The organism is Rhizobium sp. Rhizsp42, from assembly GCF_047304155.1.
GTDB lineage: Bacteria > Pseudomonadota > Alphaproteobacteria > Rhizobiales > Rhizobiaceae > Rhizobium.
Map to the genome: position 1 here is coordinate 57,104 of NZ_JBGLYS010000017.1, position 57,126 is coordinate 114,229.

The following is a 57,126-nucleotide window of genomic DNA, read 5'->3' on the forward strand; positions in this document are numbered from 1 at the left end:
TGATCGGCCAGTTTGGAGTTGGCTTCTACTCATCGTTCATGGTCGCGGACCAGGTCGATGTGATCTCGCGCCGCGCCGGAGAGTTCGAAGCCTCGAAATGGTCATCAGATGGAAAGGGGCGCTATAACATAGTCACGGTCGACCCCGGACAAGCCCCAGCCCGCGGCACGCGTGTCGTGCTACATCTCATGGAGGAAGCCAAGAAATATTCAAGCAAATGGACGGTCGAGAAGATTATCCGTGATCAATCTGGACATGTCCCCGTCCCTATCCGCCTAATCGAGAAGGATGGCGCCGAGCCATTACAGTTGTCAGATGGCGCCGCGCTCTGGACCAAGCAAAAAAGCGACATATCCGAACAGGACTATCTCGATTTTTATCGTGGCGTTTCGGGTCAGTATGACGAGCCATTGAGTAACGTGCATTTCCGCGCTGAAGGCCGGTACGAGTATACGACGCTCGTTTTTGTCCCAGGCTCTCAGCCATTTGACCTCTTCGACCTAGACCGACAGGGTCGGATAAAGCTCTATGTGAAGCGCGTCTTCATAACCGATGAGGCCGATTTGGTGCCGCGCTACCTGCGGTTCGTTCGTGGTATCGTCGATACCCCGGATCTACCACTTAACATCTCCCGCGAGATGATCCAGGAAAGCCCGGTCCTTGCCGCCATAAAAAAGGGCGTGACGAGCCGAATCCTCTCCGCGCTGGAAAAGATGGCCGAGAGCGATGCCGATAGGTTTTCCAAGTTTTGGGATCTTTTTGGCGCGACGATCAAGGAAGGCATCTATGAGGATTTCGAACGGCGCTCGCAGTTGCTCAAGCTGGCGCGCTTCCAAAGCACCGTGTCGAACGAGGCGACGCGCGGCTTGGCCGATTATGTGAGCGCGATGAGGGAAGGACAGTCCGCCATCTATTACATCAGCGGCTCTAATTTGGAGCAGTTGCGGTCTTCGCCGCACCTTGAGGGTTTCCAGGCGAAGGGTATAGAAGTTTTACTGCTAACCGACGGCGTGGATAATTTTTGGCCGACCAATGTCGCGGAATTCGAAGGCAAGCCCTTTAAATCCGTAACTCAGGGTCTTGCCGATCTCAACGCCGTCGCCAGCGGCGAAAACAGCGGGGAGGGCGACCAACAATCGTCTCCCGAGGTGACCGCCTTTATCGATTTCGCGCGAGGCCTTCTTGGTGAGGAGGTTGCAGACGTGCGTGTTTCAGGCAGGTTGACCGAGAGCGCGGTATGCCTTGTCGCGCCGGAGAATGGTCCGGATCGCCAACTCGAAAAACTCCTACAAGGCGCCGGCAGGCTGCAAACGGCGTCGAAACCAATATTGGAGATAAACGCGCGGAGCGAGCTTATCTTGGATGTCGCGTCAATGCGCGATCAAGCCTTTCGCGAGGATGCCGCGTGGCTTTTGCTTGACGAAGCGCGCATTCTAGACGGAGACAAGCCTGCCAACCCGCGCGCTTTCGCTGAGCGGCAAGCCAGAATGTTCGCGCTCGCGATGAAACGCGACAAGTGAGGAAATCGGCGAGGTAGCCTGACGCCGCCTCGCCGAAAGTCGCTCGGTTAGATCTCGCGCTCTCCCTACGATCGGCATTACCCTAAAAGTTTCAGTCGGGTTGCACCGATTACGGCGGCAGGGGGTAAAGTAGCTCCAGGAAGACACCTACTTCCCTCGAACGACACTGCCGCCCCTGATGGTTCTGTCTCAAGCGGACATGGTGCTGGAGTACCGCGCAGCCCTCCATTGTCGTGGCGTCCCCCAGCTCTTGCTTCACTTCGAGGTGGCTCATTTTCGCGATACCACGTGAAAGGCCAAGCTTCGTGTGCGGACGGCGTCCACGGCATGTCATGAGTGGTGCCTTGCCACATCAAGAAGGCAGCAAGGCTTTTCGAACGCCTCAGACGAAATACCTCTATGTGATCATCTCCATGACGCTTGTCTAACAGCATGACGACCACCAGATCGTAAAACTCCCGGACACTTTCTGATGTTGAATAACCCCACATCAACAGATCACCGAAATTTGTTGGTCGCTCGTCGCGGCATATTGACCGTCACCGCCGCTTTGGTGAAAGACCGCCTGCTTCCTGCGCAGCCCGAAAAGCCGGCCGTGACGAACAGTTCTTTCGCCGACTTGTAGTCGGCATCTGTATGAACAAGTTGCCAGTCTCAAGATTAATGCGGTCGGGATGGCTCGAAAAACATATTACGTTTCGCGCTATGAGCTCCGTCCCGTTAATCGGCTTGACCAGCCTTTGGCCCTCTCTACATTTCATGGGGTTTTGGTAAGTAGCTCAGCGTGAGCGCTCCAAACAAGATTGAGGAGCGACAAGGTTGATAGAGAAAACAGGCGTGCGCAATCGTATCCTCAAGGCGCTCAGTGACGACGACTTCAGCCTCGTGGCCCCGCACCTTGATCTCGTGCCGATGCCCAATAGATTCAAGGTTGCTTCGCCTGGTCAACCACTTGATTATTTATATTTTCCTGAATCGGGTATCGGTGCAGTGATGAGCTTAACACCAAACGGAGAAAGTTCCGAGGCGGGTATGTTCGGCGTTGAAGGCTTCGTACCCACATCCACCATAATTGGTGACAACCTTGTGCCTTACGATATCGAAATGAAGGTGGGAGGAGCCGGTTATCGAATGCCAATTCGTTTGATAGCGGAACTTATGTTAAAGAGCGCAAGCCTGCATGTCCCGTTCGTCAAGTATATGCATGTGTTCGCTGTGCAAGTAGCGTTTACGGCTCTCGCCAACGCACGTTTCACAATCGACCAGCGCCTCGCGAGATGGATTCTCATGTGTCAAGATAGGATCGGTCACGACACCCTGGAGATTACTCATGAGTATATTGCAATGCTCTTATCAACGCGTCGTCCAAGCGTGACGAACGCACTGCATGTCTTGGAGGGCGAGCGACTGATCCGTTCAAGCCGGGGCATCGTCGCTGTCGTCAACCGTAAGGGACTGGAGCGATTTAGCCGTGGTTGTTACGGCGTTCCCGAGCATGAATTCGAGAGGCTGATTGGTGATCGGTAGATCCGCGCACCGCTAGATCGAGGTTTGAAATATAAAACATCGGCGGTGCAGGCGGCAATGGGCGAGCATCTGGGCTTCACACCATGTGCTCTATCAAGTGCTTTGCTCCCCGACCCGGGGATGCAAACGACGTGATAAGTCGTGATAAGCTAGCATGCTTTGTTACGAAAATAATCGGTGTGTTAGAAAAAACCAGCGCCGAGAACGCGGTCTTCGCCGCAGAGTTCGATCGGTTCGTGCCAGGCCTCGGGTGAGACCTGCATGATGGCAGTGTATTGGCAATGTCATGGATTAGCGCGCTGTAACTGCCCCCGATCGATATTAGCGCATGTACCAGAATAGTTGCAGATCGCTCGTTAGAACCTTTCGAGTTACTCGAGGTGCGACAGAGCAAATGTCCCAACGCTGGTATGTCCGCTGCCGTCGCAACGCGCTTGATCTGCCGCGCGAGGCGGATGACGGTTGCCTCCGCGAAATGCTTTAGAGCGAAGATTGCCATCCAAGCGGATTAAAAAGGCCAGCACCGTTAATATCCCCCAGTCAGCGGGATCCGCTACTGGGGGAACTGGCCGTTTGCGACCGTGATAGTGCAGCAGCCAAACGCTTTTGGGAGGCATGGCGCTCCACATGCGCGTCCATCCGCCTAGCCCAAAACGCCGGCGCATTGACAATGACGTCCTATGATACGCGATACCCCCCGCGAATGATTTCGACGTCTTCGGCGAGCACAAGACTAGCGGGAAGTGGAAGATCGGACCGCCCCTCGATCACCCCTGAAATGTAAGCGATAGCGCTCTTCATTCCGGCGACCGTGTAAGGCTTCTCGATGGCCCCTAGAGCTCCCACGAAGTCATCGGGAATCTTTTTGATGTTACCGCTCACAAAAACAAATGGGATGCCCTCGTCCGCTAGATCGCGGCCGACATCTATCCCGGTTGGGCCATCCTGAAGCTGAATGTCGACGAATGCGAATTCGGGTCGTTCTATCGACACAGCTTCCCGTGCCTGGCTTCTTGACATCGCGGTTGCCGTTACGTGATGACCCGCCAGTTCAACTTCACTCTCTAGCTCCATCGCCAGGAGCATTTCGTCTTCAACGATGAGTACTTTCAAGAATCATTCTCCTGCGGTGCTTCCACCAGTAATGTGACATCAACTGTCGTTCGGTGCCCTTCGACCCTCTTCTCGATTTTGGCGCCCACTTGCTTTGCCGAGTTCTCAAGCAAAATACGACCAATTTCAGTGGTCTCGTCATCAACGTCGACCGGGACGGAGGTATCTTCCACCCGTATCAAGAAATGACCGTTCAGTCTTTTAATCACCACATGGATGTCGCCACCGCCGTCGCTCAGTCCTCGTTTTATCGCGTCCCCAACCAATTCGTTCACGATGAGGGAAAGGGGGGTGGCTTTCACGGCGGGTACATAAACAGGGTGAAGGTCAAGCGTTAGTCGGATGTCTTCCCGACTGGTAGCGCCAACCAGATCCGTTACCATCTCCCTTGCGACATCGGCGATGTCGAACCGAGAGACATCCTCAAGCGTGAAAAGCTTACGCTGCACCGTGCTTAAGGCCTCAATCCGGTTTAGCACCGACATTAGCACCTGTTTGTGATCCTCGTTTTTAGTCTTTCGAGCTTGCAACTTCACGATCGAGGCCATGGTAAGAAGATTATTCTTAACTCGATGGTCGACTTCATGCACGAGCAGCGTCTTTGCTGCCAGCGCGGCTTCCAGTTTCTCTGTATGTTTGGCGACCTCTTCTTCCGCCCTGTGGCGAGCAGCCGCTAGGTCGGCCTCACGGCTCTTGACGTTCGTGAAGTCTAGTTGAGAAGCGAAGAAATAGATGATCTTGTCCCTGTCATCACGCACTGGAGACAGAAAAAGCGCGTTCCAAAACGAGGTGCCATCCTTCTTGTAGTTTAAAATATCAACCGCGATGTCCGAACCTGCGGCGATTGCATCGCGTATACGACCCACGGTTTCGCTATTAGTTTCTTCTCCTTGCAAAAACCGACAATTGCGCCCCACAACTTCGCGGCTTGAGTAACCGGTTAGCTTTTCAAACGCCGTGTTGCAGAAGATGATCGGATTGTCATTCTGATTTGGGTCCGTGACAATCATCGGCATTCGTGTGGCTTTGAACGCCGCGGCGAAAGGATCCTCGCGCACGTGTCGCGCAACCAACCGTTCGCCTGCATCCTGCGCGTCAGATCGTCTCTGTTCGTTGTCTGGCATAATCTCTTGGTCTTGCGGTTAAACGACGAATGATCAAAAATTCGGATAGCTCCAAATGCCTCAACTCTTAAGACGAGATGGGAAGAACGCTCGAGTTTTAAAGGGCAGGAATCATATATTGGTCCAGCGAGTACCTCGATGGTACCTGATGGCGCTCAAACATGGGCCGGCGCTTCCGGTCCCATGTCATTCCTCCGTGTCGTCTCTAGAACGTCGACATCGATCATGGTTCGTGAAGAGCGGGTGCTATGCAGCCGGTCGTCCCGACAACATCGCGTCGCCATAAGACAGGTGGCATGCGCACACGTCTATATTGCATTCCGGTGAGTTCCTCCTGCTTACGTTGACACATAGTCGAGCCTGCACTTTCAATTCCGAGCTGGTCACAGGTCTTCTTGATCGTGGATCCTTAGGAACCGAATGGGGGAGCCCCGCGTTTTCCGGGCTGTTCCACCCTCAAAACCGAGAGCTGACGTGACCCAGACCGAGCGCAACAAATCGCAACTGGATGAAGAAGAACAGCGGGAAAAGCGAGCGAAGCCAGAAATAGCGAGCCTCGGCCCAGGGGAGCGGGAGGGCTCTGAAACGATGAAGTCATCGATAATTCATCGCCATCCGCTTTCAATCCTCTTGGTCGTATTGGCGCTCGTCGTGCTGGCGGTGTTCGGGTATTTCGTCTGGCTCGTCCATTTCCATCCATATGAAAGTACCGATGATGCCTTTGTTGATGCGCGGAGTTTCTCCGTTGCCGCCAAGGTCTCCGGCTACATCGCTGACGTGCCCGTGAGCGATAACAAGCACCTCGACATGGGTTCCGTCATTGCCAAGATTGATCCGCGCGACTATCAAATCGCACTTGACCAAGCGATCGGCCAGATAGGCGTTGCCAGGGCCGCCGTATCAAGCGCCAACGCCCAGATCGCGGCCGCAGGCGCGGCGATCGACGAAGCCAGGGCTCAACAGGCCTCCAGCGCGGCCGCGCTTCAATATGCCAAGGACGAGAACGAGCGCCAGCAGGAACTCGTTAAGAGCGGGGCCGGGTCCGAGCAGGCCGCTCAGCAGGCAGCCTCGACCCTTCGCCAAGGTCAAGCTAGCTACGCGCAATCGCAGGCAGGCGTAACCTCTGCCGTTAAGAATCAAGCATCCGCTGAAGCGCAAAAGGCTAGCGCGATCGCGAGTTTACAACAGGCCGAGGCGCAGGCAGAGGCCGCGAGGCAAAACCTGGATTACACGACGATCACGGCTGCTCAACCAGGTCGAGTGGTCAAGCTGAGCGGTTCCAGGGGCCAGTACATCCAGGCCGGTCAGGCGATCGCCATGTTTGTCCCGGAGGAGGTTTGGGTGACCGCCAATTTCAAGGAGACGCAATTGGCTGACATGCGCCCGGGCCAGCCGGTTGATCTCACCATCGACGCTTATCCGGATCATGTCTTGAAGGGCAAGGTCGATTCCGTTCAGCCTGGTTCGGGTACTGCCTTCTCCTTGCTTCCAGCCGAGAACGCGACCGGCAATTACGTGAAGGTTACCCAACGCGTTCCCGTGAAAATCGTGGTGGATGATTGGCCGAAGGATATCGCCATAGGCCCAGGTATGTCGGTGGTTCCAACAGTAACAGTTCGGCCGAGGAGCTGAGATGGCCGGCAACGCCACACCTACCGCGAGCTTGCCTACGGCCGCTTTGGGCGCCCCCAATCCATGGCTTATCGCCGTGGTCGTGTCGATAGCGACCTTCATGGAGGTTCTCGACACCACGATCGCCAACGTGGCCTTGCGCTATATTTCAGGAGGGTTAGCGGTCAGCGCGGACGAAGCGTCATGGGTGATCACGACTTACCTCGTCTCGAACGCGATCATTCTCGTGGCGTCGAGCTTTATCGCGAAGCGCTATGGCCGCCGGCGTTTTTATCTCCTTTGTCTTGCCACCTTCACGGTATCCTCTATCTGCTGTGGTCTTTCCTGGAATCTAGAGTCTCTTTTGATCTTCCGGATGATCCAGGGTTTCGCGGGTGGCGGAATGGTGCCAATCTCACAGTCAATCCTCGCCGATTCCTTCCCACCCTCCAAACGCGGCCAGGCATTCGCGATGTTTGGCGTTGCCGTCGTTGTCGCGCCTGTGATCGGCCCCACGCTCGGAGGATATCTCTCCGATAATTTTTCCTGGCACTGGTGCTTCCTCATCAATGGTCCAGTGGGCGTCCTCGCCTTCTTCCTCGTTTATGCGCTGGTGAAGGAGCCGGAGACGCTAAGGGAGGAACGTGCTCGGATGCGCGAGACAGGCGCGCGTTTTGACATAACTGGATTCCTACTTGTCGCCACGTTTCTCGGGGCGCTGGAATTGGTGCTCGATCGCGGTCAAACGGAAGATTGGTTCGACTCCAGTTTTGTCATAACGACCTCGGTCATTTCAGGACTAGCGCTTTGCATCGCTATTCCATGGCTTCTAACGAGGACCAATCCCGTTATCGACCTGCGGCTATTGGCAAGTCGGCAGTTCGGTGCCTGCGCAATCGTTATGTTAGCTACCGGTGCTATTTTGATAGCCACGACGCAGTTCGTGCCGCAGGTGCTGCAGACAAACTTCGGTTACACGGCAACCTGGGCGGGCCTCGCGCTGTCGCCAGGCGGACTTGTAACAATGTTCATGATGTTCGCCGCCGGCCGGCTCACCTCCATGGTCCAGCCAAAATATCTCATAGCGGTCGGAATGAGCATTATCGCGCTCGCGATGTGGGACATGACAAGGCTTAACGCTGATTTAAACTTTGGCTTTTTCGTCTGGTCCCGTCTTTACCTCGGGCTCGGTCTACCCCTGATCTTTATCCCGATCACCGCGGCTTCTTACGATGGATTGAGCCCTGATCAGACAGATCAAGCTTCCGCTCTAATCAATGCGGCACGAAATACTGGAGGGTCGATCGGCGTCTCCATCGCTTCAAATGTGCTCGCGCACCGAGAGCAGTGGCATCAGAGCAGGCTGGTCGAGAGCATTGTTCCGTCAGACCCTGGTTACGCCAGCGGCTTCGACCATGCCACCCAGTTCTTTGTTGAGCGCGGGTCGAGCGTCCTGGAGGCGCATTCCCGCGCTACCGCGTGGGTGGCATCGCAGGTCCAGGCACAGGCGAGCTACCTTGCCTACATAGACGTCTTTAAGGTGCTGATGGTCATTTCGGCGCTAATGGTGCCGCTCGCACTCATTTTGCGGCGAATCGACCTCAAACAGGCAACGGAATCCACGGGCCATTGACCTGTCCCGAGGCCAGTTGACTGTGCCTAAAAAGCGATTAGCTGTGATTGGGTTGGCCTAACGGAAACAGCGCGGGGGCTGGGGGCAAGCGCAACAACCAATCGCAGCGAGATTAAGGGTCCCTTGGTCGTCCTAACAACCTGCGCTTGATTGGCTGCGAGCGTGTCATCAAATTGCGCTGCCTCAAAGCGATCCACCCATATTCCAGTATTCTGCAGGCTTTCACCTTTGGTTGGAGGTATGCAGATGACGATTCCCGCTAAGTCCGTGATGAGAACGGACGTATTCACGGTCTCGCCGGAGACGACGGTCGCAGAGGCCGCCCGTTGCATGTTATCGCATCATGTTGCCGCAGTACCCGTTGTTGATCCCGATAACAAGCCGCTGGGTGTGGTGAGCGAGGGCGATGTCATGCATCATTTTGGCTCTCACTTTCAAAGTAAGCGAGCTCAATGGTTACGCTTGCTGGCGGAAGGCGAGACTCTGGCGCCAGAGTTCCTTGCCGAGATCCGCCTCAATCAACAGCGCGTTAGCGAAATCATGCACCCAACGGTCATTTCCAGTCACGAGAACGCCTCACTCTCAGATCTGTCCGATCTGATGATGAAAGAAAAAATCAAGCGCGTTCTTATACTCCGTGACGGCGTCCTGGTAGGCATCGTCAGCCGTGCCGATGTCATTCGGGCCGTCGTCGAGAAACTAGGTCGCGTCCCCATTAAAGGGTTTCGCTTTAGTCAGGATGATGATTCAATGTCCTTGGAAGGCGATTGATATGCGCCGTCATGAACTTAGCGATGAAGAGTGGGCGATTATCGCACCACTTTTGCCGAATAAGAGCCGTGGTGTCGAACGTGTTGATGACCGCCGGGTGATCAATGGCATTTTGTGGCGTTTCAGAACTGGCTGCTCTTGGCGGGATATCCCTGAGCGCTACGGCCCTCGTACTACACTTTACAATCGGTTCTCGCGCTGGCGTAAAGCCGGCGTTTGGGACCGACTTCTTGAAGCGGTATCAAGGCGTTACGACGGCGATATAGTTATGATCGACTCGTCGTGTGTGCGCGTTCACCAGCATGGTGCCAACGCAAAAAAGGGGGCTCTACCGATCCTTGCATGGGACGTTCGCGCGGCGGCCTGACGACCAAAATCCATGCCATGGTCGATGCGGATGGCCGACCGTTACGAATGGAGCTGACAGCAGGCCAGGCAGCGGATGCTCCGGTCGCTGAGAGGCTGATATCTGACATCGAACCAGGCACGACGCTACTTGCAGATAAAGCGTATGACACGGATGCGATCCGCGCGTTTGTGAAAGGCCGCAAGGCTTGGGCTAACATCCCAACAAAGATAAATCGGAAGCAGAGCTTCAGCTTCAGTCGCTGGGTCTATAGGCAGCGAAACCAAGTGGAGAGGTTCTTCAATCGTATCAAACACATGCGGGGCCTGGCCACGCGCTACGACCGTCGCCCTGACAATTACCTTGCTGCACTGAAACTCGTTGCGACACGAATTTGGATCAATTCAGTTTGCGAGTCCACGTCCTAGACGACCTGCTTGAGCCGACGGACTAGCCAAGGCATTACATCCGCGACATCCATTGTCTCAAGGGCAGCACTAAATTGGGCCTACCTCGCGACTCTGACGCAAATGCCACGGGAACTGGGCCGGCGCGGGCGTTGCGCCTCGCCGCATTTGCGATACTTCAGGGACGCAGTCCTGATCTTGTGGAAAAGCAGGGATTCCGGGCGCTTTCACACTTCGATGGAATGACAAGGCTCGATCAAAGTGGAAGGGTTCCTTTTCTTAAAAAGGGACCAACAAATGACCACGACCAATGAAATCGCCGAAAAGATTGCCGCAGCGCATGGATTGACCAAGGTTCAGGGCAAGTCAATCGTCGAATCTGTCTTTGCCGCTATCACCGAGGCGGCATCGTCGAATGCCGAAACATCAATTCCCGGATTTGGAAAGTTCAAGGTCAAGGATACGCCTGAGCGTGAAGCCCGCAATCCCTCAACCGGTGCGACCATCAAGGTCGCGGCCGCCCGGAAGTTAGCCTTTCAACCGGCCAAGGCCCTCAAGGACGCTCTCAACAAGTAGGCACGGACCGTAGCCGCAAACGATCCAGACGGCGGGTGGAAAGGATCTAATCGATCCCGTAGGGCGCTTTGGCGGAAGGCGTCTCCACCTCGCTGACTCGGTGCTTTCTTGTCCTTCCATTGGCGGTCAGAAGCATGTCCAACTCGCTCCAGGAACGGCTGAAGCGGCTAACAAGACGCTCCGCTTGCGCCTCTGACACTCCGTATGCGCGAGCGACGTCGGATGTCGAACTGACAAAGTCGTCGGAATTGTTCGTCATTGCAGTGTACGCCTTGTTCAGACAGGTCGGGTGCATGCTTTACTAAGGTTTGCAAATCATCCGGCGCTGCGGCTTGTTACTTCGTAATTCAGATGTAGAACGGCTTTATCCGCCCGAGGTTCCATCAATATGGACTGCGTCTCAACACGGCACCCTCACTCCGCGCATTGCAAGGCAACGGGTCGGACAGTCGAGGATTGATCACGGTTCGACTGGCTTTTTACCCATCTCGAGCCCCGGCAACCACGTCCGACGCCTTGCGTTGCGCGATCTCGAAAACCATTTCGCTCGTCGCTCGAACCTTCACCGTGGATCGAAAACACCATTCCACTTTTCCGAAACCCTGACCCTTTGGCTTGAGAGAGAGATTTTGTCGTCCGGGGTGGGGGCGTTGCGCGCTTCAGGTCATCGACGAGGTTGGGAAACTTGTTTGCGGTACGTCGCTTGCTTGCCGAGGGTCAGCATGCCGAAGTACCGGTCGCTTGTGAATTGTAAGCGCCCAATCAGATCAGGTCGCTATCCCGCTTCTGCGAGTTGGTCTAGTCGCGCTGGTGTAGGGGCAGGACCGACGTGAAAACTCGAGCCTGGCAACGCGCCTTGATCCAAGTGGTGCCCCGGCCGGCGGATACAGCGCCGCCAAGAGGTGGCCGATGGAATCCAGGTCGCCGCATTCTGGAGCGTGCCCCTTTGTTCATGCCGTTGTGGTTTTTAAAGGCGCTGTGAATTTTTCACGTCTTCGCGACGCGAAACCAGTTGCCGCCCTTGCCGCCAAGAACATGTCCGCCATGTCTACAGTGATTATCGGAGATTGCTTTTTGGCCTCACTGCTCGACCCCTTCCTTTCACGATTCGATCTGGTCGCTCATCTGCTTGTGCTCCTGGTCGCTTATCTACTGGCCCTCCCAATCGCTTGGGACAGGGAAAGAAACGAACGAAGCGCTGGCCTTCGAACATTTCCGCTTGTCGCGATCGCCGCCTGCGGCTTCATCCAGGCCGCCGAAACTGTTACAAACGGCAACCCCGAGGCCACCGCGCGGATCGTCGAGGGTTTGATCAACGGCGTCGGCTTCATTGGCGGCGGTGCAATTCTTGTTGGCAGGGCAAGTATTCGCGGAACAGCAACCGCCGCGAGTCTTTGGGCGACCGGGGCCATCGGCGCTGCCGTGGGTCTTGGCGCTTACGACATCGCGATCGTACTTTCCGCGATGACCTTCTTCACGCTCCGGTTCATGACGAACTTCAAGACGGAAGTAAATGAAGCAATCTCGGAAACTGAAGCAAGTAAACGCCCGCCCGACGTCACGCCTTGATTTGTCGCTCGTCCTAACGTCGCGGACACGCAAGGTAGTCCGAGCCGGTCGTTTTGTTTGGTGCTACCTGGCTCGCCATACCAGATGGCGGCATCACCTGGGTTCCGCGAACGATTGAAGATCCCCGGTATCGTGCAGGTCGATATGGGCTACCACGGCGGCGTTCTAGCTTCTGCCGCGATCCACGCATCGTCCGCGATTAAAAATTCGCCATCGGAGATTTTCCAAGACTGGTCAGAGCCGAGGTGAGGCTGCGAGAACGTCCTATCGTGGAATACGGCTTGATCCGCGCGGCATTAGCGGCGAGTGGCGCGGTAAGCCGGCCCAGCTCATCCCGCTCGGATCGACGACCTCCAAACCAGTTCAGCAGTCAGTCGGACCGAATGCTGACCGCTATCATTGCCATTCTCGCCGATCGACAGCCAAGCAACAGCCCTCGCGGCGATCTCGGCAACTGGTTGCGCGAATGTCGTTAGGTCGTAAGACAGCCACGACGCCTGCTCGATGTCGTCGAAACCCGCGATACACATCTGATCTGGAATAGAGATGCCAAACTGATGACGCGCGGCATCCATGAAGCCGCAAGCAAGAAGATCGGTCGCGCAGAAGACGGCATCCGGCCGGCGGGGCCGGGTGAGAAATCGTTGCGCCAGAACACGACCCGCTTCGTAACCGGTCCAGCCATGGCGTTCGACCGAAACCTCGAGGCCGAGCCTCGTGGCCGCCGCGACGAAGCCGCGCTCACGCCCCATCAGGCTTGGTGTCCCGGCATCGGAGTTGGCAAAGGCAAGTGACTTGCAGCCCGCCCTTGCAAACGCGGTGACGATCCGCTCCCCAGCTTCAAAATCGTCGAGATTTATCTTTAGCGGCCCCGGCTCGTCATCATCGCGATTGATCAGAACAAGTCTCTGCCCATTCTTCAGGCATAGTCTGACGATCGACGCGTCAGGTAGTCCTGATAATATGATCGACGCATCGGCGCGATAGCGGATCGCCTGTGACAGAGCACGATCCACACTGCCATCCGAACGGTCGGTGTTAATCAGCATCGCGACCTTTCCCGCGTTTTGGAGCTTGCCTGTGAGCTCGCGCAGGAGTGCCGATCGATATGGCGTGGCAACGTCCGACACGATTAGGCAGACAATTCCGCTCTGGTTGCGCATCAGTCCGCGAGCAAGCTCATTGACGTGATACCCCAGTGCCTCGGCCGCGTCGGTGACCTTCTTTCTTGTCTGCGCGGAGACGCTCGCGCCTGGCGTGAACGTCCGAGACACGGCGGACCTTGAGACGCCCGCGCGTCGCGCTACTTCCAGCGCGCTGATGAAGTCCTTCGGCGCCATACTCCCCTCCAATGCTGCACGCGCTTGCAAAATCGCTCGCGATCGCAAAATCCCTCTTCATTGTCAGAAATTCATTGACAGTCTTTTCCGCCATAGGCAAGCTTTGCACACGCTTGCAAAAGGCGGCGACGTGGAGGCGTCGTTCACACGGAGGAAATCATGAATTCGATAAAGCTCGCCACGGCCGCGCTAGCGGCAACTGCCGCGTTGTTTGCCCTGCCCGTCCATGCCGCTGGAAATCTCAACGTCATATGCTCCGCCGACCAGCAGGTCTGCGACTTGATGAAGGGTCTGTTCGAAAAGCAGACGGATATTTCGGTGAACATGGTGCGCCTTTCGGCTGGCGAGACCTATGCGAAGATCCGCGCGGAAGCGCGCAATCCCAAGACCGACCTTTGGTGGGCCGGGACGGGCGACCCCCATCTGCAGGCGGCTAGCGAGGGGCTGACACTCGAATACAAGTCGCCGCTATTCGACCAATTGCAGGACTGGGCAAAGAAACAGGCCGAAAGTGCGAATTTCCGCACTGTCGGTGTCTACGCCGGTGCTCTGGGCTGGGGATACAATACCGAGATCTTGCAGAAGAAAGGGTTGAAGGAGCCGAAATGCTGGGCTGATCTGCTCGATCCCTCGTACAAGGGCGAAATCCAGATCGCCAATCCGAACTCCTCCGGAACGTCCTATAACACGCTTGCGACCCTTGTTCAGATCATGGGCGAGGACAAGGCCTTCGACTATCTTGCGAAGCTCAACGCCAACATCTCCCAGTACACCAAATCTGGCTCCGCGCCTGTGAAGGCCGCGGCTCGCGGCGAGTCCACCATCGGAGTTGTCTTCATGCATGACGCGGTCGCTCAGACCGTCGAGGGCTTCCCGATTAAGGCGATCGCGCCTTGCGAGGGGACGGGCTACGAAATCGGCTCGATGTCAATCGTCAAGGGCGCCAAGAACCTGGAAAATGCCAAGAAGTGGTATGATTGGGCGCTGAGCGCGGATGCTCAATCGCACATGAAGGACGCGAAGTCCTTCCAGCTGCCTTCGAACAAGTCCGCCGAGGTGCCGAAGGAGGCGCCTAGGTTCGAAGACATCAAGCTGATCGACTACGATTTCAAGAAGTACGGCGATCCAGACGTCCGCAAGGCTCTTCTGTCCCGCTGGGACAAGGAAATCGGCGCCAAGGCCAACTGATCGAATGACGGGCAGGGGCCTTAAGGCTCCTGCCTTTCCGACCGTCACGAAACGCCGCGGACAACCGATATGATCTCTAGTAATCGCCGTCTCGATATCGCCATTCTCATGGGTGGCGTGGCCTTCCTGCTTTTGCCCTGGTATCGCATCGAAAGCGGTTTCTTTGGCTTCCAATGGCTTTCCGGCCACTTTTCGGACGCGGCAAGCGCACCGGCGATAATCGAGATTGCACGCTTCGGACGCTGGTGGCTCGGCCTGGTCGCCTTGCTCTTTATTGCTGGTTGTGTAGCGCGCTTCGTTGCCAGTGCCCGAAGCCGCGGCCTTCTACTGGCAGTCTGCGGCGGCGCCGGACTGGCGCTTCTCACACTTCAGGGGCTGGCGATCACCTTTTCCGGCTGGTCGTGGGCGGTCAGCGAAGCAGTGTTTGGCGCCTTGCCGGACGGGCAGCCATCCATGGGGGCAGGTGCCGTCGTCGTAGGCATTGTTTTCGTGCTGTTCTTTTCGTTCGGTCTTGCCGATCGCGGCGTCATGAAGGGCGACGCGTTTGTGGTCAGCGCAATCTCGATGCTGGTGGTTCTGGTCGCGGTTTTCGTCTTCTATCCGGTCGGAAGCATGTTCATTGCCGCTTTCCAGTCGGTCGATGGTTCGTTTGATCCCAGCGGTTTCTTCAACACGATCCAGGATTCATCAGTCTGGAGTCTCAGTTGTGTCGTGGGGGGCGAGCGCTGCGGCGTGGCCTGGCGCACGCTTTGGCTCGCGATCATGACGGCTAGCGGTGCGACGTTGCTCGGTCTCTGCTTCGCGCTGGTCGCCACACGCACACGGTTCCCTTACAAGAAGGGATTGCGGCTGTTGACTATCCTGCCGATCATTACGCCGCCTTTTGTCGTTGGTCTGGCGCTGACGCTTCTGTTCGGGCGGGCGGGTGTTGTGACGCAGTTTACAGCATCAGCGCTCGGTATCGAGCCGGGCCGTTGGCTCTACGGTCTGACCGGCATCTGGATCGCGCAGGTCCTGTCATTCACGCCAATCTCGTTCCTTGTCCTGATCGGCGTCGTCGAAGGTGTCAGCCCTTCGATGGAAGAAGCGTCGCAGACGCTCAGAGCCGATCGTTGGCGCACCTTCTGGCGGGTTTCCCTGCCTTTGATGAAGCCAGGTCTCGCCAATGCCTTTCTGATCAGCTTCATCGAAAGCATGGCGGACTTCGGCAATCCAATGGTTCTCGGTGGCAGCCACGGTGTCCTATCCACGGAGATCTTCTTCGCCGTTGTCGGATCGCAAAACGATCCCGCCCGCGCCGCAGTCCTCGCGATGATCCTGCTGGCATTCACCATGACGGCCTTCCTCGCCCAGCGACTTTGGCTTCAGGGAAAAAGCTATGCAACGGTCACTGGTAAGGGCGATTCTGGAGCGCATGCTGCCTTGCCGCGCGGCCTGTCCATCGCCGTTCATTCAATCGTCGTTCCTTGGGCGCTTTTCACCGTCGTGGTCTATGCGATGATCCTCTTCGGCGGCTTCGTGCGAACCTGGGGACTGGATAACAGCCTGACCTTCCAGCACTACATCAGCGCTTTTTCCATCGGCTGGCGCGAGGACGGCGGCATAGCCTGGACGGGTGTTGCCTGGAACTCCTTCTGGACGACCATGGAAATCGCGCTGATCTCCGCGCCATTGACGGCCGCTGTCGGCCTTCTGACGGCTTATTTGATCGTCCGCCAGAAATTCGTCGGTCGTGGCGTCTTCGAATTTGCGCTTATGCTGAGCTTTGCCATTCCGGGGACCGTGATCGGCATCAGCTATATCATGGCGTTCAACCTGCCGCCGCTGGAGATGACGGGCACTGCGCTTATCCTCGTCGCGTGCTTCGTCTTCCGTAACATGCCAGTCGGTGTGCGCGGCGGCGTGGCGGCCATGAGCCAGCTCGACAAGAGCCTCGACGAGGCATCCCTAACCTTGCGTGCAAACAGCTTCAGAACCGTCAGAAAGGTGATCTTGCCGCTTCTGCGCCCGGCGATCACCGCGGCCCTCGTCTATTCCTTCGTGCGGGCGATTACCTCGATCAGCGCCGTGATCTTCCTGGTCAGCGCCGAATACAACATGTCGACGGCCTATATCGTCGGCCTCGTCGAAAACGGCGAATATGGCGTTGCGATCGCCTACTCGTCCGCCCTTATCGTCGTGATGGTCACTGTGATCGGTGGTTTCCAGTTGCTGGTCGGCGAACGCCGACTTCGCCGTGAGAACCGTGTGGCGCTCGCTGCCCCGACAGCCAATCCCTCCCTGCCGCTCAATCAGGAGAAAACCGCATGAGCAAGACTGTGCCCGGCTCCGTCACGTTCGAACGAGTGAGAAAGACATTTGGCGCCTTCACGGCCATTCCCGACCTGTCGCTCACCATCGAACCGGGAACGCTTGTCACGCTACTCGGTCCGTCGGGATGCGGCAAGACAACGACGCTGCGCATGCTTGCCGGTCTCGAGCACCCCTCGTCTGGACGTATTCTAATCGGCGGCAAGGACGTCACGATGCTGCCGGCAAACGAGCGCGATGTTTCGATGGTGTTTCAAAGCTACGCGCTCTTTCCGCATATGACATCGCTCGACAACGTCGCCTACGGTCTGGAATCATCAGGCATCAAGCGCAAGGAAGCGCGCGAACGCGCCAAGGAGGCGATGAAGCTCGTCGGGCTCGACGGCGTGGGCGAGCGGCTGCCGGCCGAATTGTCAGGTGGCCAGCAGCAGCGCGTTGCCGTGGCGCGCGCCCTGGTCCTGGAGCCGCAGGTACTGCTGCTCGACGAGCCACTCTCCAATCTCGACGCACGCTTGCGTCGAAGGGTGCGCACCGAAATTCGTGATCTGCAACAGCGACTGGGCTTCACCGCGGTTTACGTCACGCATGACCAGGACGAGGCTCTTGCCGTGTCGGACCAGATCATCGTGATGAAGGATGGCGAGATCGCGCAACAAGGCGCGCCACGCGACCTTTACGATGCGCCCGCCTCCGCCTTCATCGCCGATTTCATGGGTGAGGCCAATGTGCTGGCCTGTCAGGTCGAAAGTGTCGAGAACGGCATCGCACTGATCGACATCGAAGGGCTGAAACACCGCGTCGCGGCCAGGAACGCATTGGCCGGCAGGGCCGAACTCGCCATCCGGCCCAATGCAATTCAGTTGCACCGCACGCCCACGAAGGGTGCCTTCACCGGCAGGATCACGCATGCCGCCTATCTTGGCGATCATGTCGAATACGAAGTCGCGACCAGCAGGGGGAACGTGTTCGTCATCGACCGGACGGCGGATTCACCCTTCGATACGACGACCGAAGTCGCCATCAGTCTGAAGGATCGCGGGATCGCGCTGATTACCGCACCAAGCAAATGAGAAATCGCAAGAGGGTTTGACATGACATCGCATTCTTCATTGGGCCTTGATGCTCGCAGGGCCTTTGCGGAAGCTATCGCAAGGAAGGCTGGTGCCCTGGCATTCGGGTACTTCGAAAAAAGAGAAAGCCTGGTCATCGAAACCAAGCGGGATCCGCAGGACGTGGTGTCGATCGCTGACAGGGACGTCGAAAACCTCATTCGAGACGCCGTTCACGAAACCTATCCCGGTGACGGCTTCCTAGGGGAGGAATATGGACTTGAAGCCGGCACGTCCGGCCTGACCTGGGTCGTCGATCCGATCGATGGAACGAGCCCTTTCGTCAATGGCATGCCGAACTGGTGCATCTCGGTCGCGCTTCTCCAGGATAACGTGCCGGTCGTCGGCGTTATCTTCGCACCATGCCACGGCGAACTTTACTCCGCGGCTGCTGGATCCGGAGCCACTTTGGACGGACAATCGCTGTCGCTTGATCCTTCACGCAACATCCGCAATTCCGTGACAGGCATCGGCGCCAACAACCATGTCACGCCGGCATTCGTCGCCGCGATGGTGGAGAAGCTCTTGTCCGCCGGCGGCAACTTCATTCGAAATGGATCTGGCGCGCTAATGCTTGCCTATGTCGCTGCCGGCCGTCTCGTGGGCTATTACGAACCTTACATGCATGCCTGGGACTGCCTGGCCGGTTATTGCCTCGTGAAGGAGGCCGGCGGCTGGTACCACCCATTCCCGACCGACGGAGACCGGTTGACCAAGGGGGCGCCTGTTCTTGCGGCAGCACCCGGTGCCGTCGAGGATCTTCGCGCTATCGCCGGAATTTGACAACGCACGATTGCCGATATCTGGACAGATCGCCGCGCGGCGTTATTTGTGACAGGAAACCAATTTGAAGCCGGCTACTGGCTTTGACAGATGTGCGGCGTGGCTGACGGGGAGGTCGGCCGCGCCACGCAGGCGCAATGTGCGCGAATTGACCCAAAGGGAGGAAATATGTTTCGTCATCCAATCGCGATCGGCTTTGCCGCGGCCCTTCTTTCAAGCACGATTGCCGGCAGTGCGTTTGCCGCAACGGAGTTGCAGTGGTGGCATGCCATGTCAGGCGCCAACAACGAGGTCGTCGACCAGCTCGCCAAGGAATTCAACGAGAGCCAGGCCGATTACAAGATCGTTCCGGTGTTCAAGGGCACCTATCCCGAGGCACTGAACGCCGGCATCGCAGCCTTCCGCGCCAAGAAATCACCGGCCATCCTTCAGGTCTTCGACGCGGGCAGCGGCGTGATGATGGGCGCCGAAGGGGCCATCATGCCGGTCGCCGAAGTCCTCGAGAAGGGCGGGTACAAATTCAGCAAGGACGAATATCTGCCGGGTATCGCGGCCTACTATTCCAAGCCGGACGGCACGATGCTGTCGTTCCCCTATAACTCTTCCTCGCCGATTCTCTATTACAACAAGGACCTGTTCAAGAAGGCCGGACTTGATCCAGAGGCCGCGCCAAAGACGTGGCCCGAGGTCATCGAGGCCGCCAAGAAAATCAAGGCAAGCGGCGCTGCCTGCGGTCTGACGTCGACTTGGCTCACCTGGATTCAGACAGAGAACTTTGCCGCATGGAACAATCTCTCTTACGGCAGCAACGAAAACGGCTTGGCGGGTACGGACGTCAAACTCGCGTTCAACACGCCTGACTTCGTCAAGCACTTTCAGGATATCGCCGATCTCGCCAAGGACGGTACGTTTCGCTATGGCGGTCGCACGTCTGAAGCCAAGCAACTCTTTACGTCGGGCGAGTGCGCTATCCTGACGGAATCGTCCGGCGGCCTGGGCGATATCGTCAAAAGCGGCATGAACTATGGAATCGGGCAATTGCCTTACGAACCGGGGGAGGGCCGCCCGCAAAACACCATTCCCGGCGGCGCAAGCCTTTGGGTCTTCGCTGGCAAGAGCGACGCCGAGTACAAGGGTATCGCCGAGTTCTTCCATTTCCTGTCGCAGACCAAGATCCAGGCGCGCCTTCATCAGGTGTCGGGCTACATGCCTGTGACCATGGCTGCCTATGAGGAGACGAAGAAGTCAGGCTTCTACGAGAAGAACCCGGGTCGCGAGACCCCGATCCTGCAGATGATGGGCAAGGTGCCGACGGAGAACTCCAAGGGTGTTCGTCTCGTCAACCTGCCGCAGGTTCGCGACATCATGAACGAGGAGTTCGAAGCGATGCTCGCGGGCAAGCAGGATGCCAAGGCCGCTCTCGATAAGGCTGTCGAGCGAGGCAACGCGGCCATCCAGCAGGCGATCGCCCAGTAAGCTTGATCTATTGATCATCCGTGCTCACGGGCGCGGATGATCACCTCGCTTCGCTCAAGGGGGTCTCCGCGTGCAAAATGTCGTCTTCCCGAATAAAGTCCTTCCCTATTTTCTGTTGGCGCCGCAGATCGTTCTGACGGTCGTGTTTTTCTTCTGGCCGGCCAGTCAGGCGCTTTATCAATCCATGCAGCGGGAAGACCCGTTCGGGCTAAAAAGTGGATTTGTCGGCCTGGCGAACTTTCGCAGGATCCTGAGCGATCCAAGCTACATTCATTCGCTTCAGGTGACAGTCGTGTTCAGTGTGGCGACCGCGGGGCTGGCGATGATCGTGGCATTGACGCTTGCAACCGCCGTCGATCGTATAAGGCGGGGACAGACATTCTATCGCACTCTGTTGATCTGGCCTTACGCCGTGGCTCCCGCGGTCGCGGGAATGTTGTGGCTCTTCATGTTCAATCCGGCGATGGGAAGCTTCGCCTATATGCTGCGGCGGGCTGGATTTGCCTGGGATCCGCTCTTGAACGGCGGGCAGGCCATGGTCTTGGTCATTGTCGCGGCCGCATGGAAGCAGATTAGCTACAACTTCCTTTTTTTTGTCGCCGGCCTTCAGGCGATCCCGAAATCATTGATCGAAGCGGCATCCATCGATGGCGCGCGCGGGAGCCGTCGGTTCTGGACGATCGTGTTTCCCTTGCTGGCGCCGACCACGTTCTTTCTGCTCGTCGTCAACACGGTCTACGCCTTCTTCGACACGTTCGGGATCATTCATGCCGTGACTGGTGGAGGACCTGCCAAGGCGACCGAGACATTGGTCTACAAGGTCTACAATGACGGTTTCGTCAATTTGGATCTCGGCTCATCCGCTGCCCAATCCGTCGTCTTGATGATCATCGTGATTGCGCTGACCGCCGTGCAGTTTCGCTTCGTCGAACGCCGCGTCCACTATGCTTGAGGGTTGAGATGATCGACCGGCGCCCCATTGCAAGTATCACAGGCCATCTGATCCTCGTGCTCGGGATCATCATTGTAGCCTTCCCGATCTACTACACGTTCGTCGCATCGACGATGACGTCGGCGCAGATACTGCGCCCACCAATCACCATGCTGCCGCAAGGCCATTTCGCGGAGAATTACGGCGACGCCCTGGTCGGTGGGGTCGAGAGGGTCGTCGGAGTCAGCCTCGAGCGGATGATGCTCAACACGATTGTCGTCGCGGCCCTGATCGCCATCGGCAAGATTATCATTTCCTTCCTGTCGGCTTTCGCGATCGTGTTCTTCCGCTTTCCGCTGCGGATGGTGTTCTTCTGGATGATTTTCGTGACGCTGATGTTGCCCGTGGAGGTCCGCATCCTGCCGACATACAAGGTCATCGTCGATCTGGGCATGATCGACACCTATGCGGGGCTGACCCTTCCATTGATGGCATCGGCGACTGCGACGTTCCTGTTTCGGCAGTTCTTCCTCACGATACCCGGCGAATTGGTGGAGGCCGCCCGTATCGACAATGCAGGGCCGTTCCGTTTCATGCGCGATATCCTGCTTCCGCTTTCACGCACCAACCTGGCGGCGCTTTTCGTCATTCTCTTCATTTACGGCTGGACGCAGTATCTCTGGCCGCTGCTTGTGACCAACGACGCGAGCATGTCGACGATCATCATCGGACTGCGCAAAATGGTCGATTTCGCCGACGCGGCGACGCCTTGGAACCTCGTCATGGTCACCGCAATTCTTGCAATCATTCCCCCGATCCTCGTTGTCGTCTTGATGCAGCGTTGGTTCGTGAAGGGCCTCGTGGAGACAGAGAAGTAATGGCAAGCATCACGATCAGGGACGTTCGCAAGACATATGCAGGTGGCTTCGAGGCGATAAAGGGAATCTCGCTCGACATCGCCGACGGTGAGATGGTGGTCCTCGTCGGACCGTCCGGATGTGGGAAATCCACGCTCCTGCGGATGATCGCGGGATTGGAAGCGATCTCCTCCGGAGAAATCGCGATCGACGGGCGCGTTGTCAACGCTTTGGAGCCATCCGAGCGGGATATCGCGATGGTTTTTCAAAACTACGCGCTTTATCCGCACATGACCGTCAGGCAGAACATGTCCTATGGTCTGAAAAACCGAGGAATGGCTGCGGCCGAGATCGAACGACGGATTGCTGCCGCGGCGTCTTCGCTGGAGATTGGTTCCCTGCTCGAGCGCAAGCCACGCCAGCTGTCGGGCGGCCAGAGGCAGCGCGTCGCGATGGGCAGGGCAATCGTGCGCGAGCCGAAGGCATTTCTGTTCGACGAGCCGTTGTCCAATCTCGATGCGAAGCTGCGTGTGCAGATGCGGGTGGAGATCCGCAAGCTGCAGCGCACGCTGTCGACGACAAGCGTCTACGTGACCCATGATCAGATGGAGGCCATGACGCTCGCCGATCGTCTGGTCGTGCTGAACGGCGGGAAGATTGAGCAGGTCGGCACGCCGATCGAACTTTACGAGCGGCCAGCCACGACCTTCGTGGCGGCGTTCATAGGTTCGCCAGCGATGAATTTGATTAGCGCCGAAGCGCTCGCCGTTGATGCCCCCGGGGTCTCGCTCGCGCCTAACGTGTCGACGATCGGAATTCGCCCCGAGGACTTGAACGTCGCGGACACTCTATCGAGTTCCATGTTGGGTCTGGCTGTCGACATTGGCGCCATCGAACTCGTCGGCGCGGAAAGCTATGTCCACGCCACGACCATCGGGGGCGTGGAGATCATTTTCCGAACGGCAGGTCGTTCAATGATGACAATAGGCAGCCGAGTGATCCTTCAAGCTGGAACAAGCGCTGTGCATTTCTTCGATCGTCATGGGCGTCGCGTCGCGACACCTGTCGGATTGTCATGACCTGAAACCATCGCGTCGGGGTGTTTGGCATCAACGGCACGATCCGTACGCGAAGCTATATCGCGCACCAGGAGGTCGCGGCTAGCGCCCCCGGTGAACAGCCTGCATGGGAAACATGGCGAGAAGGATGATGGAGACTAAATCTGGACGAATCGCGCCGAAGGTATGCCAATGCAATTGGTTCAGCGGATACTTGTGACCACAGGTGGGCCCGGTTTTTCCCAAGAGATGGCCGATGAGGGATGAGGGACCGCGCGGCCGCGGCCGCGGAGCACGGGAAGAGGCGGGTGTGCGTGGAGCCGTTAGCCTTCAATCCATGGACCGCCACACTTATCTGAAGCGTCGATAACGGCGATGTCGCGTCCGTCATCTTCGACGTGTATCAGGTCGAAGTCAGCGCGGTGCGGGAGCGTATCAAGGAACTGGACCAGAGGACCTTTAACCGGGGCCCCCCTCAAGGCAGCGAGGCGCGTCGAAGGGGTTGAACCAAACGGCTCCTGGTTGCTCTTCGACCATGCTGGTCAAGACGGTCGGCCACATTAAAAGCCCCCGGACGCGGCAAATCGGAGTGGACCACGCAAATGCGTTGTGTCAATCCGCCCAATCGAACTTGCCATGCATTGGGGAGTAGTTTCTCACAAAATATGCTGCTTCCTCCTCCAGATTGGAGATCAGCTCTTTATATTCGTCAATTTGTGATCGCGGCGCGTGACGTGCTGTCAAGGCATTGAGATGAATGACAGCAAGACTGTAGTTTTCGAAAAGATCGGAGAAGCCAGGCTGTGTACCACGCACTTCTCGTATCTCGGGAATTCTCATTGCAAGTAATGCTCGACCATGCACCACGTGATTAATACGATCCCGAAGCATATCCTCTCACCTGTCTCTCAGCGAATTACAACTCCATGTTAGTCGAAAATGTCATGTCAGTCGATGATTTGGTCGGGCCGTGCGTCACTATCTCGCCAAGGCGGCCATCACGACACGCCCCGCCATCTCATCCCAGGTAAAATGAAGCCATGGTAGTCGAGGGAGGCGGCCGGAAGCAGCTGTGCTTCACGGCGGAGAGCTTCCACGGTCGCGGCTCACCGTCAAAGCCGCCACGCGAGGTCTAATGCACGGAGGTGATCCTCTCGATGGCGTGGCGGATGAATGCGAGAGGCTATCGCCATTCCGGCGCGCCGAGCCGCCACCATGAGCCAGCCTTCACCAATGAACAAACCAGAATTGAGCCGTGAATCTGATGATCTGGGGCTCATCATGTGTCAGTCTCGTTTTTGAAGCTTTGCTCTGGTTACCCCCGCTGTATGTCCTTCGGCGTGAAGGTGGCTCACCCCGATTATTCCGCGTTAGGTACCCTGGCGCTTGCCCTTCGGTTTAAAGTCAACGAGCAAAGATTTCAGTTCCAACTCGCGCACGCGTCGCGCGGCTTCGTCCGGCTCGACCCAAGCAAGTCGACGTTGTCCCTTCTCCTTGAACTCGTCTTGCTGAACCGTAACCTCTATCTGGAAAAGGTCAACGATTGTTGGAACGACATCACCGTCGTCGAGGAATTTCAGGTAAGTGTAGCGTCCGACCGCGGTTTTACGGACGGTACCCCGAACCCCGGCTTCCTCCCAAGCCTCGATCGCGGCGGCCTCGTGGGGCTTTTTCTTCTTCATTGGCCAGCCCTTGGGCACAACCCAACGGCCCGTATCCCGCGACGAGATGATCAGAACCTCGATCTTCGATGTCACGCCGACGTAACGGAAACAGACGGCGCCATATTGCTGCCGGAACGCGCCCGTGAAAAGCTTTTCCGGTTCGTCGGCGAGTTGCGCCAATAGCGATCGGCGCTTCCTTGGGCTATCAGTGCTCTGTTTCTTACCTGGCATATGGATCATCCGTGCAACGGCACACGCTAGCGGCCGCGGAAGATGATATATAGGGCAGACGCTCCGTCTACGCGACGTGGGGAACGCAATCCACAGGATTGAAATCAATCATGGTCGCGAGACGTGTGGTGGATCATGCTACTTACTCTTTGGAATCGAAGAGGCCAGGTGCGACTGGGCGCTCACCTTGTCGCGATGAAGTCATGTCGAGGCGCCGCCGGCGGACCGCGTCCAGCGCCGGCGAAGTGGTGACGCCGGCCGCGGCGGTCGATAAATCCCTCACGGACCGTGCACTCACCGGGTGCGCCCCTAGCGATGCGCCTGGTCACCCATTGGCCTGAAGCGATCGCCCGGCGGTGCCCAATTTTCTCGCGTAAGAACATTGCGAAGTATCCGGTGGGGCAAAAGCGCCCGTCTAAGCGTCCGCGGTTATTGTCGAAATAGTCGCAATTATCCGCCTCTCAACGTCCAATCAGCTGGCCATTAGCCCACCCAAGCCGGGCCGCGCTAGGCTTCGTCAGAATGTTCGTGCGGCTATCGGGGTGGGTGGTCGTGGAAAGCGCAACCCGGCGTTGCTATTATGTCACGCTGCTTTCGTTATCGTCGTGGGTGGGTGGAATGCCGCTAAATCTTCTCTACTTGCGAAACCTGAAGCCCACGAACTCCTCGTGGCGCGTAAGTCTGGGTTCGCAATGAAAATTTCAGCTCTTGTTCTCACCGCTCTTATTTCCTCCCCGTCCTCGCTCCTTGCGGCGGACCTGGTGGCTCCCGTTGAGCAACCGGCTGTTGCGCGGTCGGTATCCGGTTTTTACATTGGTTCGCTCTCGTCCGTGAACTTCCTGGATGATACTAGTTTTGGTGTCGGCGGCACGACTGTCGAAACTGATTATGATGTCGGCTTCTATAGCGCCCTCCGCGCTGGCTATGACTTTGGAGCATACGGTTTCGTTTCGCCGCGCGTGGAATTGGAACTGGGCTACGGCACGGCTTCGGTCGACGAGCATAGTATCGCTGGCGTAGGTCTCGGCGGCATCAACTCTTTTGGCGATGCCCGTTCGATCCAAGGTTACGTGAATGGATACCTTGATATTCCGCTGGCCGCGGACGGAGCTTTAAGCGCCATCACCCCGTATGTTGGCGGCGGTGCCGGCTTCATGAACCTCGACCTTCGAAAGCAGGGAGTAGCGGGTGTTGCAACGTTGATGGACGACAGTGACACGGCATTCGCCTATCACCTGGATGCGGGTGTCGGGATCAATCTGCAGGCTATCGGGCTATTTTCCGATGTGTCTCTTTTCGATAACACGACCCTCGACATTGGATACAGGTTCACGGCCGCGGATAATTTTGATTTCACTTCGCAAGCGGGTACCTCATCGAGCACGGATTTCCGCAGCAACGCTGTGACGTTCGGCTTTCGCAAGAGTTTCTGATGACGTGGGCGCAGCGCTGGGGACCCACGCTGCGCCACCGAAATGTCCGTCATTATGTGGTGCTGGCTCGGCTCATGGTGCGTCATTTCTCCAGCGGGCCACCTGATGAAACCAACACTGGCACGCGCAAGCAGCCGGGGCAGTTGCCGCGAGTCGTTGGTTGAAGAGAGACGTCGGCGTGACGCCATTGCCGATCGGCAACGCATGCTCCGACCGCATTCTGAAAGCCGCGTGCCGTTCGGCGACTCGGCTCCACGCGCGATGTCGCGCTCTTGGCAAGCAAGTGTTGTATCAAGAGACACGACTGCTCGGCCGGCGTTGGAAGCGTCCAAACCCGGCTGATCGCCTGCATCGAAATTCTGACAATCTGCCCGTGATGCGTGGTGGTGCGGCAAGCCTGAGGATAATCGGTCGAGCGTTGCCCTTCACAATGCCCTGTCCATCGTTACGTGCCATGGCTTGACAGGGTTGGCCGCGCGTTCCTGAAAATCGGTTGTGACAAAGCTTTTCTCCCCATGGTTGATCGGTGGGTCGGCGGACCTATCTCCACTCCATTCCGCATGAGGAGGAACCGTTGTGGTTGTCGAAAGAAAACTGATCTCGAAAATTACCTGGCGCATGATGCCGTTTCTCGGCCTACTTTACCTGATCGCCTACATCGATCGTCAAAACGTGAGCTTCGCCAAGCTGGAAATGGTTGATGCGCTAGGCATGAGCGAATACGCATACGGCCTAGGCGCATCACTGTTTTTCATTGGCTATTTCATCTTCGAGGTTCCTAGCAACCTTCTCTTGGATCGGTTCGGCGCGAGCAAGTGGTTTGCCAGGATTTTGATTTCGTGGGGTCTCGTCACCATCGCGTTGGCCTACACGCAGAACGCCACCATGTTTTACATACTACGCTTCCTTCTCGGGGCATGCGAGGCCGGCTTCTTTCCGGGCGTGCTGTACCTTCTGACCCTTTGGTACCCGTCAGCATATCGAGGGAGAATGGTAGGGTTGTTCATGATCTTTTCAGCCGTGGCAAACGCGGTAGGCGCACCATTGGGCGGCGCGCTGCTTGATCTGGACGGCCTTTATGGTCACGCGGGCTGGCAGTGGGTTTTCCTCGCGACCGGCATCCCCGCCGTCATCGCCGGGTTCGTCACCCTGTTCTACCTCTCTGATAGGCCAGAGCAGGCAAAGTTCCTCAGTCTTCAGGAAAAAGGCTGGCTGAAGGATCGATTGGCTTCGGAAAATTCGGGCATGGAAGCGAACGCCGGCAACGGTTTTAAAGCCCTAATCAACCCCCGCGTTTTGTTGATGTCAGCTTGCTATATCGGGTTTCCGCTCGCGGCCTACGGTCTAAGCTATTGGCTGCCCACGATCGTCAAGGGCTTCGGCGTGAGCAACACGGCCAACGGCTTTCTCAACATCATCCCGTGGGTTCTTGTCGGGATCGCGCTCTACGTGATCCCCGCGCGGGCGGATAAGGCTCCCGCCAAAACGCCGTATATCGTCATTCCCGCGGCGATTGGAGCAATCTGCTTGGTCCTCTCCGCCATTATCTCCAACCATATCATGCAATTCACCTTCTTGAGCATCGCTGCTGCGGGAATATTCGCTGGCCAGCCTGTCTTTTGGAGCCTTCCATCACGCTTTCTCAAGGGCGCTGGCGCCGCCGCGGGTCTTGCGGCAATCAACTCGGTGGGCAACCTTGGAGGTTTCGTCGCGCAAAACGTAGTGCCGTGGATCAAGGATTCGACAGGCAGCACTATCGCGCCCATGTTCTTCCTCGCGGCGTGCCTGGCGCTCGCGGCTCTTCTGGTTCTCGTCATTGGTCGCATGATACCCCGGGTTCCAAATACGGACACGGCTCGCGGGAATATGGGAGTTTCGGATTGCGTTCGATAGTCGTGCCCGAGAACACTCGTGGTACCATCAATACGCCCCGGGCGCTCGTCCGTCCACCGGCGTCAAGGCGGTCATCGGCCGCCGCTTCTCACCGAGTCAGGCTGGACACCTATCGATGACACAAGAATGGTTGTTCCCTCGGCCTGACCTTGATGGGGGCATTGTTGGGCTTGCTGAGCTTCCACCCGCGCCGGAAATCGGGGGGGCGTCATTCGGCGGGGGCTATTTCAGACGTAGCCTTGATGCTCGCCGAATGGAACATTTTCACTGAGGTTCCCCTTGCCAATTCGCTCGCTTTCGCCTGACAAATGACTGTCTGACTGCTTGGCCTCTCGAGCTCGGTCTTCAGGTGAAGGATGAGACAGATGGCCTGAAGGTAATTCCTCATCCCCGAGGTTTTGTTGGCGACCTTCGTTGTTCTTGTGCTCCAAGCTGGCAGTGATCGCGGATTGTCTCTCAGCTACCCATGCTACATCCGGTTCCGCGAGCGAGATACTGCGATCGACCCGTGTCGGGTTTGACGGTGCGGTGGACGATACTGAGGAAAGCCGCTCAACCAATTTGGATTTTCCTTGCTCAAGATCCTAGGTAGTGAATGCGCCGCGAACCGCAAGCCCACAAGTATACCAACGTAGGATCGCCAATTCAGGCGCTGACAGTTTTTAGGATGCTCAGGCAATTCGCATTAAAGCTTGCTATGCCCGAAACCACATGCGACGCGCGGTGGTGTCGGCATATCGAGACCGCGTTCATGGGAACCGAAGAGGGGATCGGTGGGCGGCTCAAGCGGATCGTGGGCTGTCGTTGTCAAAGGAAGGAACAGACTGCGACCACTTGGTGGACGTTCGTGGCTCCCAGTATGTGTTCACACGGTCCACAAAGTCGCAGGCAGTCATAGGTTCGCTGATTGTGATGCTCAATCAAGCCGACGGCGTCGACGGACGTTCTTTAGCCCGGCTGCTTGAAAGCGCCGCTCGAGCGATGTCTTCAAAATCAACGTAAAAGCGACCGAGGTGCCTCGGGGGCGGCCGGGCCTGTTTCGGTGTGCCTACGATCTCAACATTCACAATGAAAAGCGCGCCAGAAGGAAGTCTGGGTAGGCGCTAGAACGCTCAGCAATCCTCGCGAGTTCGTCTTCGCTCTGGCCAGCCAGGATACCCGTTCGCACTAGGACTGAGCCTAGACCTGCGATGTTCGCTCCAAGGATGTCGTGCTCAATGCTGTCTCCGATACAGACAACGCGGTTCTGCTCATCTATTGCAGCTACTTTGAGGGCATACTCGTAGATTTCGGGAAATGGCTTTCCAACCCAGCGCACGCTCCCGCCGAGTTCCTCGTAGAGTTTTGCAATGCTCCCGGCTCCGGGCGCGATCCGGCCCTCATGTAGCTTGTGGATGTCTGGATTGGTGCAGAAGCATGGGATGCCGTTTACCGCGGCTGGGAGCAGCATCTTCCGATACTCATCCATTGAGATCCGCTCGGCCTCGCTGCCCGAAATTATAACGATATCAGCGCCGCGCGCGGCACCGGTGGACGCAAGCCCGAGACGATCGGCTAGGTCGGTGTCTCCTCCGCTGGAAACCGTGAAACACCGTGCGGATTTCGCGACACCTGATCCCTCTCTTGAGAGGAGGTCAAACGCGACATCGCCGGAGGTCACGAAGCGTTCGAAGCTTTCCGCCGCGAAGCCAAGTCTGACCAGTCTCTCGCTGTTGTAATCTCCGCTCCGCCCGGAGTTCGAAAGAACGATCGCGCGCTTTCCTTGCGAGGCAAGCGACGACAATGCTTTGACAGCCCCTTCATAAGGCCCGATGTCGTCGCGCAGGACGCCAAACTGATCAATCAGAAATACGTCGTACGTCCGCGTCAATGCCGCAAGGTCGGTTTCTGTCGGGTTAAACATGCTGGTCCCTGTTGGCTAGAACAAGGGTAGCGATCCCCACAGCGGCCTCAACCGATTTCGCTGGTAGTGGCTCGAGCCCGATCGCCCGGGCTCTCATTGCCGTCCAGGCCGGGTTTTGTGCGCCGCCGCCCACCGTGCGTAGGGTTCTTAGGGCGGGGGAACCAAGTTCACGCAAGCGATCGTAACCCAGGCGCTCTATCGAGGTCATTCCCTCCAGGAGACCTTGGAAAAACGCCGCGTCGTCCGCGGGTCGCGGCTCAAGGCGCGGCAGATAGTGCGGATCATTGATCGGAAAGCGCTCACCCGGCCTAAGGAGTGGGTAATATCCCAAACCTAGCGGCTGATTAGGGTCAATCGCGGTCGTCAGGGCCGTCAGCCGGTCGTCACCTATCAACGCACGGAGCACGTTTCCACCACTGTTCGATGCGCCGCCCACCAGCCAGAAATTGCCCACCCGGTGTGAATAGACCCCGAACTCTGGCGCATTGATCGGTTGATCGGACGCTAACTTTAATACGATCGTCGAACCAAGAGCGGTGACCGCATCCCCGACGGCTGAAGCGCCCGTGGCAAGGAAGGATGCACATCCATCGGTGGTGCCCGCGTGGTACCATGCCGAAGCGGGGACACCCAGTTGACTGAGATATCCTGATACTTGGGCAATTCGCGCGCCGGCGCGGTAAACCCTGGGCAAGCTAGCGATGTCCATGCCCGCCGCTTCGATCCACGCCGGCCATTTCTGGCTTTCGAGATCAAAACCTGATTTGAGCGCGTTGTTTTCATCACTGGGCCGTCCTGGGCATCCCAGCTTCATAAGGATCCAGTCCGCCTGGTGCACGATGGCGTCAACCTCGCGGTCAAGGGACAGGTAAATAGCGCGCGCCAAGCCTGAGTTCGCGCCGACGGCCGTCGCGCCGTCGGGCGCATGTCGCGATATACGGGCCACGACGTCCGCATCGGGGCACGGCTCGTTGTACATCAGCACTGATCCGGTGGCTTCGCCCGAAGCGTTTAGCGACAAGACCGTTCCAGACGTCCCGTCGACGGCGACGCCCTCGACCCCATGAAGGTCGATTGTCGCGGCGAGTTGTTCCATCGCTTCTTTCACTCGCCGCCACCAAGCCGCAGGGTCACGCAGTTCGTCATTGGACCTGAACGGCGAGGCGGCAAACGCTACTGGAGTGCCGTCAATGTCGATGGCGGCCGCGCGAGCGCCCGATGTTCCGATATCAATTCCAATGGCGACAGCTGATCCAGCATTCTTGGTCACGCTGTTTGCCTCGCCGATTCACGATCGAGCGCCTGTCGATATTGCTCGGCCTCCCAGTTCATCAGCTCGTATTCATCGCTTTCGGACAGGTAGACCACATTGCTTTCACTGGGGATGCGGCCAACCACCTCGGCCAAGCAGCGTGCCATCACTTCACCGCCAGCGGTCAATGAGCTCGACAATAGAACGCCTTTGTCTGGAACAATCAACATCTTCGGTACGTCCCGGCCCTCGTTGTGCAAGGCAGCTTGGAAATCTGCCGCGCTTTGGCCGTCCTGCAGCACGCCGATCTCGGTTCCGAGGAAGATCACATGGTCGGGATACAGGGATCCCCCCAAGGCGATCGCCCGGTTGACCTCGGACAATGCGACCGCATGACTGTCGTGGTCTCGCGCAGGATGGAACCCGGATCCTTCGGCAATAGCGTCGAGTGTCGCGAGATCGGGGCTGATCGTCTCGCGTGTGCCTTGAGCCAGTGCTTTCGTAACGCGTTCAATCCTGTCCGCAACTTCCTCGAGGGTGTCACCACATACGATGATCCCGTGATTGAACAGAATCAAGACATCCGGTCGAGACGCAGCCGCCTTTTCGATTTCCCTCGCCAACGGGGTTCCGGGGCGTCGGTAGGGGATGGTCACCCATGTGAGGTCCGCAACGGTCCGCATCCGATGCGCCAACTCAATGTCGCGGTTCTCAAGAACTGCGAGTGCGATGGCATTGACACAGTGATAGTGCGCAACGACGGGGTTCTCGAGCGCTGCGTGGAAGCTTGTCTCGATGGAAGGCCTGAGCCCGCTCGAGTTTAGCTCGCTTACTATGAAATCCGTTGATTTTTCCGCGCGCGGGTCTCCGTCGCGCAGCGCAGAGACGAGCCGGTCCACAACCACTGGAACCATGATGTCCTCGGCCTCGGCTTTGGCGAGCCAAGTGCCAGAAGCCTTCACCCACATGACACCATCATCTTTTATCGACGTGTTTCCACCAGCGCCTTGGGTCTTCAGGATGTCGCTTCCGATCTCGCTGGAAAGCCGGAGGAACCCCTTGAACACGTTCGTTTCCCTTAGGTCTGGTCGATCCATGAATGCCTCCTCCTGACGATTGTCGCCCAGTGATGAGCGAACTCTGGCGCAACCATATAAATGTGATCGAATATCGTCAACGGTGAAGATTTTCCATCTTTGTATGTTGCGATTGCTGATAGTGTGTGATTATAGTTCGTCATCGACGTTAGGGAGAAACGTCAGTGGAGGCATATAGTTGAACGATTCCGATCGCCATCGCCTGATCACGGAGATGCTTCAAGAGAGGCCGTTCGCATCCGTGCGCGACCTGCAGGAGCGGCTCGGTGTTTCTCCGGCAACGATCCGACGTGACATCGACAAGCTCGATGAAATCGGCGTCGCCCGAAAAGTATACGGTGGTATCTCCGCGAACGAGTCGGCTGCTTCTGGTCGCCTGTCGGCACGGCCATACGATGAGAATCGCGACATCGCGGTCGATGCCAAGCGCGCTATTGCCGAGAAAGCTGCGAGCCTCGTGCGGGACGGAGACTCGATCATCGTTCACGCGGGTTCAACATGCTACCAGTTGGGACTGCAGTTGGCCCGGCGCAATGTCCGCCTCTATACGAATTCCATGCCGCTTGCTGCCTATCTAGGTGAGCATGGCACTTGCAGCCTTCTCCTGGCTGGCGGCTCTCTATATAGAGAGCCGGGTATCATCCACGATGCGTCGGCTGGCGCGCCGGACTTCTTCGCCTCCCGCTTCTTCCTCGGCACGCAGGGTATTAGCGGCGAAGGGCTCTTAGAGTCGCATCCCCTTTTGACCAAGGCCATCGGTGAACTGAGCAGTTGCGCGGACGAGATCGTCTTGCTGGCGGATAGCCGGAAGCTTTCCATTCAGCCGCGCAACCTTGTCCTGCCGCTTTCGCGTATTGGGACGATCGTCACCGATGACGGCTTGTCGGATGCCGGCGCGAAAATGCTTGAAGACGCGGGGATCACCATCATGATCGCGGCGGTCGGGGGGCAGGGATGACGTCTGGAAGCGCCGTGGCTGTCTTCGATTTAGGCAAGACGAACTCGAAGCTGTTCGTGTTCGGCGCGGATGGATCGATCCTCGCGGAATTAAGGACAAAGCCAGCCTGGATCGAGCGCGACGGAATTCGTGTGCTCGACGATGAAGCGCTTTTTGGATGGATGACAAGCTCACTCCTGAATGCTGTCGAGGATCACGCGGTCGGGCACGTCATGTTCTCAGGACATGGTTGTACCTTCGCGCTCGTCCAAGATGACCATCTGACGCATCCGATCCTCGACTATGAGCAAGAGCCACCAGAGATGCTTAGGCAGCGCATCGATATGTTGGCTCCAGTTTTCAGTGAGACCTACTCGCCCAAACTCCCTCTCGGGTTCAACTACGGCCGGCACATTCTCTGGTTGGAGGCGGCCAAGCCGGAAAGCCTGGGGAGGGCCGACGCGATCCTGGCATATCCGCAATACTGGTCCTGGAAATTTTCCGGCGGCAAGGTGTCGGAAGTCTCCTACATCGGTTGCCACTCTCATCTCTGGGCACCTCTGAACGAGGACTTTAGTAGCTTGGTAGATCGTCAGGGCTGGCGAGAAAAGATGCCGGCGTTTGTACGCGCGGGTGCTGCTATCGGAAATTGGCGAAGCCCGCTCCAAGGTGGTAACCGTGCCGAAGTCCAAGTCCATAATGGCGTTCACGACAGCAATTCGGCGCTTTACTATTATCGCTCGGTTGGGTTCGACGACTTCACGCTCGTGTCAACCGGTACATGGGTCGTCATCTTCAATGCGGCTTGCCCGTTGGATGCCCTCGATGAGCATCGTGACATGCTGGCCAATGTTACCGTCGATGGAAAAGCTGCCCCTACAATCCGTTTCATGGGCGGAAGAGAGTACGAGCTTGCGAGCGGCGGTTGGAATAAGCCCGTTAGTGTTGATGCACTGTCGCAAGTGATTGCAAAGGGCGTCTTCGGTCTGCCGTCTTTTGCCCCAGGTGGTCCGATGCAGGGGTTCAACGGCCGCTTCGTAGGGCCGCTTGTCGAGGGTGAGGAGCGGGCAGCTGCCGCACTTCTCTACGTCACCTTGATGACAGACTTGTGCCTCGATCTGATAAGGTCGGAAAATTCGATCGTCATTGACGGCGGCCTGGTGAAAACAGGTTTGTTTGCCGAGCTTCTCGCTGAGCTCCGACCCTCGCAGGACGTCTACTCAAGCGCGACCGCTGAGGGAAGCGCATTCGGGGCCGCCGCGCTCGTCTTCGAAACCGTCGGGCAATTTCCATTCAGAAACGAAACGACACGGGCAGAACCAATGCCCCTCTTCGGGCTTGAGGCCTATCGCAAAGCTTGGCGATCATTGATCGAGATCGAAGAGGCAGAGGTGGTGCGGCCACGCAAGGAGTTTCACGCATGACAACTGGAGGGAACACGGATCGCGCTCCTGTGCTTGAGATGCGCGACATCAGCAAGACTTTCGGGAGCACCAAGGCTCTGACCAAGGTGTCGCTCACGGTCTACCCGGGAGAAGTTCATGCTCTGATGGGGGAAAATGGCGCTGGGAAGTCAACGCTTATGAAGGTCCTGTCCGGCGCATATACGGCTGATCCAGGTGGCGCTGTTCTCGTGGATGGCAAGCCGATCGTGGCAGGAGATCCGATTAAGGCCAAGGCAAACGGTATCTCGGTAATCTATCAGGAATTGTCGCTCGCCCCTAACCTCACCGTTGCCCAGAACATGTTTCTCGGAACCGAACCTTCTCGCTATGGTGTCGTGGATAAAGCTGAGGCCCGCGGTCGTGTTGAGCCAATCCTCAAGCAACTCGGCATCTCATTCGGGCCGTCGCAACTTGTCGCCGCTCTCTCTTTGGGTGAGCGCCAAATGGTCGAGATCGCACGTGCTTTGACGACCAACGCGAAGATCATCGTGATGGATGAACCGACGACCTCACTGACGTCGAGGGAAACCGAACGCTTGTTTGAGGTAATCGCCGGCCTGAAGGCGCGGGGGATTGCTATCATCTATATCAGCCATCGCATGGAAGAGATCTACGCGCTAGCTGACCGAGTGAGCGTGCTGCGCGATAGCGCGTATGTCGGCACGCTTGATCGCAATGATTTGTCCGCCAAAAAGCTCGTGGCAATGATGGTGGGTCGCGATCTGTCGTCCTTCTACAAAAAGGAACACCGTGCACCTCTACAGGCGGCCAAGACTGTCTTGGCCGTCAAGGACATAGGCGATGGTCGCCGCGTGCATGGCTGCTCCTTCGATGCAAAGGCTGGCGAGGTCTTGGGTATCGCTGGCCTTGTCGGCTCAGGTCGAACCGAGCTCGCGCGGCTTATTTTTGGAGCGGACAGCAAGACATCTGGAACAGTGACCCTCGACGGGCGAGAGCTAACCATCGGTGGACCACGTGACGCCATGGATGCCGGGATTGCTTACCTGACCGAGGATCGAAAGGGGCTTGGGCTCTTCCTCGATTTGACGATTAACGAGAACATCAACATCGGCGTTATCGGCAAGGATGCGGGTCGCGGAGGCATACTGAACTTCGCTGCTGCAAAGGAGCGTGCCACCCGGGCTATCAAGTCACTCTCCATTCGTACGCTGAGCGCAAGCATTAACGTCGGAGCGTTATCGGGTGGCAACCAGCAGAAGGCTCTTATCGCGCGTCTTCTCGAGACCAAACCCAGGGTCATCATCTTTGATGAGCCGACGCGTGGCGTCGACGTAGGTGCCAAGTCGGAAATCTACCGGATTATCGACGAACTCGCGCAAAGCGGGATCGCCATCGTGGCGATTTCGAGCGACCTGCCCGAGATCATCGGCATTGCCGACCGTGTGCTTGTCATGCGCGAAGGCCTAATCGCTGGCGAGGTACATGCATCGCCCGATCACCCGATTAGCCAAGAGGCCGTTATGGCCTTCTCCACGGGATCGGCATCCAAGGTAGCCTGAGGCCTGAAACCATAGACAACGGGATTACATCATGACCTCCACATCGACCGATCACACAAACGCCAGCAAGGCAAAATTCAGGTCGACATTGACCGCGCTGGGGATGCTGCCGGTGCTGGTCATTCTGGCACTCGGCTTTCATCTCTTGAGCGGCCGTTTCCTCAGCGTGAACAACCTTTCGATTGTCACCCAGCAGGCCTCGATCAACACGGTGCTTGCCGCGGGCATGACATTCGTCATCTTGACCGGCGGTATCGACTTGTCGGTCGGCTCGATCCTGGCGGCCTCCGCGATGGTCGGTGTCATCGTTTCGCTTTATCCCGAAGTCGGGATGCTGGGTATTCCGGCGGCGATCGGCGTGGGGCTGGCATGTGGCGTGGTCAACGGTGTCATCATCTCGTTCCTCAAGCTGCCACCATTTATCGTGACGCTCGGCTCGTTGACGGCGATGCGTGGCATAGCCCGATTACTCGGCAACGACACGACGGTCTTCAACGCCGACCTCCCGTTTGATTTCATCGGCAACGGCTCTCTTTTCGGAATCCCATGGCTCGCGATCATCGCGCTCGCCACCATTGTAATCTCCTGGTTCATTCTGAAGCGGACCGTACTAGGCACTTGGATCTACGCAGTGGGCGGCAACGTCGAAGCCGCACGGTTGACGGGCATCAAGGTGCCACTCGTCCTACTCTTCGTCTACTCGATGTCTGGGCTTCTCTCGGGCGTCGGTGGAGTGATGTCCGCGGCCCGTCTTTATGCGGCAAATGGTCTGCAGCTCGGTCAGGCTTACGAACTGGACGCGATCGCAGCGGTTATCCTTGGGGGTACCAGCTTCGTCGGTGGTGTCGGCTCGATATGGGGCACGCTGATCGGGGCTCTGATTATCGCGGTTCTGTCCAACGGTCTCATCCTCGTCGGGGTCTCCGACATCTGGCAATACATCATCAAGGGACTTGTCATCATCGTCGCCGTGGCGCTCGACCGCTATCGGCTGAAAGGGCTTAGCCGCACATGAGGTGTGGCTCAAGAAACCGGGATTACCGGAGCAATGGCGCGGGGAGCGCCAAAATGGAGGAAAGTATGCGTCTGTTTGCTAAACTGCTCATCGGTACCGCGCTCGCGGCTGCCGTTGCAATGCCCGCCTCTGCCAAGGAACTTCAGAAGATCGGCATCTCGGTCGGTCTTCTCGGCAACCCGTTCTTCGTCGCCACGATCAAGGGCATCGAAGACCGCGCCAAGGAAATCAACCCGAATGTCCAGGTAACTTCCGTCTCAGCGGACTACGACCTCAATAAGCAGGTCTCGCAGATGGATAGCTTCGTCGCGGCTGGCGTCGACATCATCATGCTAAACGCCGTCGACGCCAAGGCGATCGCGCCAGCTGTAAAGAAGGCGCAGGCAGCAGGTGTGATCGTCGCGGCATTCGACGTTTCGGCGCCCGGCGCTGACGTCACCGTAATGACGAACAACATCAAGGCAGGCGAGGAGGCCTGCAAGTACATCGTCGATCAGCTCAAGGGCAAAGGCGACGTCGTCATCATCAACGGCCCAGCATCGTCTTCGATCATCGACCGCGTCCAGGGTTGCAAGAACGTCCTGACGCAGAGCCCAGACATCAAGATCCTTTCAGACGACCAGAACGCGCAGGGTTCGCGCGACGGTGGCCTGGCCGTCATGCAGGGCCTTCTGACCCGGTTTGACAAGATCGACGCTGTCTTCGCGATCAACGATCCGACAGCGATCGGTGCAGAACTTGCTGCCAAGCAGCTGAACCGGAACGAGTTCTTCTTCACTGCCGTTGACGGCGCGCCGGATATCGAAAAGGCGCTTGCCAGCGGAAACTCGATGATCAAGGCATCGGCTTCCCAGGACCCTTACACTATGGCGGGCGACTCGCTGAAGATGGCAGTCGACTTGTTCAACGGGAAGAAGCCAGCAGAGGCTACCGTCCTCCTCGATCCTCAGCTGATCACGGCGGACAACATCAAGGACTACAAGGGCTGGACCGCGGCTCGTTAAGATCTCCTCACGGTGCCCCGCCGGAACGTCCGGCTTTCGGTGGGGCTCATTCTACAATGAAATCAGGAAATTGATGTCATGTCCAAAATCGGTGTCCACTCGTTTGTCTGGAGTGCGGGGTCTTCAAAAGACGAGATCGAGAGGACCCTCGCGCGGTCCCAAGAGCTTGGTTTCAAACTGGTGGAATTTTCCTACCTAGACCCACAGCAGGTCGATGTTAAGTGGCTTGCGTCCCGCATTCGGGAACTTGGCCTCGATGTCGCGGTAAGCATGGGGCTGCCCGCAGATGGTGATATTTCCAGCGACGATCCGTCGATTGTTGCCAACGGTGAAGCAATTCTCGATCGCGCCGTGGCGCTCGTCCGCGATCTTGGCGGCACCAAGCTGGCAGGCATATTGAGCTCGGCTCACGGGAAACAAGAACGCTCGCTGTCTCGAAAGGGATGGAACCAGAGCGTTGGTACGCTTTCTAAAGTGGCTGATCGTGCAAAGGCCGCGGGCGTGACCCTGAACCTTGAGATCGTCAATCGGTTCGAGAGCAACATGCTCAATACCGCGGCGCAGGGCTTGGAATACATTCGCGACACCGGCGCATCAAACGTCTTCCTGCACCTGGATACGTTTCATATGAGTATCGAGGAGGCAGATGTTGGCCTCGCAATCCGAAACGCCGCGGAAAAGATCGGTTACGTTCATATCGGGGAAAGTCATCGCGGCTATCTGGGAACCGGTAACATCGATTTTGCCTCGATATTCGACGCTCTCGTTGCGATTGGTTGGAACGACTTTGTCACGTTCGAATCGTTTTCGACGACCATCGTCGACAAAGACCTGTCGCTGAAGACCGCGATCTGGAGAAATCTATGGGATGACAACGTCGCCCTGGCAAAACATGCGCTCGCGTTTATCGAACTGGGACTGGAGACGGCGCGGCTCAAGGCTGACTTGGTAAGGGCAGCACATTTGCCGATTGCGTAAGAGCAATTTGGGAGTGCTCTTCTTAAGCTTAAGGTCGACGCATCTCTTCAAGGAGTTGAAGAGAGCGTGAAATGCTACACGATTCCTTTATGACCACATGGACTTCCGGAAACCACAATGAAAGGTCGCCAAGGGAACCCTTTCGAGAACCAGAAGGCCTGTCCGCGCCGGTGAGCAGTTTTGTCGAGACCATCGTTGGGAACATGCCGAACAGCCTTCCAAACCCCATTATTCATGCTGACCAGCAACGAGGTCGGGGAACCCATTGCAACCGATAATTATGCTCCATGTCGCTTTGCGTCGAGCATCAATTGGCCGCCCTTGGGGCTTCGCGCTCGACAATTTGGGCGGGTGGTCCCAATTAGTGCCGTGCGAGCTTCACGGCGTTTTGGTAAATTTCAGTCAGCCGCGTCCGCTCGGTCGCGGTCAGGAGAAGGGCGCAGGCAAATTTCCGCGCGAGGTGGGGATTGGACGCCCGGCATCTCGTACCGGCAGGTATCGGGCGTACCTTGATCCTTTCACCGAGGCCAATGTGATACTGGCTTAAGGTCAATCCCGCCTTGACCAGCAACGCCCGAATATCGGGTCGATCTTCCGCCGCGATCACGCGCGTGAATGCCTCTATCAGGACGGGTTTAGGAATAGGAAGTTCGATCTCGTCAACGAGGTCGTTACCGATGCTATTGTCGCGGACGAACCGCACGAATTCCGACACCGCGTCATTGGCCGCGTCCAAGGCGATGGCATGGCGGCTTTCCGGCGGCGTTTGTGAGAGGAATGGTCCTTCGTAAAGCATTTTGAACTCCTGGTTTTTCTCCAAACGCCGGAGTTTCGGATTGGTTCACCACGTTCGCGGCAATCGTTTCGCTTGACCCTGGTTGCAAGCGATCACCGGTGACCCTCATGCTTGAGCGTGGAAACGATGACAAACCAGAGCGGTCTTCCTCGCCGGTCCGACGTAAATGCCAACGCATCCTTTCGTCAAAAATACCGGGCGAGTTAGGCCATGGAACGGTGGGTTGGGTCGGGTGGACCGTCGCCACACCTTCGAGAGAGGAGACCTGAAATGGATACGCGCGGAACTCACCGCGACAATCCGTATTGTTCCTTGACGGCAAAAGGAGCAACGCGATGCAGCTTATCCGATACACACGTCAGCAACGCTGCGGATGGAAGGGTGACCGTGGAATTCAGGGGAGAAGGCCGAGAAGTGGTTTCAGTCACGATGGCAGGCGGCGACGGGGGCCTTGACGGCGACCACGCGGTTCTTCGCGCGAGGGAGATGATTGTCCAGCTAACGGCATTCGATGACGTTGGTCAGACGCAAGGCGTGGTGCCACCAAGTGGCCGGATGACGCAGGGGAACCATTCGGACGCGGAGCCCATCCCCAGCGCGACGCCAGGCTCCCTTATGCGCGCGGACTGAACGTCTGAAGGAGTCATCACAAGATGGCGAAAACTTCCGCGCGGCTTGGCGGAAATCCAAAATCGGAAGAGGGCAATCCGGAGCAATCGAGGTTTGAAGGGAGTATTGGCGCGGACGATTTGCTCCGCTTGAGGCGGCTTTCCTATGTCGCCTCGCTCATGGACATGGCCGTGGGTATCCCATTGACGCGCCTGCGCATAGGCGCGGTCGCCGTGCGAGGCTTAGTCGCGTTTGTAGGTGACGCCGCTGGCACGCTCGTGAAACTTTACCTGGTCAACGAGGCTCGTCGTCCGATCGTTCATGGCTCGAACGTCCTTTATCGAGCCGTGATCCATCAAGACGCGCGGCCCGGCAATGCTTTCGTCAACCCCAGTCAAGATGAAGTTTCGCCACCTCGCGAGTTTGTACTGACAAGCACATGATATCCAACGGGCGTGGGAATGACATGAATGGCGGATGAACAAAGACCGGGGAATGACGTTTACCTATCGCAAAGGAAATCGTCATGTTTCAATCCGTATCCGTCGAGTTCTTAAGTTCACGCGCGTCCCTCACGGATCAATCGTCAAGGCTATCTTCCGCCCTAGCCTACGCGTCGGAATTGGCGGACGCTCACATCACGGTTACAGATGACTGTGGGATAATCGTACTTGAAGGTTATGCCCCCACGGGTGCCCTTGCTCGAATCTCGGAGATCGCATCCGCCATCGTGGGCTTAAGGGTATGCAATCTCATTCGGCCCACCTAACCGTGGCTCTTCGCCTTCGAAGTGGCGATGAAACAGGCTATTTAAGTGGTCACCTGAATCTAACGCCGGGCAGCAGGCCTCGAAGAGTTCTCCCGCAAAACCGAAAGCTTTGTTGACCCGACCCGGCATGCATCTTTTCGACAGCTCCAGCGTTTTCCAATCAACGGTGGTCGATCGGAGTGAGGAAATGAGCCGACGAGGTGTTGTGACAAAAGCAATTTTTCTGGCCGCCATCGGTATTTCCCTTATGATGGGCAAAAAGACCAAACCAGGCATGCAAGCGCTCCCGGTCGTTGCTGATCTCCATGGGCGCGACGCCAAGGTGCCAGAGGCAATTCCGATCAACGGAATAAAAGATGTCTTGTGGCGCGTTTTTCATCAGATCACGGAGGATAGGGTGACGCTAATCGCAGCCGGCGTCACATTCTACCTCCTGCTCGGTCTTTTTCCCGCGATCTCGGCGCTTGTAGCGCTTTATGGACTAGTTGCCGATCCCTCGACCATGGCGGATCATCTACGTCAGCTGGCGGGCGTTCTGCCGCCTGGAGCCTTTGATCTTATCGCGGAGCGGATCGGCACTTTAACGGCTAGCCGCAATTCGACTCTTGGAGTTACCTTTACTATTGGCTTGGCGGTTGCGCTGTGGAGCACTCACAGTGCCACGTTGGCGATTTTCGACGCAATGAACGTCGCCTATGATGAAGAGGAAAAGCGAGGGCTCATTCGGTTGAACCTCATTGGCCTCGCGTTCACGATCTGCGCGATGGCCTCGGCGACACTCATGGTTGGACTCGTCGCGATCATTCCCATACTTCTCTCCTATGTCTGGCTCGACCGGTTTGAGGAACAGATGGCATTGATTGTCCGCTGGCCGATCCTGTTCATGATTGTCGCGGTCGCCACAACCGCCATCTATCGTTTCGGCCCTAGTCGCCAACCGGCCCGACTTCGGTGGATCAGTTGGGGCTCCGTTCTGGTGACGGTATGCTGGTTCGCGATGTCGCTTGGCTTCTCATTTTATCTGACGCATTTCGCGAACTATGACGCAACCTATGGGACTTTGGGGGCGCTTATCGGTTTCCTGGTTTGGACCTGGCTGTCCATAGTCATTCTGATCATCGGGGGCGAGCTCAACGCGGAGCTTGAACACCAGACGGCCAGGGACACGACCACGGGGCCACCGTTGCCGATGGGAGAGCGCGGTGCCTACGTCGCGGACACATTGGGTGAAGCGATTGGCGGAAAGAGCGCCTGAGGGGATTGCTCTAGACAATCAGGCGAGGCCTTTAGTCTAGCCGTCCTCGGAGCGCTCAATGATCTCGTGGCGTCCCTTAGCCCCCCGGTTCGCATCGGCGTAAGCGGTTAAATGCTGATTCCCTGTCTGAAAAACTTAATCTCAACGGGCATCCCAGGGATAACTGGCCGACAAAGGGTTCAGGAGGCGCATCGCTTCATGACGCGCACCGAGCTTTCGTTCGGCCCGGCTCGGGCGAGATGCGAGAACCCAACGCCTTAATTCGCTGGATTCACGTTGCGTGATCCATATGTTCACTCTATGTTCCAAAAGTTAACGTAGGGTGGCACATGGGATTCGACGTCGCATTGAACCGAGACCGGAAACGATTGGCCGAGGCGAAGGTTCGCGACATGCCAACCGATCATCCTCTTCGACAGAGATATATCGACTGGATTCACGAGCTAGATCGCATCTTGGAATCTGATCAACCAGAATATGGCCCGAAACCCCTCACCGAGGAAGACACCGTCAGGTCCAGACGCCTCGCGGGGGTCGCTTCCGTTGACGGGTTTCGCTCGGATGGCGCTAGCAGCGGTCGGACGCCGATAGCGCCGGATCGATCGTGCGAGCCATCACCTATCCGTCCTTTTATTCGAAAATCAGGCCATGCCGGATCTGGTGCTAACCTGGAGCGTGATCGGCTTTTCAGGGAAAACCAGATGCTGCAACATTTGCTCGCCCGATACGTGTAGCCCTGTCGCCGATGAACCCTCCGTGGTCGGACCGCGCCAGGCGCTTAGTGCCGGGCTAGGCGCCATGAGCGACCGGTAGGTGGAGGTCTGGCAAGTAGTGTCCGCCATCGTCGGCGTCTTCGCCCAATCCCGGTTTCCCCGCTCGCAACGACCCGCGCTAGTGATCACCGCCGTCTCGCTCGCGAGCGCTGATCGATTTGCACTACCTGTCCATGATAACGAGCAATTCGTCAAGTTGGTCAAACTGCTCGGGCAACGCGACCGCGCTGCCCTCAAGTGCTTCGTCAAGCGCTTCGGGCGATGGATAGATTTCCTGGAAGGTTAGAAGCGTCTTCCCGCCGTTGTCCCCGAAGCTCACGGTCGTGACCGCGCCAGCTTCTCCTTCGTCATTGGTCCAAACAATGCGCTCATTTGGTGATACCTCCAGATATTTGCCATGAAAGGCCACCGTTTCCGACTGATCGGCGCTAAATTCGAGCCGATAGCCACCGCCGGTGCGGACGTCCATGTGACAAGATGCGAGCCGCACGCCTGTCGCCGACCTAGGGACCCACCAACGCTGGAAGATATTGGCCTGGCTCCACGCTCTATACACCTTATTCGGCGGCGCGTTGAAGGTTCGTTTCGCGACAAGCTCGCGGTCTCCCCTACGTTCGACCGGAGTCTGTATCTGGATGTCACCCGCATTTTCATCTTGCTTCATCTAGACCTCCTCGGCTTAAGGGACCATTCCTCTTATCGCCCATCCCATAAGACGTTCGGCCGCGCCGGCGTCCGACAGCGCTTCGAAAAAAAGTTCTTGATCGGCGGCCGTCGCGTTACACCGTCCAATTGTTTCCCACCGCCGGTCCGAGATAGGTGGAGCCGATCTCTCGTCTCATCATCTTTCGTTCAGCCGACGGCGGTCTCACATCCCGAACGAGAGCAACGCAATCGGCGCGCATGCGACGAAGTCCGTAAGCGCGAGAGAAGTTTAGGGCCTGAGCTCGACCGCCTGAAGGATCACCAGACGGGAAGCTAAACCCACTTTTTGGACGCCAAGATTACACTATCGCGCGCGTCGCGACATCCTCCTCCGACCGACGGCGCGCAAACCGCTTCATCTCACTATGTGCCGACGAGAAAGTTGGGTCGACCGTTTTTATCGATCCGGTATTACTGAGCTTCCGCCCCAGCCAGGACTGGATCTGACCGAAGCCACCGATCGATGTTGGCTCTCATCAGACCGCGGGAACAAAATCCTGCTCGTCCGGGTTCCTCGAACAACGCGGCATACGGTGAAAGCACGCTAAATGTCGCCTGGCAGGATCGATCAAGGAGAACAGAGATGGTGACGCGTGAACGGAACTTCCACGGACTTAAACCTGAGTCCGATCTTGAATCGCCCAACCACGCAAGCTTGGAAACGAAGGTGGCAAACGCCCTTTCAAAAGATGGGTCCCTTGATCCTTCCGACATCGTGGTTGTCGACATGAACGGCGAGATCACGTTGCGGGGCGCTGTGTCGAGTTTGGCCGAAGCGCAGCGGGCCACTGAAGTTGCCAGATCCATCGTGGGGGTTGGTTCCGTCATCAACGCCTTGGAGATCGTCGTGGGCAACGGGTAACCCGCGCGCTTGACGTGCTTTCCAATCGAGGCTTCCAATACACGCGGATCCTTCGACGATGGGCCGCGTTCCCATACGCTCTCAAACAAATCCAGCCGCCGAGCTTAGTCGTCCGTCATTCGCGCTTTTCGCTTGCCGAGGTCAGCAATCGTCGCGAACAACTCACGCGACTTTTGTCGTGGGAACAATCAGGCGGCTCCACTGTTTCATGGTCAATGTAGTTTGGAGGATGGAGAATGATCAAGATTACCAAGTACGCTTTTGCTGCGGCGATTATCGCGGCGGATTTAATGGTTGCCGTTTTGCCGGCCGCCGGCCAGGGTTTGGAACTGCGTGTCGGGCCTGGCGGCGTCGATGTACGCGATCGTGATCGATATCCTGACCGGTACCGCGACGGCTATGACAGAGGGCGCGGGTGCAGCCCCGACGAGGCTTTGGATGCCGCGCGTGACGAAGGGTTTCGACGCGCTCGAATCGCTAGCGCGAATTCCCGCAGGATTATAATCGAAGGTATGACGCGCCGCGGCCCTGACCGTATCGTGTTCGCCAACGCCCGAGGCTGCCCTGAAATTTGACTTTCGAGTGTTTGTTGGAGGGAAGCGCCGCGCGGTGCTTCCCGACCAGATGAAGCCGCGGGGGCGGCCCACTGACGGCAAAGGAACGCTTGCCTCCAAAGCTGGCGATCCGACGGCTTAGCCGCACCCTCCCAGTCGCGATAGTTGGAACTTATGTGGCCAACAGGTTAGCCAACCTCACGTCGACGGATAAAAAGTTTCACGGTTACCGGGTTAGCCGATATAGACGTCCTTTCGGCATTACGGAGCAGTTCATAGAAACCTGATGTTAGCTCTTGGATGTGTGCTTGCTGACCAAAAGGGTTGATAATTCGACAGCTCAAGCGACATTCACGAACAATGAAAAATTGCCGGATTGTTTAAGCCTGGGAGGTGCTTAGCAGACCCTTTAGACGGGTTGCGTAAGGCGCTTTGTTTCGCGTATTTCCGCAACTGGAAATATTGCACGGTGGTAAGCGCGCGGCCCGGGTTTAACGCGCGAGCCATCGAACCGCGATAAGGGTGTGGCACTTGCACACCCAGCGATGCCGCGTGCTTCACTTTCGAGCCCCGAGGGCGGCCGTTCAATTGGTCGCTTCACGGCATTCGCGCCTCAAAGCGGCTCTAGGATGACGCGGGGTGCTCGGATGTGGATGTGCCAGTAATGTCCGATAACTGGCTTTTGGCGATGGAAATCAAGTGATCGGTATCAAGCGAGTGGCCCTCTTTTACAAGGCGGACCAATAGAGTGGCAATCTGAAGGACCAACTTTCGATCACGCTCAACCCCAAGCTCCCGGCAGATAACCTTCAGCGCGCGGTTGATCATTGATACGTCAGACAACTCTTCCATCATTCCTTTTGCTTCCATCGCATGCCGCCTACTAGCCACTCATGGCTGGATAGCCTCGGTTCTCGAGCAGGGAATCGCGAGGCGCGACAAGTTCGCATTCAACAACCGTGATGTCCATGCGGTGGGATTGAAAGCGAATGTAATGATATCGCCGATGCTCGGCATGGGAGACGGTCAAACCACGGCGTGGCGTGTCTGGGAGATGAAGAATGGAGAGAGAAACTTGCCGCGAAGCTCGAATTTCCAGGATGGTACCATGATACGGAGGCGACTCCGAGCTCGCCCCCGATCCCTACAGTCCGCGTACCTGCGAATGCCTGAGAGAAGCCGGTGATTGTAGAATGGTTTTCGCGCCAACCCCCAGTCCTAGATAACGGAAACGCGTTCCGCTTTCGATTTTCCGGTCTTCCGATCCTGACCGTCTTCGTATTCGACCTTCTCGCCTTGGCCGAGTGAGCCTCCGCGAACAAGCGCGGAAACATGGACAAAAACGTCCGCGCCGCCATTGTCGGGCGTGATGAAGCCGAAGCCCTTCTCATCGTTGAAGAACTTAACCGTGCCTGTTGGCATCATATTACCCTATAGTTTCACCCAGTTGAACCGTAGCGCGAGATGCAGCCACATCGATACATCATGCGCACCTGAAATCAACCCGCGCTCAAGCCATGAGGAAGAGCCGCCGACACCTTCCGTGAACCTGAGGGTTCATCGAGGAGGTCGGTTGCCGGTCCACGGGTCGCTCGACCAAGTCTGGATGTCGTTTGGATCAATCCGCATGGCGACATGCGTGGGCGCGTTCAGCGAATCATTGTCAACAAGTTGTAAACCACATGGGGTGTATACTGTCCCAGACTAAGTACTGTCGCGAATGGTTATATAGTTCTCAAGGATTGATACGATGGCTGACGAAACCAACATTGCTCCCGCGGCCGAGATTGCATCCGTAGATGCACCCGCCAAGGCCAAGGAAAAGAAGACCCGCGCGCCCCGCAAACCAAAGTCCGCCCCGGAAGCGGTCTCTGGCTCGTCGGTGAGCGCCCCAGTCAAAAAGACCCGCGCGCCCCGCAAGAGCAGTGCTCCCGCGAGCGAGACGGTTGTTGCCGCGCCGGCGGTCAAGACGCCGGCTTCCGCGAAAAAGGCAACCCCAGTCGCGAAGAACCAGCCGGCCAAGCGCGCGCCGCGCGGAACGGCGGCCGCGACCTCCAACACCGATGGCTTTTCGGAACTGCTGAAGCTGGAGGAAGAAAACCAAAAGCTGCGTAAGTCCCTGTCGGACAAACTGCGCGCCGAGAACGCCGATCTTCGTAAAAAGCTCGGTATGTCCTGATAGCAAGCACCCTGGGTTCAACAATCAGTTCACCCACATCTAAAGACCGGGCTTGCATTGCAAGTCCGGTCGTTGGATTAGTACAATGACCCCGACGATAACGAGTCGGGGAGTATTATCCATGCGATCGCCATGGCAGGTATTGAAAGGCTTTGCCTCGCGCGGCAAGGCGGACGGATCCCCCGGGCATCCCGACAAAGCCGAGGACAATGGTGCTCAGGCACCTGAGAAGGCACAGCCCCGTGAGAGTAAGCCTCGGACGAATCTGACCGACCCGAGAAGCGCCGATACCAACACGGTTTCGATCCGTGTCAATATCGCGGCGGAAGAACCACAAGCGCCATTGGAGGAGCGGCACGCGACGGACGACGGCCCCCGCATCCGGCCTTTGCAAACCGAAGTCTCGTCCAAGCACGAAGAAGAGCCGATGCCTCGCCCTGTCGAGGTCAAGGCATCGTCGACGCCACTCGCGCCGAACCCTTCGCGCGCCGCCGGCCACTTGGACAACAAGGCGCCCGAGAAGCGGACAGCCCATTCAGGAAAAAAACCCAACAAGGTCGCTTCGGTTTCCCATGACGCCAGCCGTTCCGATGAAGTCGCCGTTGTTGATCAAGCCATCGCGCTCGATACGGAAATACACGCGCTTCGGGAGCGTTTGGCGGAAAAGCTGCATGCACAGAACACTCATATGCGCCTACTTCTCGAACGATACGATCGCTGACTTGTCAATGGCCTCTGCCTCTGGGTTGATCCGAGGAAATACACGCTCAAGCGGCGGGGCCGATCGCGTGGTCCGGCTGTACTCTGTTTGAAGCTTTCCGTGCGGAACCTCGCGCGTTTCCACGTCGGTTAAAGCTGGCGGGGCTCGCCGTTCGCCGATAGCGCCTTATCGGCACGTGTCGACGGTCGGGAGGCAACGTCGCTTTCACCCGACGCCATCGAGTACGGTTCGGCCAAGCATTGCGTCCGCTACTTGGCCCCTCTCCTCGAGCGAAAATGGATGAGGGGGTTTGGTCGGATGGAACCTAGCCAATCAGCCATCCACGACAGATCATCAAGATCGCGACGGCGGCGGCGGCAACCACGTAGTCACGACACCGGCCTGTCCGCTTGCCCTTTCGATGATGCTCCGCACTTGTTCCCTGATGATCGAGCAAAGGCTCCTCCACCCTGTGCGGTTGAGTCTCGGGAGGCCCCGTTCCAGGTGTGGGAAAAAAGGAGCCCCGCGCGATGGCGGGGCAATGGCGCTGATCTAGAGTGCGACTTTAACGCGGCAGGACGACGTAGGTTCCATGGTCCTGGAAAATAAAGCCGGAGTGTGCCACGAAAAAAACCTGCGTAACCCCGAGTCGGGACCGTCTGAAGTGAAACACTTCCGTCCGCGCGAACCATGATTACCGCCACGCCATGTCTTCAAATGTTGTGGCCTGGCATCCAAGTCATAGCCGATCATGCCCTCAAATGATCGCCCGCCATGAGCTTCATGCTCACGGCGGGCATTTGCTGGGCCGGCGTTCATGTCAACGCCACGTAAACGAAAAGCCGATCCAGCGGCAACCACGCTACAGAGGCGTAAGTCAGTTGGGCTTACCCCTTTCGGGCAGGGCCCCGTTCCGTTCAGCAGATGTTCGTGTCCTGTCTGTCACACCCTCCAAGACTGAGCGCTATCTGTGGACCAGGGAGGAGGGGACGCGCTTCTCCGCTGCTCACCACAAGAGAATAACCAGATCCCTGAGGACCGGAACCCAGGCGTTTGGTCTTCATGGAAGAGTAGAACGGAGGGCCAATCGGCGTTGAGGGACCTCGTGCCCTCCACTTGCCAAGGTACACTGGAGACCAGCTCGTCGGATAAAAACCTGCCGCCGCGAAATATGTTCCAGGCCGCCTGGTGAGCGGTAAACGCCGCCGCAAGCCTGGACCATTCTAGACAGTCGCCATTGAACATGGAGCGCGGATTGACCTGGCGTCAGCCGAGCTTGGTCAGCTCGTGAGGGTCGGCTCCCATGCCGTTGCCTATTTCCATTCGCTGTCGCGAAACGGCTGGCTTCGGCGCGTATTCGCGTGTCCGGTCCGCCATGATTTCGCGGCGGGACACTCCCGCGGCCCCATCGCGAGGTGGAACCAAAAAGACAACTGCCTCGCAAGCGAAGGGCGATGACGGTCGTGAGATCGCAGAACGCCTACCACGAAGCCCGCCCCCCGCGAATCTCGTCGTCCACCAGGTGTTTGGCTGTACCGGCATTTCTTCACACCAGGGGGACTGGTCCGCTTCAATGAGCCGTGACCTCCGGGAGAGAGAGTTCCAGGACCAGCGACGCGAATGCCATTTCCTCAACGTCACGCAGCCTATCCTGTATGTTTTCAGGACCAGCAATCATGGACGCGATGGTGATCGCCTTTTCGCGATCGCCGTAATCGGTGACATACCCCTCCAGCAGAATTCTCCTGCCGATCATGCTGACCGAGATAAACCCGCTGTCACCGCCCAGCTCAGCGGACATCGCGGTCTTTACCGTGGTCAGCTGCTCGTGGGCAAGGAATTCCGGTTCAAACGACATGACTTTCCTCCTTTGTGATGGGATGGAAATACCCGAAACCCTGTTTTGTTCAGCTCCTGGGACCAAGGTCCTAGATGCTTGCCTGGATGGCATCGCGAGAGCGCGCTCTTGCGGTGTGACCTTACGGCAGACGGCGCTCATTGGTGCCAGGAGATTAGCGCGATTACTCATTGGCAGCGTCATCCTCCGCGGCGTGGATAGGGGGCCCGATCGTGCCTCGCGTGGCGTCTGGTCGTCACACAGGGCCTAGACAAACGCGAATGGCGGCGATTGAACCAACACTGCCTCGGCCATGTCTTGGATTGCGTTACTAGGGATCGTCTACCTTGCGTCCATCGCCAACATGGCTGGAGTGAATTCTTGCAAGTTATCATGCGGCCTGGCCGCTCCCTCTAAAACCAATGGTACACATCCGGGGGCCCGACCAAACGAAAGGCGGCGTCATGGTTCGCCCGTATGGACCTAAGTCCCAGCCGTGGAACAGAAGAGCTTCCGGCGCGCTTACGAGGTATCAACCCGTGGCTTTTCAAAAGAAGAGCTTGAAGGAGTGTCGCCATGAAATTCGGTTCAGATAGCTTCAGTCACGAAGACTGCTGTTCACAGGGTCATAGCTCGGCGTCAACAATCGCGACCATTCAGGCCGCGCTCGCGGCGGACCCCATGTTCGACGGGAGCGCGATCACGATCAACATGATCGGTCCCGTAGCGGTTCTGGAGGGCTTCATCTCTAACGCTCAACATCGCGACAAGGCTATATCGATCGCCGCCATGATCGTGGGTTTCGAGAACGTGCACGACCGGATGTTGAACCGCGTTCCCGCGCGATAACACGACGGTTTAGGCCGCGTCGGACCAAGGTCCGGCGGACCCCGGACTGAGGTCCCAGGCGTGGAACGCGGGCTCTTGATGAGGGTTTGGCCTCCCAGCGGAATGGTCCGCTGGCAAGGAGGAAAGTTCATGAACATCAGAGCAGCAGCAATCGCGGCCGCCGTGCTAATCACCTCGAGCGCGGCATTGGCGCAATCGGCCATGCCGTCGGAAAAGGTCATCACTTTTGTTCAAAAGGCGCCGGCTCCCAAGGAACGTGTGGTCGTCAAGGAAAAGATCGTCGTGGGCCGGGCCCTTCCCGAAACGGTCGTCGTGACCCCGATCCCCGATGAAACTGGCTACGCCTACGCAATCGTCAACGACGAGCGCGTTATCGTCGAGCCTTCCACCCGCAAGGTCATCCAGGTCATCCAGTAGCGGCTTCAAGTCGTGATGGTCTAGGCGGCGCCGGCCGTCCATCACTCAACGCGGGCCGCGTCGCGAAATTTTGACGCGGGCCGCCTTCGTTTCAGTATTTGGAGGATATCATGAAGCACTTGCATCTCACAACCGTCATCGCCACGCTCTCGCTAAGCGTCGCGCCGCTCGCGGTCGCCCCGGCGACAGCCCAGACCGCCACGAAAACACGGTCTGACGCTCAAACCGCGGCGCAGTCTGGATCAAGTTCAACGGGCGCTGGCTCGGCGCCCCAATCCGATCAATCGGCGTCTGGTTCCAGTGCACCCGTCACCGACTGCTCGCCTGGCGCGTCCGGATGTCCGCGCTCGAAGGCGGCAACTCCGCCCGCGAGCGGCGAGGAGGGTGATGCGCAAGAGAGCGCCAGCCAGCAGACGGGTGAGGGAAGCGGGTCCGGAAAACTACCCGCCGACATGAAGAAGAAGCCTGAGCCGCGGGATGCCTCCGGTGGCACGACAACGGAGCAGAAGTCCGAGTCGAGTGGTGGCGATACGACCGCGGGGTCGAGGAACGGTGCAGCCCAGGGCTCCGACACTTCCGGCACGAGCGTCCAGAACGACCCCTCGAAGCAATCCGCCGATGAGAATTCGTCGACTAACAAGAACTCTTCCGAGACGAAGGTCAACAACAACACGACGACCAGCAACTCGGCGACCAACACCAAAGCCAACGTCAATGTAACGGTCGAACAGCGAACTGAGATCCGACAGGTCATCCAGGAAGTCCACGTCGCCCCGGTTAAGGAAGTCGACTTCTCGGTGTCCGTTGGCACCGCGATTCCCAAGAGGGTTCACCTTGAACGGTTGCCGCCGCGGATCGTGAAGATCGTACCGGCGTACGAAGGTTACCGCTTCTTCCTCCTTGCGGATGGTCGGATCGTGATCGTCGATCCAGACGCGCTGACGATCGTCTACATCATCGAGAACTAGCACGCGGACCCGGCGGCGTCATGCGCCGCCGGGGGCGCTGGAGGAACGTCATGATCCATCAAGAAGAGAAGTGCTCGGGAACTGGTTTCCCGCTCGTCGTTATTCTCATGGCCATCGCCGCTATATGCGGAGTTCTGATAATGACGCCGGAACATCCGTCGCCCGCTCGCGTGTTCGTGCCTGTTTCCAGCAGTTCTCCGTGAGGCTCCTGGCCCTCGGGGGCTCACACCCAACTTTCGCGAACCAAGCGCTCCCCGCGTTCGAGCACCAAGGGAAATTGGAAAGCGACGGGCCGTGCTGTTGGTCCCTTGAGACCCTCCGCACCGATAAGGCTATGTTAAAGGTGTCGCATGGGATGACGGGTCGCTCGTGTTATCGTTGCCGGGAAACAGGATGTCCCTCGCGGAGGAGACCGAAACATCCACCTTACCATTAAAGTTGGCGGTTGACGGCGAACCTGGCAATGGCATCCGCGACATCTGGGCCGTCAAACAGCTGCTCGATGCGATGCTCAACGATGATGGTCTCGCTGCTTTCGCTCGTATCGGGCGCGTGATGGACGGAGGCGTGCGTAAAGGTTGCGTCTGAATTAAAGAAACTTGATCGACTTGCCTGATCGAGGTCCCCCCGGCGTTGCGCTCGCTAAGTGTCGTCCACGGGGACATACGGATCATGCCGCGGTCCTTTCGTCTCGCGTGGACGTATGTATGGGTGAAACGAGCGTGATGACCCCCATGCCAGCCTCTTCCGCCGCTCGGATGAACGCGGCCCTGGCATGCTCAGTGGTGCTTTCTCCGCTTATCGCATCAAGGCACTCCTTCACGGCGATCACATATTCCTCACCGTCATGTTCGTCCCAGTGGGTGAGCAGTGCGTTCGCGGCGTCGGGCAAAGTCCTTATCCTGATCGTTCGTTGGTGGACGACCAGGATTAAAGTTAAAAACGTCCGTGATCTGTAGCATTCCATGACACTTCTCCCCGGCAAGTGCTGCTACGCACGTCCGAAGCAAGAAGCGTACCAGTCAATCTTTCAAAAGCGCCACCGCTCGACCAGGTGCGAAACCCACCGGGCAACCGTTGCGATGGCTTTTACTAAGATCGCGTGCTATCCATTTGCCACGCGAGGGGAGTTCTCGTGAGACGAAAACTCGTGACGGTGGCGGTCGCGGCTCTCGCGCCCGTGGTGGCGATGTCGAGTTTAATCCCGATCTTCCATATCGCGGCCGTCATGCGGAACTGGCGCGACGGCAAGACGAGGGCGCGAACAAGGATGGCACCGACGACGAACTGCACGCCGTTGGCGCGACATTGGACGGCCTCCTAGACGGATTCGAAGCCTGGCGCCTCCAAGCTGAACGGATCAAGGAGGAACGCTCCCTCCTCATGCACGAGCTGGCCCACCGTGTGAAGAATGGCTTCGCGCTCGTCCAGGCAATCGCGCACCAGTCCTTTAGAAAGTCCGATCCCGGGAGCTACACGACCTTTGCTCAAAGATTGACCGCTCTTGCCGAAACCCATGATCTCATCCTTTCCGGGGAGGAGAAATCGACGACCGTGGAGGCCGTCCTAGAGGCGTCGTAGCGCGCGCATGCAACGGGCGAGGGCCGTATCAATCTTAATTGGCCCGACACCGTGCTTCCAGCTGACTTGTCACTTCCCCTCCAGGGCCGTATGAGGGACCAGCCCCTTGAGATAACGTCGATGAGGCGGGCGTGATCCTCCACCGGGATATCCCAAGAGTATCCGTTGGCTCCCACGCCGACGTTGTCTACTCAAACGTCGACCCGCCCAAATGTCGTTGCTGCCACCTCGCGGATCCGCTGGACCTGCGCGTGATCGCTCAAGTCCGCCTCGACGGCTACGGCATCAACCTGTCTGGCTGGAGACGCGACCGACATTGGAACGAAGGTTGGATCTGCACGCCTCCGAACGCTCTCCGTCTAGTCTCGACCACACCGGGGCACTGGCTTCCGCTAGGTGCGATACACGTTTCTCCCAATATGTGTCCGATTGATGCTCACTCTCGCGTTATCCTTGCTTGGCCAGGAACGGAACCGATGCTTGTGCCGGTTGCCACCAAGGCGCCACCTGATTCAGTCCGCCGTGTCCTGGCGCATCATCCGGTTCTGTCCGGGAAAATGCTGACGCGGCGGGGCGCCGCCGGATAATCTCGGTCACCTGATCGATCGGTGCGGGCCTGCCGAAAAGATAACCTTGACCAATATCGCAGCCTAGCTCCCGAAGTCTTTGGAGTTGCGTCTGCGTTTCGATGCCTTCCGCCGTAATCTTGACGCTCAGGCCAGTTCCCAGCGAAATGATCGCACGGACGAGCTTCTCTTGCTTCTCGTTGGTTTCGAACGTCGCCACGAAACTCTTGTCGATCTTGATTTTATCGAACTGGTAGTTGGACAGCTGCGAAAGACTCGAGAACCCGGTACCAAAGTCGTCCAGGGCGATTTTGATCCCGGCGGCTGTCAGGCCGCTGAGGACCTCGCGCGCCGTTTCCGTATCCTGGATCAGCGCGCTCTCCGTCACTTCAAGTTCGACGCGATGGGGAGAAAGGCCGACCTCTCTCATGACATTTAACAAACGCAGGCCGAGTAGCCGGTCACTCAATTGCACGGGCGAAATGTTGAATGAAAGTGTGATGTGCGACGGCCATGATAGGGCATCGCGACATGCCGTCTCGAACAGGTAGTCGGTGATCGGGATAATGAGGCCGGCGTCCTCGGCAACGGGTATGAAGTCACTGGGAGAAACGAACGCGCCCGATTCCGTCTCCCATCTGGCGAGCGCTTCGAAGCCGACGATCTCCTGCGTCTTCAAGTCAACGAGCGGCTGGTAATGGGGGCGAATCCGTCCATCGTTAAGCGCTTTCTTTAGCGCGGCCTCCATCTGTACACGCGCAACCAAGTCCTGCTGCATGGATGATGCGAACGTCCTCACGTTGTTTCGGCCGGCTTTCTTGGCGGCATACATGGCGCAGTCCGCATATTGCAGGGCGGTCTTGAATTCATCGCTGTCCTCGGGATAGAGCGCGAGCCCAACGCTGGCGCCCATGTCCACTGTCGCTCCGTTGGTAACGATGGGCTTGCTGACGATCTCGACGATATGTCGCGCGACGGCCACGAGATCCTGATCTCCCTGAATCTTGATGACAACAGCGAATTCGTCCCCTCCCACTCGATAGACGTCATTACCCGGGAAGATGGCGGATAACCGTTCAGCAACAATCTTTAATGCCTCATCGCCATGGGCATGTCCAAGAAGATCATTGATCTTCTTGAAGCCATCAAGATCGATACTGAATACCGCGTATTGATCTCTGACGGCACCAGGCGCGGGACGCGCGGAAAGAGCGCCGAACATCCGTCGATTTGGTAGATTGGTCAGCGGGTCGTGGCAGGCAATCCAGTCGACGTTCTTCTCCGCCGCGATCCGCCGCTCGATCTCACGCGCCAGGTCCTTCATTCTAATCAGGGAGTAAACAAGGCCAAGCGCGCCGGCTATGCTAATGGCCGTGAAGACTTCATCGAGATCGTATTGCTCATGAGATTGAAAGAAATGGTCAAGCGCTTCATGACCGTTGAAACGCAGGGCCAACCCGAAAACAACAAGAAATAGACCAGACCAAATGAGAAGCTCAAATTGGGCGCGGTTATACTTTATCAAGAGAATGGACTCCACCGGCGGTGCGCGGCTTCATGCCAAGATGATAGGCCTCATCGCCTCCTGAGAGAGGAGTAACAGTTGGATGTTATCAGGCGATTAAGGTGAATGTTAGCAAGATCCTGTTTTTCTTGCTTTATTTCGCCTGAACGTTGCGATTTACGAGGAATTGGCAAGATGGTTGTGTCGGCCGCTGTCCGTGGCCCGAGAGGGCGCGACCCGAACAGCATCCGGGTAATTCCTGTTATCGAGATGCCGACATTGAACGCGAGTCCACCATGAGGCAACTGCCGAGGTAAGCGGGGCATGACCCGTGAAAGGCGATCAGATCCAAGGATCGATCCAGCGACCGATGACTTCCCAAACGCAAATATTCGTAATGACTTGGAGTGGTAAGGTAGGAGCATTCGCAGCGATTTGAACGCATGCGCAAGCTCCGGGCAAGATTGGGCTCGCAGAAGTCTGGCGGGTTGCAACGCTCCAAGAGGCGTCGGCCATGATCATGAGGATCTGATGAATTGTGATGTTGAAGCGATGATGGATTGGCAGCAACGCGGAATCAA

The 57,126-nt window shown here is 57.5% G+C and carries 51 protein-coding genes and 1 pseudogene (2 of these 52 only partly in view); 37 read left to right on the forward strand and 15 right to left on the reverse strand.

The window, feature by feature from the left end; translation table 11 throughout:
• Both htpG and ACCD05_RS17465 read left to right on the forward strand, forming a co-directional pair.
• Positions 1 to 1,520: the 3' portion of a molecular chaperone HtpG gene (gene htpG, locus ACCD05_RS17460; RefSeq protein ID WP_112950151.1), read on the forward strand. The gene continues 373 nt to the left of window position 1, outside the view; 1,520 of the gene's 1,893 nt are visible here — the last part of the coding sequence; its start codon lies beyond the left edge, outside the window; it ends in the stop codon at positions 1,518 to 1,520.
• A gap of 819 nt (positions 1,521 to 2,339) precedes the next feature.
• Positions 2,340 to 3,047 carry a Crp/Fnr family transcriptional regulator gene (locus ACCD05_RS17465; RefSeq protein WP_413394235.1) on the forward strand — a complete coding sequence of 236 codons (708 nt, stop codon included), beginning with the start codon at positions 2,340 to 2,342 and terminating at the stop codon, positions 3,045 to 3,047.
• A gap of 678 nt (positions 3,048 to 3,725) precedes the next feature.
• On the opposite strand, the gene ACCD05_RS17470 is transcribed toward ACCD05_RS17465, so the two are convergent.
• Entirely contained in the window at positions 3,726 to 4,160 is a 435-nt protein-coding gene (locus tag ACCD05_RS17470) for a response regulator (RefSeq protein ID WP_111565282.1), read from the reverse strand.
• Positions 4,157 to 5,284: a PAS domain-containing protein gene (locus ACCD05_RS17475; RefSeq protein WP_112950133.1), complete on the reverse strand. Its 1,128-nt coding sequence runs from the start codon at positions 5,282 to 5,284 to the stop codon at positions 4,157 to 4,159. Before ACCD05_RS17475 ends, ACCD05_RS17470 begins: the two co-directional genes overlap by 4 nt.
• A 474-nt stretch (positions 5,285 to 5,758) precedes the next feature.
• Here ACCD05_RS17475 and ACCD05_RS17480 point away from each other — a divergent pair, with 474 nt between their 5' ends.
• The 6 genes and pseudogenes from ACCD05_RS17480 (at position 5,759) to ACCD05_RS17505 (ending at position 12,197) form a co-directional block, all read left to right on the forward strand.
• Positions 5,759 to 6,916 (forward strand): HlyD family secretion protein, encoded by a 1,158-nt coding sequence (locus ACCD05_RS17480; protein WP_112950132.1) that lies wholly within the window; start codon positions 5,759 to 5,761, stop codon positions 6,914 to 6,916.
• Between the two features lies 1 nt (position 6,917).
• Positions 6,918 to 8,528, forward strand: a complete 1,611-nt coding sequence (locus tag ACCD05_RS17485) for a DHA2 family efflux MFS transporter permease subunit (protein ID WP_112950131.1) — start codon at positions 6,918 to 6,920, stop codon at positions 8,526 to 8,528.
• A gap of 246 nt (positions 8,529 to 8,774) precedes the next feature.
• The gene (locus tag ACCD05_RS17490; RefSeq protein WP_112950149.1) at positions 8,775 to 9,299 is read left to right on the forward strand and encodes a CBS domain-containing protein; all 525 of its coding nucleotides are present in this window, start codon (positions 8,775 to 8,777) and stop codon (positions 9,297 to 9,299) included.
• 1 nt (position 9,300) lies between these two features.
• Positions 9,301 to 10,073 (forward strand): annotated as a pseudogene (locus tag ACCD05_RS17495) (IS5 family transposase).
• A 276-nt stretch (positions 10,074 to 10,349) separates the two neighbouring features.
• Complete coding sequence (locus ACCD05_RS17500) at positions 10,350 to 10,628, forward strand: HU family DNA-binding protein (protein ID WP_112950130.1); 279 nt, start codon at positions 10,350 to 10,352, stop codon at positions 10,626 to 10,628.
• A 1,113-nt stretch (positions 10,629 to 11,741) separates the two neighbouring features.
• On the forward strand, positions 11,742 to 12,197 hold the full coding sequence (locus tag ACCD05_RS17505; RefSeq protein WP_413394293.1) for an MgtC/SapB family protein: 456 nt from the start codon (positions 11,742 to 11,744) through the stop codon (positions 12,195 to 12,197).
• A gap of 329 nt (positions 12,198 to 12,526) precedes the next feature.
• Here the strand turns inward: ACCD05_RS17505 and ACCD05_RS17510 are convergent, their stop codons facing one another.
• Positions 12,527 to 13,537, reverse strand: a complete 1,011-nt coding sequence (locus tag ACCD05_RS17510) for a LacI family DNA-binding transcriptional regulator (RefSeq protein WP_111563815.1) — start codon at positions 13,535 to 13,537, stop codon at positions 12,527 to 12,529.
• Between the two features lie 159 nt (positions 13,538 to 13,696).
• Here ACCD05_RS17510 and ACCD05_RS17515 point away from each other — a divergent pair, with 159 nt between their 5' ends.
• The 8 genes from ACCD05_RS17515 to ACCD05_RS17550 all read left to right on the forward strand — a co-directional run bounded on the left by ACCD05_RS17515 (position 13,697) and on the right by ACCD05_RS17550 (position 23,270).
• On the forward strand, positions 13,697 to 14,725 hold the full coding sequence (locus ACCD05_RS17515) for an ABC transporter substrate-binding protein (RefSeq protein ID WP_111563814.1): 1,029 nt from the start codon (positions 13,697 to 13,699) through the stop codon (positions 14,723 to 14,725).
• A 69-nt stretch (positions 14,726 to 14,794) separates the two neighbouring features.
• Positions 14,795 to 17,035, forward strand: a complete 2,241-nt coding sequence (locus ACCD05_RS17520) for an ABC transporter permease (protein ID WP_112950129.1) — start codon at positions 14,795 to 14,797, stop codon at positions 17,033 to 17,035.
• The gene (locus tag ACCD05_RS17525) at positions 17,032 to 18,105 is read left to right on the forward strand and encodes an ABC transporter ATP-binding protein (protein WP_413394239.1); all 1,074 of its coding nucleotides are present in this window, start codon (positions 17,032 to 17,034) and stop codon (positions 18,103 to 18,105) included. Before ACCD05_RS17520 ends, ACCD05_RS17525 begins: the two co-directional genes overlap by 4 nt.
• 21 nt (positions 18,106 to 18,126) lie before the next feature.
• Positions 18,127 to 18,927, forward strand: a complete 801-nt coding sequence (locus tag ACCD05_RS17530; RefSeq protein WP_111563811.1) for an inositol monophosphatase family protein — start codon at positions 18,127 to 18,129, stop codon at positions 18,925 to 18,927.
• Between the two features lie 168 nt (positions 18,928 to 19,095).
• A complete protein-coding gene (ugpB, locus tag ACCD05_RS17535; protein ID WP_113178402.1) occupies positions 19,096 to 20,403 on the forward strand; it encodes a sn-glycerol-3-phosphate ABC transporter substrate-binding protein UgpB in 1,308 nt (435 codons plus the stop codon).
• Between the two features lie 70 nt (positions 20,404 to 20,473).
• Positions 20,474 to 21,355 (forward strand): sn-glycerol-3-phosphate ABC transporter permease UgpA, encoded by an 882-nt coding sequence (ugpA, locus tag ACCD05_RS17540; protein WP_111563809.1) that lies wholly within the window; start codon positions 20,474 to 20,476, stop codon positions 21,353 to 21,355.
• 8 nt (positions 21,356 to 21,363) lie between these two features.
• The gene (ugpE, locus tag ACCD05_RS17545; RefSeq protein WP_413394242.1) at positions 21,364 to 22,212 is read left to right on the forward strand and encodes a sn-glycerol-3-phosphate ABC transporter permease UgpE; all 849 of its coding nucleotides are present in this window, start codon (positions 21,364 to 21,366) and stop codon (positions 22,210 to 22,212) included.
• A complete protein-coding gene (locus ACCD05_RS17550) occupies positions 22,212 to 23,270 on the forward strand; it encodes a sn-glycerol-3-phosphate import ATP-binding protein UgpC (protein ID WP_111563807.1) in 1,059 nt (352 codons plus the stop codon). Before ugpE ends, ACCD05_RS17550 begins: the two co-directional genes overlap by 1 nt.
• Before the next feature lie 591 nt (positions 23,271 to 23,861).
• On the opposite strand, the gene ACCD05_RS17555 is transcribed toward ACCD05_RS17550, so the two are convergent.
• Positions 23,862 to 24,140, reverse strand: coding sequence for a hypothetical protein (locus tag ACCD05_RS17555; RefSeq protein WP_413394244.1), 279 nt, complete (start codon positions 24,138 to 24,140; stop codon positions 23,862 to 23,864).
• A gap of 479 nt (positions 24,141 to 24,619) precedes the next feature.
• Positions 24,620 to 25,144 (reverse strand): NUDIX hydrolase, encoded by a 525-nt coding sequence (locus ACCD05_RS17560; protein ID WP_413394246.1) that lies wholly within the window; start codon positions 25,142 to 25,144, stop codon positions 24,620 to 24,622.
• Between the two features lie 692 nt (positions 25,145 to 25,836).
• Between ACCD05_RS17560 and ACCD05_RS17565 the strand changes: the two genes are divergently transcribed.
• Together ACCD05_RS17565 and ACCD05_RS17570 are read left to right on the forward strand one after the other, a co-directional pair.
• Positions 25,837 to 26,577 (forward strand): outer membrane protein, encoded by a 741-nt coding sequence (locus ACCD05_RS17565; RefSeq protein WP_413394248.1) that lies wholly within the window; start codon positions 25,837 to 25,839, stop codon positions 26,575 to 26,577.
• A 576-nt stretch (positions 26,578 to 27,153) separates the two neighbouring features.
• Positions 27,154 to 28,470: an MFS transporter gene (locus ACCD05_RS17570; protein ID WP_112436715.1), complete on the forward strand. Its 1,317-nt coding sequence runs from the start codon at positions 27,154 to 27,156 to the stop codon at positions 28,468 to 28,470.
• Positions 28,471 to 29,533: 1,063 nt separating this feature from the next.
• On the opposite strand, the gene ACCD05_RS17575 is transcribed toward ACCD05_RS17570, so the two are convergent.
• Genes ACCD05_RS17575 through ACCD05_RS17585 form a run of 3 tightly spaced genes read right to left on the reverse strand, consistent with a single transcriptional unit; the run spans position 29,534 to position 32,722 of the window.
• Positions 29,534 to 30,373 (reverse strand): TIGR01459 family HAD-type hydrolase, encoded by an 840-nt coding sequence (locus ACCD05_RS17575; RefSeq protein WP_413394250.1) that lies wholly within the window; start codon positions 30,371 to 30,373, stop codon positions 29,534 to 29,536.
• Positions 30,366 to 31,643: an FGGY-family carbohydrate kinase gene (locus tag ACCD05_RS17580; protein WP_413394252.1), complete on the reverse strand. Its 1,278-nt coding sequence runs from the start codon at positions 31,641 to 31,643 to the stop codon at positions 30,366 to 30,368. The genes ACCD05_RS17575 and ACCD05_RS17580 overlap by 8 nt, the downstream gene beginning before the upstream one ends.
• Positions 31,640 to 32,722, reverse strand: coding sequence for a class II aldolase/adducin family protein (locus ACCD05_RS17585; RefSeq protein WP_111563799.1), 1,083 nt, complete (start codon positions 32,720 to 32,722; stop codon positions 31,640 to 31,642). The genes ACCD05_RS17580 and ACCD05_RS17585 overlap by 4 nt, the downstream gene beginning before the upstream one ends.
• Positions 32,723 to 32,900: 178 nt before the next feature.
• Here ACCD05_RS17585 and ACCD05_RS17590 point away from each other — a divergent pair, with 178 nt between their 5' ends.
• The 6 genes from ACCD05_RS17590 (at position 32,901) to ACCD05_RS17615 (ending at position 39,621) form a co-directional block, all read left to right on the forward strand.
• Positions 32,901 to 33,680, forward strand: coding sequence for a DeoR/GlpR family DNA-binding transcription regulator (locus tag ACCD05_RS17590; RefSeq protein WP_413394254.1), 780 nt, complete (start codon positions 32,901 to 32,903; stop codon positions 33,678 to 33,680).
• Positions 33,677 to 35,083 (forward strand): FGGY-family carbohydrate kinase, encoded by a 1,407-nt coding sequence (locus tag ACCD05_RS17595; protein ID WP_413394256.1) that lies wholly within the window; start codon positions 33,677 to 33,679, stop codon positions 35,081 to 35,083. The genes ACCD05_RS17590 and ACCD05_RS17595 overlap by 4 nt, the downstream gene beginning before the upstream one ends.
• Positions 35,080 to 36,624, forward strand: coding sequence for a sugar ABC transporter ATP-binding protein (locus tag ACCD05_RS17600; RefSeq protein WP_413394258.1), 1,545 nt, complete (start codon positions 35,080 to 35,082; stop codon positions 36,622 to 36,624). The genes ACCD05_RS17595 and ACCD05_RS17600 overlap by 4 nt, the downstream gene beginning before the upstream one ends.
• A gap of 31 nt (positions 36,625 to 36,655) precedes the next feature.
• A complete protein-coding gene (locus ACCD05_RS17605; RefSeq protein ID WP_111563796.1) occupies positions 36,656 to 37,639 on the forward strand; it encodes an ABC transporter permease subunit in 984 nt (327 codons plus the stop codon).
• A gap of 65 nt (positions 37,640 to 37,704) precedes the next feature.
• A complete protein-coding gene (locus ACCD05_RS17610; RefSeq protein WP_413394260.1) occupies positions 37,705 to 38,643 on the forward strand; it encodes an ABC transporter substrate-binding protein in 939 nt (312 codons plus the stop codon).
• 78 nt (positions 38,644 to 38,721) lie between these two features.
• Positions 38,722 to 39,621 carry a sugar phosphate isomerase/epimerase family protein gene (locus ACCD05_RS17615; protein WP_112950108.1) on the forward strand — a complete coding sequence of 300 codons (900 nt, stop codon included), beginning with the start codon at positions 38,722 to 38,724 and terminating at the stop codon, positions 39,619 to 39,621.
• 361 nt (positions 39,622 to 39,982) lie between these two features.
• Here the strand turns inward: ACCD05_RS17615 and ACCD05_RS17620 are convergent, their stop codons facing one another.
• A complete protein-coding gene (locus tag ACCD05_RS17620; protein ID WP_113037615.1) occupies positions 39,983 to 40,417 on the reverse strand; it encodes a hypothetical protein in 435 nt (144 codons plus the stop codon).
• Between the two features lie 653 nt (positions 40,418 to 41,070).
• Here ACCD05_RS17620 and ACCD05_RS17625 point away from each other — a divergent pair.
• Together ACCD05_RS17625 and ACCD05_RS17630 are read left to right on the forward strand one after the other, a co-directional pair.
• On the forward strand, positions 41,071 to 41,469 hold the full coding sequence (locus ACCD05_RS17625) for a DUF4112 domain-containing protein (RefSeq protein WP_112436721.1): 399 nt from the start codon (positions 41,071 to 41,073) through the stop codon (positions 41,467 to 41,469).
• 573 nt (positions 41,470 to 42,042) lie between these two features.
• Positions 42,043 to 43,050 carry a YihY/virulence factor BrkB family protein gene (locus ACCD05_RS17630; protein WP_413394295.1) on the forward strand — a complete coding sequence of 336 codons (1,008 nt, stop codon included), beginning with the start codon at positions 42,043 to 42,045 and terminating at the stop codon, positions 43,048 to 43,050.
• A 936-nt stretch (positions 43,051 to 43,986) separates the two neighbouring features.
• On the opposite strand, the gene ACCD05_RS17635 is transcribed toward ACCD05_RS17630, so the two are convergent.
• Positions 43,987 to 44,487: an SRPBCC family protein gene (locus tag ACCD05_RS17635; RefSeq protein WP_112436722.1), complete on the reverse strand. Its 501-nt coding sequence runs from the start codon at positions 44,485 to 44,487 to the stop codon at positions 43,987 to 43,989.
• A gap of 624 nt (positions 44,488 to 45,111) precedes the next feature.
• Here ACCD05_RS17635 and ACCD05_RS17640 point away from each other — a divergent pair.
• Positions 45,112 to 45,390, forward strand: coding sequence for a BON domain-containing protein (locus tag ACCD05_RS17640; RefSeq protein ID WP_162718164.1), 279 nt, complete (start codon positions 45,112 to 45,114; stop codon positions 45,388 to 45,390).
• A gap of 290 nt (positions 45,391 to 45,680) precedes the next feature.
• Positions 45,681 to 45,965 (forward strand): hypothetical protein, encoded by a 285-nt coding sequence (locus ACCD05_RS17645; protein WP_283193935.1) that lies wholly within the window; start codon positions 45,681 to 45,683, stop codon positions 45,963 to 45,965.
• A 603-nt stretch (positions 45,966 to 46,568) separates the two neighbouring features.
• Here the strand turns inward: ACCD05_RS17645 and ACCD05_RS17650 are convergent.
• A complete protein-coding gene (locus ACCD05_RS17650; RefSeq protein ID WP_112987737.1) occupies positions 46,569 to 46,814 on the reverse strand; it encodes a hypothetical protein in 246 nt (81 codons plus the stop codon).
• A 348-nt stretch (positions 46,815 to 47,162) separates the two neighbouring features.
• Complete coding sequence (locus ACCD05_RS17655) at positions 47,163 to 47,366, reverse strand: cold-shock protein (protein ID WP_112436842.1); 204 nt, start codon at positions 47,364 to 47,366, stop codon at positions 47,163 to 47,165.
• 328 nt (positions 47,367 to 47,694) lie between these two features.
• On the opposite strand from ACCD05_RS17655, the gene ACCD05_RS17660 reads away from it, so the two are divergent.
• Positions 47,695 to 48,123: a hypothetical protein gene (locus tag ACCD05_RS17660; RefSeq protein WP_112436723.1), complete on the forward strand. Its 429-nt coding sequence runs from the start codon at positions 47,695 to 47,697 to the stop codon at positions 48,121 to 48,123.
• Between the two features lie 121 nt (positions 48,124 to 48,244).
• Positions 48,245 to 48,844, forward strand: coding sequence for a hypothetical protein (locus ACCD05_RS17665; protein WP_112436724.1), 600 nt, complete (start codon positions 48,245 to 48,247; stop codon positions 48,842 to 48,844).
• 1,549 nt (positions 48,845 to 50,393) lie between these two features.
• Here the strand turns inward: ACCD05_RS17665 and ACCD05_RS17670 are convergent.
• Positions 50,394 to 50,681, reverse strand: coding sequence for a BON domain-containing protein (locus ACCD05_RS17670; RefSeq protein ID WP_111563782.1), 288 nt, complete (start codon positions 50,679 to 50,681; stop codon positions 50,394 to 50,396).
• A 555-nt stretch (positions 50,682 to 51,236) separates the two neighbouring features.
• Here ACCD05_RS17670 and ACCD05_RS17675 point away from each other — a divergent pair.
• The 4 genes from ACCD05_RS17675 to ACCD05_RS17690 all read left to right on the forward strand — a co-directional run bounded on the left by ACCD05_RS17675 (position 51,237) and on the right by ACCD05_RS17690 (position 53,482).
• Positions 51,237 to 51,509 (forward strand): BON domain-containing protein, encoded by a 273-nt coding sequence (locus ACCD05_RS17675; protein WP_111563781.1) that lies wholly within the window; start codon positions 51,237 to 51,239, stop codon positions 51,507 to 51,509.
• A gap of 78 nt (positions 51,510 to 51,587) precedes the next feature.
• Complete coding sequence (locus tag ACCD05_RS17680) at positions 51,588 to 51,926, forward strand: DUF1236 domain-containing protein (RefSeq protein WP_413394266.1); 339 nt, start codon at positions 51,588 to 51,590, stop codon at positions 51,924 to 51,926.
• Positions 51,927 to 52,036: 110 nt separating this feature from the next.
• Positions 52,037 to 52,894: a DUF1236 domain-containing protein gene (locus ACCD05_RS17685; RefSeq protein WP_413394268.1), complete on the forward strand. Its 858-nt coding sequence runs from the start codon at positions 52,037 to 52,039 to the stop codon at positions 52,892 to 52,894.
• 393 nt (positions 52,895 to 53,287) lie between these two features.
• On the forward strand, positions 53,288 to 53,482 hold the full coding sequence (locus tag ACCD05_RS17690; RefSeq protein WP_413394270.1) for a hypothetical protein: 195 nt from the start codon (positions 53,288 to 53,290) through the stop codon (positions 53,480 to 53,482).
• An 82-nt stretch (positions 53,483 to 53,564) separates the two neighbouring features.
• Here the strand turns inward: ACCD05_RS17690 and ACCD05_RS17695 are convergent, their stop codons facing one another.
• Positions 53,565 to 53,861, reverse strand: a complete 297-nt coding sequence (locus ACCD05_RS17695) for a DUF982 domain-containing protein (RefSeq protein WP_111563778.1) — start codon at positions 53,859 to 53,861, stop codon at positions 53,565 to 53,567.
• 168 nt (positions 53,862 to 54,029) lie between these two features.
• Here ACCD05_RS17695 and ACCD05_RS17700 point away from each other — a divergent pair, with 168 nt between their 5' ends.
• Together ACCD05_RS17700 and ACCD05_RS17705 are read left to right on the forward strand one after the other, a co-directional pair.
• On the forward strand, positions 54,030 to 54,218 hold the full coding sequence (locus ACCD05_RS17700) for a hypothetical protein (RefSeq protein WP_413394272.1): 189 nt from the start codon (positions 54,030 to 54,032) through the stop codon (positions 54,216 to 54,218).
• 59 nt (positions 54,219 to 54,277) lie between these two features.
• The gene (locus tag ACCD05_RS17705; protein ID WP_413394297.1) at positions 54,278 to 54,475 is read left to right on the forward strand and encodes an HWE histidine kinase domain-containing protein; all 198 of its coding nucleotides are present in this window, start codon (positions 54,278 to 54,280) and stop codon (positions 54,473 to 54,475) included.
• A gap of 447 nt (positions 54,476 to 54,922) precedes the next feature.
• Here ACCD05_RS17705 and ACCD05_RS17710 read toward each other — a convergent pair whose 3' ends face one another.
• Positions 54,923 to 56,566, reverse strand: coding sequence for a putative bifunctional diguanylate cyclase/phosphodiesterase (locus ACCD05_RS17710; RefSeq protein WP_413394274.1), 1,644 nt, complete (start codon positions 56,564 to 56,566; stop codon positions 54,923 to 54,925).
• A gap of 534 nt (positions 56,567 to 57,100) precedes the next feature.
• On the opposite strand from ACCD05_RS17710, the gene ACCD05_RS17715 reads away from it, so the two are divergent.
• Positions 57,101 to 57,126 carry the 5' end (the start) of a CrpP-related protein gene (locus ACCD05_RS17715; protein WP_413394299.1) on the forward strand. Its footprint extends 148 nt past the window's final position, so the window shows 26 of its 174 coding nt (coding positions 1-26); the start codon lies at positions 57,101 to 57,103; the stop codon falls past the right edge of the window.

What these genes read in the sequence shown, in the direction of transcription:
- ACCD05_RS17630 (WP_413394295.1), top strand. Translation starts at nt 42,043, where the DNA reads ATGATGGGCAAAAAGACCAAACCAGGCATGCAAGCGCTCCCGGTCGTT.
- ACCD05_RS17600 (WP_413394258.1), top strand. Translation starts at nt 35,080, where the DNA reads ATGACAACTGGAGGGAACACGGATCGCGCTCCTGTGCTTGAGATGCGC.
- ACCD05_RS17685 (WP_413394268.1), top strand. Translation starts at nt 52,037, where the DNA reads ATGAAGCACTTGCATCTCACAACCGTCATCGCCACGCTCTCGCTAAGC.
- ugpE (WP_413394242.1), top strand. Translation starts at nt 21,364, where the DNA reads ATGATCGACCGGCGCCCCATTGCAAGTATCACAGGCCATCTGATCCTC.
- ACCD05_RS17610 (WP_413394260.1), top strand. Translation starts at nt 37,705, where the DNA reads ATGCGTCTGTTTGCTAAACTGCTCATCGGTACCGCGCTCGCGGCTGCC.
- ACCD05_RS17500 (WP_112950130.1), top strand. Translation starts at nt 10,350, where the DNA reads ATGACCACGACCAATGAAATCGCCGAAAAGATTGCCGCAGCGCATGGA.
- ACCD05_RS17575 (WP_413394250.1), bottom strand. Translation starts at nt 30,373, where the DNA reads ATGTTTAACCCGACAGAAACCGACCTTGCGGCATTGACGCGGACGTAC.
- ACCD05_RS17550 (WP_111563807.1), top strand. Translation starts at nt 22,212, where the DNA reads ATGGCAAGCATCACGATCAGGGACGTTCGCAAGACATATGCAGGTGGC.
- ACCD05_RS17690 (WP_413394270.1), top strand. Translation starts at nt 53,288, where the DNA reads ATGTCCCTCGCGGAGGAGACCGAAACATCCACCTTACCATTAAAGTTG.
- ACCD05_RS17530 (WP_111563811.1), top strand. Translation starts at nt 18,127, where the DNA reads ATGACATCGCATTCTTCATTGGGCCTTGATGCTCGCAGGGCCTTTGCG.
- ACCD05_RS17520 (WP_112950129.1), top strand. Translation starts at nt 14,795, where the DNA reads ATGATCTCTAGTAATCGCCGTCTCGATATCGCCATTCTCATGGGTGGC.
- ACCD05_RS17660 (WP_112436723.1), top strand. Translation starts at nt 47,695, where the DNA reads ATGGCTGACGAAACCAACATTGCTCCCGCGGCCGAGATTGCATCCGTA.
- ACCD05_RS17620 (WP_113037615.1), bottom strand. Translation starts at nt 40,417, where the DNA reads ATGCTTTACGAAGGACCATTCCTCTCACAAACGCCGCCGGAAAGCCGC.
- ACCD05_RS17705 (WP_413394297.1), top strand. Translation starts at nt 54,278, where the DNA reads ATGCACGAGCTGGCCCACCGTGTGAAGAATGGCTTCGCGCTCGTCCAG.
- ACCD05_RS17555 (WP_413394244.1), bottom strand. Translation starts at nt 24,140, where the DNA reads ATGCTTCGGGATCGTATTAATCACGTGGTGCATGGTCGAGCATTACTT.
- ACCD05_RS17695 (WP_111563778.1), bottom strand. Translation starts at nt 53,861, where the DNA reads ATGGAATGCTACAGATCACGGACGTTTTTAACTTTAATCCTGGTCGTC.
- ACCD05_RS17490 (WP_112950149.1), top strand. Translation starts at nt 8,775, where the DNA reads ATGACGATTCCCGCTAAGTCCGTGATGAGAACGGACGTATTCACGGTC.
- ACCD05_RS17670 (WP_111563782.1), bottom strand. Translation starts at nt 50,681, where the DNA reads ATGTCGTTTGAACCGGAATTCCTTGCCCACGAGCAGCTGACCACGGTA.
- ACCD05_RS17565 (WP_413394248.1), top strand. Translation starts at nt 25,837, where the DNA reads ATGAAAATTTCAGCTCTTGTTCTCACCGCTCTTATTTCCTCCCCGTCC.
- ACCD05_RS17585 (WP_111563799.1), bottom strand. Translation starts at nt 32,722, where the DNA reads ATGGATCGACCAGACCTAAGGGAAACGAACGTGTTCAAGGGGTTCCTC.
- ACCD05_RS17650 (WP_112987737.1), bottom strand. Translation starts at nt 46,814, where the DNA reads ATGGAAGCAAAAGGAATGATGGAAGAGTTGTCTGACGTATCAATGATC.
- ACCD05_RS17655 (WP_112436842.1), bottom strand. Translation starts at nt 47,366, where the DNA reads ATGCCAACAGGCACGGTTAAGTTCTTCAACGATGAGAAGGGCTTCGGC.
- ACCD05_RS17640 (WP_162718164.1), top strand. Translation starts at nt 45,112, where the DNA reads ATGGTGACGCGTGAACGGAACTTCCACGGACTTAAACCTGAGTCCGAT.
- ACCD05_RS17645 (WP_283193935.1), top strand. Translation starts at nt 45,681, where the DNA reads ATGGTTGCCGTTTTGCCGGCCGCCGGCCAGGGTTTGGAACTGCGTGTC.
- ACCD05_RS17625 (WP_112436721.1), top strand. Translation starts at nt 41,071, where the DNA reads ATGGCGAAAACTTCCGCGCGGCTTGGCGGAAATCCAAAATCGGAAGAG.
- ACCD05_RS17665 (WP_112436724.1), top strand. Translation starts at nt 48,245, where the DNA reads ATGCGATCGCCATGGCAGGTATTGAAAGGCTTTGCCTCGCGCGGCAAG.
- ACCD05_RS17525 (WP_413394239.1), top strand. Translation starts at nt 17,032, where the DNA reads ATGAGCAAGACTGTGCCCGGCTCCGTCACGTTCGAACGAGTGAGAAAG.
- ugpB (WP_113178402.1), top strand. Translation starts at nt 19,096, where the DNA reads ATGTTTCGTCATCCAATCGCGATCGGCTTTGCCGCGGCCCTTCTTTCA.
- ACCD05_RS17475 (WP_112950133.1), bottom strand. Translation starts at nt 5,284, where the DNA reads ATGCCAGACAACGAACAGAGACGATCTGACGCGCAGGATGCAGGCGAA.
- ACCD05_RS17675 (WP_111563781.1), top strand. Translation starts at nt 51,237, where the DNA reads ATGAAATTCGGTTCAGATAGCTTCAGTCACGAAGACTGCTGTTCACAG.
- ACCD05_RS17605 (WP_111563796.1), top strand. Translation starts at nt 36,656, where the DNA reads ATGACCTCCACATCGACCGATCACACAAACGCCAGCAAGGCAAAATTC.
- ACCD05_RS17635 (WP_112436722.1), bottom strand. Translation starts at nt 44,487, where the DNA reads ATGAAGCAAGATGAAAATGCGGGTGACATCCAGATACAGACTCCGGTC.
- ACCD05_RS17515 (WP_111563814.1), top strand. Translation starts at nt 13,697, where the DNA reads ATGAATTCGATAAAGCTCGCCACGGCCGCGCTAGCGGCAACTGCCGCG.
- ACCD05_RS17560 (WP_413394246.1), bottom strand. Translation starts at nt 25,144, where the DNA reads ATGCCAGGTAAGAAACAGAGCACTGATAGCCCAAGGAAGCGCCGATCG.
- ACCD05_RS17680 (WP_413394266.1), top strand. Translation starts at nt 51,588, where the DNA reads ATGAGGGTTTGGCCTCCCAGCGGAATGGTCCGCTGGCAAGGAGGAAAG.
- ACCD05_RS17510 (WP_111563815.1), bottom strand. Translation starts at nt 13,537, where the DNA reads ATGGCGCCGAAGGACTTCATCAGCGCGCTGGAAGTAGCGCGACGCGCG.
- ACCD05_RS17615 (WP_112950108.1), top strand. Translation starts at nt 38,722, where the DNA reads ATGTCCAAAATCGGTGTCCACTCGTTTGTCTGGAGTGCGGGGTCTTCA.
- ACCD05_RS17485 (WP_112950131.1), top strand. Translation starts at nt 6,918, where the DNA reads ATGGCCGGCAACGCCACACCTACCGCGAGCTTGCCTACGGCCGCTTTG.
- ACCD05_RS17595 (WP_413394256.1), top strand. Translation starts at nt 33,677, where the DNA reads ATGACGTCTGGAAGCGCCGTGGCTGTCTTCGATTTAGGCAAGACGAAC.